The 53,068-nt window shown below is 66.4% G+C and carries 60 protein-coding genes and 2 tRNA genes (1 of these 62 cut by a window edge); 24 read left to right on the top strand and 38 right to left on the bottom strand.

What is annotated here, in order from left to right:
• The 8 genes from EPD82_RS08430 to EPD82_RS08395 all read right to left on the bottom strand — a co-directional run.
• Positions 1-819 carry the 5' portion of a heavy metal translocating P-type ATPase gene (locus EPD82_RS08430; protein ID WP_141056399.1) on the bottom strand. The gene continues 1,539 nt to the left of window position 1, outside the view, so only the first 819 of its 2,358 coding nucleotides appear in the window; it begins with the start codon at positions 817-819; the stop codon falls past the left edge of the window.
• 4 nt (positions 820-823) lie between these two features.
• Positions 824-1,015: a DUF2933 domain-containing protein gene (locus EPD82_RS08425; protein WP_037989512.1), complete on the bottom strand. Its 192-nt coding sequence runs from the start codon at positions 1,013-1,015 to the stop codon at positions 824-826.
• Positions 1,016-1,194: 179 nt separating this feature from the next.
• Entirely contained in the window at positions 1,195-1,662 is a 468-nt protein-coding gene (locus EPD82_RS08420; RefSeq protein WP_141056398.1) for a DUF411 domain-containing protein, read from the bottom strand.
• Complete coding sequence (locus EPD82_RS08415) at positions 1,659-2,198, bottom strand: c-type cytochrome (RefSeq protein ID WP_055424221.1); 540 nt, start codon at positions 2,196-2,198, stop codon at positions 1,659-1,661. Before EPD82_RS08415 ends, EPD82_RS08420 begins: the two co-directional genes overlap by 4 nt.
• 11 nt (positions 2,199-2,209) lie before the next feature.
• Positions 2,210-2,506 (bottom strand): hypothetical protein, encoded by a 297-nt coding sequence (locus EPD82_RS08410; RefSeq protein WP_055424222.1) that lies wholly within the window; start codon positions 2,504-2,506, stop codon positions 2,210-2,212.
• 27 nt (positions 2,507-2,533) lie between these two features.
• Positions 2,534-2,776, bottom strand: a complete 243-nt coding sequence (locus EPD82_RS12070; protein WP_206202251.1) for a copper resistance protein B — start codon at positions 2,774-2,776, stop codon at positions 2,534-2,536.
• 51 nt (positions 2,777-2,827) lie between these two features.
• Positions 2,828-3,745: a copper resistance protein B gene (locus tag EPD82_RS08400; protein ID WP_170210812.1), complete on the bottom strand. Its 918-nt coding sequence runs from the start codon at positions 3,743-3,745 to the stop codon at positions 2,828-2,830.
• A 23-nt stretch (positions 3,746-3,768) separates the two neighbouring features.
• Positions 3,769-5,583: a copper resistance system multicopper oxidase gene (locus tag EPD82_RS08395; protein WP_141056396.1), complete on the bottom strand. Its 1,815-nt coding sequence runs from the start codon at positions 5,581-5,583 to the stop codon at positions 3,769-3,771.
• Between the two features lie 155 nt (positions 5,584-5,738).
• On the opposite strand from EPD82_RS08395, the gene EPD82_RS08390 reads away from it, so the two are divergent.
• Both EPD82_RS08390 and EPD82_RS08385 read left to right on the top strand, forming a co-directional pair.
• A complete protein-coding gene (locus EPD82_RS08390; RefSeq protein WP_141056395.1) occupies positions 5,739-6,422 on the top strand; it encodes a heavy metal response regulator transcription factor in 684 nt (227 codons plus the stop codon).
• Positions 6,423-7,805, top strand: a complete 1,383-nt coding sequence (locus tag EPD82_RS08385) for a heavy metal sensor histidine kinase (RefSeq protein ID WP_141056394.1) — start codon at positions 6,423-6,425, stop codon at positions 7,803-7,805.
• 199 nt (positions 7,806-8,004) lie between these two features.
• Here EPD82_RS08385 and EPD82_RS08380 read toward each other — a convergent pair whose 3' ends face one another.
• Both EPD82_RS08380 and EPD82_RS08375 read right to left on the bottom strand, forming a co-directional pair.
• The gene (locus tag EPD82_RS08380) at positions 8,005-8,394 is read right to left on the bottom strand and encodes an EAL domain-containing protein (RefSeq protein ID WP_082438493.1); all 390 of its coding nucleotides are present in this window, start codon (positions 8,392-8,394) and stop codon (positions 8,005-8,007) included.
• 255 nt (positions 8,395-8,649) lie between these two features.
• Complete coding sequence (locus tag EPD82_RS08375; RefSeq protein WP_206202250.1) at positions 8,650-9,546, bottom strand: cation efflux transmembrane domain-containing protein; 897 nt, start codon at positions 9,544-9,546, stop codon at positions 8,650-8,652.
• Positions 9,547-9,685: 139 nt separating this feature from the next.
• On the opposite strand from EPD82_RS08375, the gene cadR reads away from it, so the two are divergent.
• Complete coding sequence (gene cadR / locus EPD82_RS08370) at positions 9,686-10,105, top strand: Cd(II)/Pb(II)-responsive transcriptional regulator (protein WP_037989410.1); 420 nt, start codon at positions 9,686-9,688, stop codon at positions 10,103-10,105.
• A gap of 272 nt (positions 10,106-10,377) precedes the next feature.
• Here cadR and EPD82_RS08365 read toward each other — a convergent pair.
• The 3 genes from EPD82_RS08365 to EPD82_RS08355 all read right to left on the bottom strand — a co-directional run bounded on the left by EPD82_RS08365 (position 10,378) and on the right by EPD82_RS08355 (position 12,609).
• Positions 10,378-10,453, bottom strand: a tRNA-Phe gene (locus tag EPD82_RS08365).
• A gap of 37 nt (positions 10,454-10,490) precedes the next feature.
• Positions 10,491-11,948 (bottom strand): sensor histidine kinase, encoded by a 1,458-nt coding sequence (locus EPD82_RS08360; protein WP_141056392.1) that lies wholly within the window; start codon positions 11,946-11,948, stop codon positions 10,491-10,493.
• The gene (locus EPD82_RS08355; RefSeq protein WP_141056391.1) at positions 11,932-12,609 is read right to left on the bottom strand and encodes a response regulator; all 678 of its coding nucleotides are present in this window, start codon (positions 12,607-12,609) and stop codon (positions 11,932-11,934) included. The genes EPD82_RS08360 and EPD82_RS08355 overlap by 17 nt, the downstream gene beginning before the upstream one ends.
• Before the next feature lie 129 nt (positions 12,610-12,738).
• On the opposite strand from EPD82_RS08355, the gene hemA reads away from it, so the two are divergent.
• Genes hemA through prmC form a run of 3 tightly spaced genes read left to right on the top strand, consistent with a single transcriptional unit; the run spans position 12,739 to position 16,024 of the window.
• Positions 12,739-14,073, top strand: coding sequence for a glutamyl-tRNA reductase (hemA, locus tag EPD82_RS08350; protein WP_072247949.1), 1,335 nt, complete (start codon positions 12,739-12,741; stop codon positions 14,071-14,073).
• On the top strand, positions 14,070-15,158 hold the full coding sequence (gene prfA, locus EPD82_RS08345) for a peptide chain release factor 1 (protein WP_141056390.1): 1,089 nt from the start codon (positions 14,070-14,072) through the stop codon (positions 15,156-15,158). Before hemA ends, prfA begins: the two co-directional genes overlap by 4 nt.
• Positions 15,155-16,024: a peptide chain release factor N(5)-glutamine methyltransferase gene (gene prmC / locus EPD82_RS08340; RefSeq protein ID WP_141056389.1), complete on the top strand. Its 870-nt coding sequence runs from the start codon at positions 15,155-15,157 to the stop codon at positions 16,022-16,024. The genes prfA and prmC overlap by 4 nt, the downstream gene beginning before the upstream one ends.
• 49 nt (positions 16,025-16,073) lie before the next feature.
• Here the strand turns inward: prmC and EPD82_RS08335 are convergent.
• Positions 16,074-16,150 (bottom strand) — tRNA-Met (locus EPD82_RS08335).
• 117 nt (positions 16,151-16,267) lie between these two features.
• Between EPD82_RS08335 and EPD82_RS08330 the strand changes: the two genes are divergently transcribed.
• Genes EPD82_RS08330 through EPD82_RS08315 form a run of 4 tightly spaced genes read left to right on the top strand, consistent with a single transcriptional unit; the run spans position 16,268 to position 20,195 of the window.
• Positions 16,268-17,005, top strand: coding sequence for a 16S rRNA (uracil(1498)-N(3))-methyltransferase (locus tag EPD82_RS08330; RefSeq protein WP_141056388.1), 738 nt, complete (start codon positions 16,268-16,270; stop codon positions 17,003-17,005).
• A complete protein-coding gene (gene pap / locus EPD82_RS08325) occupies positions 17,005-18,486 on the top strand; it encodes a polyphosphate:AMP phosphotransferase (protein ID WP_141056387.1) in 1,482 nt (493 codons plus the stop codon). The genes EPD82_RS08330 and pap overlap by 1 nt, the downstream gene beginning before the upstream one ends.
• 14 nt (positions 18,487-18,500) lie before the next feature.
• The gene (gene argA, locus EPD82_RS08320) at positions 18,501-19,901 is read left to right on the top strand and encodes an amino-acid N-acetyltransferase (protein WP_141056386.1); all 1,401 of its coding nucleotides are present in this window, start codon (positions 18,501-18,503) and stop codon (positions 19,899-19,901) included.
• A 21-nt stretch (positions 19,902-19,922) separates the two neighbouring features.
• Positions 19,923-20,195, top strand: a complete 273-nt coding sequence (locus tag EPD82_RS08315) for an oxidative damage protection protein (RefSeq protein ID WP_141056385.1) — start codon at positions 19,923-19,925, stop codon at positions 20,193-20,195.
• Between the two features lie 4 nt (positions 20,196-20,199).
• Here the strand turns inward: EPD82_RS08315 and phoU are convergent, their stop codons facing one another.
• From phoU to EPD82_RS08300, 3 genes are read right to left on the bottom strand one after another with little or no spacing between them, the layout of a single operon-like run.
• Positions 20,200-20,901, bottom strand: a complete 702-nt coding sequence (phoU, locus tag EPD82_RS08310; protein ID WP_206202249.1) for a phosphate signaling complex protein PhoU — start codon at positions 20,899-20,901, stop codon at positions 20,200-20,202.
• 41 nt (positions 20,902-20,942) lie between these two features.
• Entirely contained in the window at positions 20,943-21,626 is a 684-nt protein-coding gene (gene rpiA / locus EPD82_RS08305) for a ribose-5-phosphate isomerase RpiA (protein WP_141056384.1), read from the bottom strand.
• Positions 21,626-22,252 (bottom strand): c-type cytochrome, encoded by a 627-nt coding sequence (locus EPD82_RS08300; protein WP_055423779.1) that lies wholly within the window; start codon positions 22,250-22,252, stop codon positions 21,626-21,628. Before EPD82_RS08300 ends, rpiA begins: the two co-directional genes overlap by 1 nt.
• A 93-nt stretch (positions 22,253-22,345) precedes the next feature.
• Between EPD82_RS08300 and yihA the strand changes: the two genes are divergently transcribed.
• From yihA to hemB, 5 genes are all read left to right on the top strand, one after another.
• Complete coding sequence (gene yihA, locus EPD82_RS08295; protein WP_055423780.1) at positions 22,346-22,957, top strand: ribosome biogenesis GTP-binding protein YihA/YsxC; 612 nt, start codon at positions 22,346-22,348, stop codon at positions 22,955-22,957.
• Positions 22,958-23,338: 381 nt separating this feature from the next.
• Positions 23,339-23,617, top strand: coding sequence for a type II toxin-antitoxin system RelE/ParE family toxin (locus EPD82_RS08290; protein WP_055423781.1), 279 nt, complete (start codon positions 23,339-23,341; stop codon positions 23,615-23,617).
• Positions 23,617-23,910 carry a HigA family addiction module antitoxin gene (locus EPD82_RS08285; protein WP_055423782.1) on the top strand — a complete coding sequence of 98 codons (294 nt, stop codon included), beginning with the start codon at positions 23,617-23,619 and terminating at the stop codon, positions 23,908-23,910. The genes EPD82_RS08290 and EPD82_RS08285 overlap by 1 nt, the downstream gene beginning before the upstream one ends.
• A 160-nt stretch (positions 23,911-24,070) precedes the next feature.
• Positions 24,071-24,343 carry a hypothetical protein gene (locus tag EPD82_RS08280; RefSeq protein ID WP_141056383.1) on the top strand — a complete coding sequence of 91 codons (273 nt, stop codon included), beginning with the start codon at positions 24,071-24,073 and terminating at the stop codon, positions 24,341-24,343.
• Between the two features lie 13 nt (positions 24,344-24,356).
• The gene (hemB, locus tag EPD82_RS08275; RefSeq protein ID WP_055423850.1) at positions 24,357-25,370 is read left to right on the top strand and encodes a porphobilinogen synthase; all 1,014 of its coding nucleotides are present in this window, start codon (positions 24,357-24,359) and stop codon (positions 25,368-25,370) included.
• Between the two features lie 12 nt (positions 25,371-25,382).
• Here hemB and EPD82_RS08270 read toward each other — a convergent pair whose 3' ends face one another.
• On the bottom strand, positions 25,383-26,255 hold the full coding sequence (locus tag EPD82_RS08270; protein ID WP_055423784.1) for a methyltransferase domain-containing protein: 873 nt from the start codon (positions 26,253-26,255) through the stop codon (positions 25,383-25,385).
• Between the two features lie 15 nt (positions 26,256-26,270).
• Between EPD82_RS08270 and EPD82_RS08265 the strand changes: the two genes are divergently transcribed.
• The gene (locus EPD82_RS08265; protein ID WP_055423785.1) at positions 26,271-26,999 is read left to right on the top strand and encodes a ComF family protein; all 729 of its coding nucleotides are present in this window, start codon (positions 26,271-26,273) and stop codon (positions 26,997-26,999) included.
• Positions 27,000-27,004: 5 nt separating this feature from the next.
• Entirely contained in the window at positions 27,005-27,469 is a 465-nt protein-coding gene (locus tag EPD82_RS08260; protein WP_055423786.1) for a tRNA (cytidine(34)-2'-O)-methyltransferase, read from the top strand.
• 9 nt (positions 27,470-27,478) lie between these two features.
• On the opposite strand, the gene EPD82_RS08255 is transcribed toward EPD82_RS08260, so the two are convergent.
• Genes EPD82_RS08255 through EPD82_RS08235 form a run of 5 tightly spaced genes read right to left on the bottom strand, consistent with a single transcriptional unit; the run spans position 27,479 to position 30,183 of the window.
• Positions 27,479-28,480 carry an NAD(P)H-dependent glycerol-3-phosphate dehydrogenase gene (locus EPD82_RS08255; protein ID WP_055423787.1) on the bottom strand — a complete coding sequence of 334 codons (1,002 nt, stop codon included), beginning with the start codon at positions 28,478-28,480 and terminating at the stop codon, positions 27,479-27,481.
• Positions 28,480-28,956 (bottom strand): SH3 domain-containing protein, encoded by a 477-nt coding sequence (locus EPD82_RS08250; protein ID WP_055423788.1) that lies wholly within the window; start codon positions 28,954-28,956, stop codon positions 28,480-28,482. Before EPD82_RS08250 ends, EPD82_RS08255 begins: the two co-directional genes overlap by 1 nt.
• 7 nt (positions 28,957-28,963) lie before the next feature.
• Positions 28,964-29,452 carry a protein-export chaperone SecB gene (gene secB, locus EPD82_RS08245; RefSeq protein ID WP_055423789.1) on the bottom strand — a complete coding sequence of 163 codons (489 nt, stop codon included), beginning with the start codon at positions 29,450-29,452 and terminating at the stop codon, positions 28,964-28,966.
• A gap of 21 nt (positions 29,453-29,473) precedes the next feature.
• The gene (grxC, locus tag EPD82_RS08240; protein ID WP_072247950.1) at positions 29,474-29,755 is read right to left on the bottom strand and encodes a glutaredoxin 3; all 282 of its coding nucleotides are present in this window, start codon (positions 29,753-29,755) and stop codon (positions 29,474-29,476) included.
• Entirely contained in the window at positions 29,752-30,183 is a 432-nt protein-coding gene (locus EPD82_RS08235) for a rhodanese-like domain-containing protein (RefSeq protein WP_055423791.1), read from the bottom strand. The genes grxC and EPD82_RS08235 overlap by 4 nt, the downstream gene beginning before the upstream one ends.
• A 130-nt stretch (positions 30,184-30,313) precedes the next feature.
• On the opposite strand from EPD82_RS08235, the gene gpmA reads away from it, so the two are divergent.
• The 4 genes from gpmA to EPD82_RS08215 are packed head-to-tail and all read left to right on the top strand — an operon-like array spanning position 30,314 to position 34,669.
• Positions 30,314-31,063: a 2,3-diphosphoglycerate-dependent phosphoglycerate mutase gene (gene gpmA / locus EPD82_RS08230; RefSeq protein ID WP_055423792.1), complete on the top strand. Its 750-nt coding sequence runs from the start codon at positions 30,314-30,316 to the stop codon at positions 31,061-31,063.
• Positions 31,064-31,088: 25 nt separating this feature from the next.
• A complete protein-coding gene (locus EPD82_RS08225; protein ID WP_055423793.1) occupies positions 31,089-32,450 on the top strand; it encodes a murein hydrolase activator EnvC family protein in 1,362 nt (453 codons plus the stop codon).
• Between the two features lie 21 nt (positions 32,451-32,471).
• The gene (locus tag EPD82_RS08220) at positions 32,472-33,902 is read left to right on the top strand and encodes a S41 family peptidase (protein WP_141056382.1); all 1,431 of its coding nucleotides are present in this window, start codon (positions 32,472-32,474) and stop codon (positions 33,900-33,902) included.
• A gap of 8 nt (positions 33,903-33,910) precedes the next feature.
• Positions 33,911-34,669, top strand: coding sequence for a TOMM precursor leader peptide-binding protein (locus EPD82_RS08215; RefSeq protein ID WP_055423795.1), 759 nt, complete (start codon positions 33,911-33,913; stop codon positions 34,667-34,669).
• On the opposite strand, the gene ribD is transcribed toward EPD82_RS08215, so the two are convergent.
• From ribD to EPD82_RS08185, 6 genes are read right to left on the bottom strand one after another with little or no spacing between them, the layout of a single operon-like run.
• Positions 34,634-35,746: a bifunctional diaminohydroxyphosphoribosylaminopyrimidine deaminase/5-amino-6-(5-phosphoribosylamino)uracil reductase RibD gene (gene ribD / locus EPD82_RS08210; protein ID WP_240803316.1), complete on the bottom strand. Its 1,113-nt coding sequence runs from the start codon at positions 35,744-35,746 to the stop codon at positions 34,634-34,636. The genes EPD82_RS08215 and ribD overlap by 36 nt on opposite strands.
• A complete protein-coding gene (gene nrdR / locus EPD82_RS08205; RefSeq protein WP_055423797.1) occupies positions 35,721-36,233 on the bottom strand; it encodes a transcriptional regulator NrdR in 513 nt (170 codons plus the stop codon). Before nrdR ends, ribD begins: the two co-directional genes overlap by 26 nt.
• 9 nt (positions 36,234-36,242) lie before the next feature.
• Complete coding sequence (glyA, locus tag EPD82_RS08200; RefSeq protein ID WP_055423798.1) at positions 36,243-37,493, bottom strand: serine hydroxymethyltransferase; 1,251 nt, start codon at positions 37,491-37,493, stop codon at positions 36,243-36,245.
• 52 nt (positions 37,494-37,545) lie between these two features.
• Positions 37,546-38,214 carry a histidine phosphatase family protein gene (locus tag EPD82_RS08195; protein WP_055423799.1) on the bottom strand — a complete coding sequence of 223 codons (669 nt, stop codon included), beginning with the start codon at positions 38,212-38,214 and terminating at the stop codon, positions 37,546-37,548.
• Entirely contained in the window at positions 38,211-39,419 is a 1,209-nt protein-coding gene (locus tag EPD82_RS08190) for a pyridoxal-dependent decarboxylase, exosortase A system-associated (protein WP_141056381.1), read from the bottom strand. The genes EPD82_RS08195 and EPD82_RS08190 overlap by 4 nt, the downstream gene beginning before the upstream one ends.
• 17 nt (positions 39,420-39,436) lie before the next feature.
• Entirely contained in the window at positions 39,437-41,032 is a 1,596-nt protein-coding gene (locus EPD82_RS08185) for an acyl-CoA ligase (AMP-forming), exosortase A system-associated (RefSeq protein ID WP_055423801.1), read from the bottom strand.
• Positions 41,033-41,106: 74 nt separating this feature from the next.
• Between EPD82_RS08185 and EPD82_RS08180 the strand changes: the two genes are divergently transcribed.
• Entirely contained in the window at positions 41,107-41,361 is a 255-nt protein-coding gene (locus EPD82_RS08180) for an acyl carrier protein (protein WP_055423802.1), read from the top strand.
• An 18-nt stretch (positions 41,362-41,379) separates the two neighbouring features.
• Here the strand turns inward: EPD82_RS08180 and argB are convergent, their stop codons facing one another.
• The 9 genes from argB to EPD82_RS08135 are packed head-to-tail and all read right to left on the bottom strand — an operon-like array spanning position 41,380 to position 51,064.
• Positions 41,380-42,270 carry an acetylglutamate kinase gene (gene argB / locus EPD82_RS08175; protein WP_141056380.1) on the bottom strand — a complete coding sequence of 297 codons (891 nt, stop codon included), beginning with the start codon at positions 42,268-42,270 and terminating at the stop codon, positions 41,380-41,382.
• 25 nt (positions 42,271-42,295) lie between these two features.
• Positions 42,296-44,089, bottom strand: a complete 1,794-nt coding sequence (aspS, locus tag EPD82_RS08170) for an aspartate--tRNA ligase (protein ID WP_141056379.1) — start codon at positions 44,087-44,089, stop codon at positions 42,296-42,298.
• 32 nt (positions 44,090-44,121) lie between these two features.
• Entirely contained in the window at positions 44,122-44,754 is a 633-nt protein-coding gene (locus EPD82_RS08165) for a DUF502 domain-containing protein (protein WP_141056378.1), read from the bottom strand.
• Between the two features lie 30 nt (positions 44,755-44,784).
• A complete protein-coding gene (locus EPD82_RS08160) occupies positions 44,785-45,063 on the bottom strand; it encodes an FmdB family zinc ribbon protein (RefSeq protein ID WP_055423806.1) in 279 nt (92 codons plus the stop codon).
• Positions 45,064-45,118: 55 nt separating this feature from the next.
• Complete coding sequence (locus EPD82_RS08155; RefSeq protein WP_141056377.1) at positions 45,119-45,982, bottom strand: prepilin peptidase; 864 nt, start codon at positions 45,980-45,982, stop codon at positions 45,119-45,121.
• On the bottom strand, positions 45,979-47,190 hold the full coding sequence (locus EPD82_RS08150) for a type II secretion system F family protein (RefSeq protein ID WP_055423808.1): 1,212 nt from the start codon (positions 47,188-47,190) through the stop codon (positions 45,979-45,981). Before EPD82_RS08150 ends, EPD82_RS08155 begins: the two co-directional genes overlap by 4 nt.
• A 21-nt stretch (positions 47,191-47,211) precedes the next feature.
• Complete coding sequence (pilB, locus tag EPD82_RS08145) at positions 47,212-48,912, bottom strand: type IV-A pilus assembly ATPase PilB (RefSeq protein WP_141056376.1); 1,701 nt, start codon at positions 48,910-48,912, stop codon at positions 47,212-47,214.
• Positions 48,909-50,237 carry an HlyC/CorC family transporter gene (locus EPD82_RS08140; protein WP_141056375.1) on the bottom strand — a complete coding sequence of 443 codons (1,329 nt, stop codon included), beginning with the start codon at positions 50,235-50,237 and terminating at the stop codon, positions 48,909-48,911. Before EPD82_RS08140 ends, pilB begins: the two co-directional genes overlap by 4 nt.
• A 5-nt stretch (positions 50,238-50,242) precedes the next feature.
• Positions 50,243-51,064, bottom strand: coding sequence for a cytochrome C assembly family protein (locus EPD82_RS08135; protein WP_141056374.1), 822 nt, complete (start codon positions 51,062-51,064; stop codon positions 50,243-50,245).
• Between the two features lie 39 nt (positions 51,065-51,103).
• On the opposite strand from EPD82_RS08135, the gene ffh reads away from it, so the two are divergent.
• Positions 51,104-52,459 (top strand): signal recognition particle protein, encoded by a 1,356-nt coding sequence (gene ffh / locus EPD82_RS08130; RefSeq protein ID WP_141056373.1) that lies wholly within the window; start codon positions 51,104-51,106, stop codon positions 52,457-52,459.
• 6 nt (positions 52,460-52,465) lie between these two features.
• Positions 52,466-53,029, top strand: a complete 564-nt coding sequence (locus tag EPD82_RS08125) for an EI24 domain-containing protein (RefSeq protein ID WP_141056372.1) — start codon at positions 52,466-52,468, stop codon at positions 53,027-53,029.
• The last annotated feature ends 39 nt before the right edge of the window (positions 53,030-53,068 follow it).

Genomic DNA, 53,068 nt, shown 5'->3' with positions numbered 1-53,068 from the left:
GGTCTTGGGGGCCAGTCCGAGCAAGGACTTGATGGCGGCCGAGGTCTGCGAACGCGCCTTGAGTTCCAGTACCTGCCCCAGCAGGGTCAGGGAAATGATCACCGCCGCCGCCTCGAAGTACACCGCGACCCGTCCCATGGACACGAACGAGTCCGGGAACAGTTGTGGGGCCACGGTCGCCGCCACGCTGTAGACGAACGCCGCCCCGGTGCCCAGCGCGATCAGGGTCCACATGTTCGGGCTGCGATGGACCACGGACTGCCAGCCGCGCACGAAGAACGGCCGACCCGCCCACAGGACGATGGGCAGGGACAGAACGAGTTCGATCCAGGTCTGTGTGCGCGCCTCGAACCAATGCAACTGGTGGCCGAACATGGCAAGCACAGTGACCATGACGGTCAGCGGCAGGGTGCACCAGAAGCGGCGCTGGAAATCGCGCAGCTCGGGACTCTCTTCTCCTTCGAGATCCGGCAGCACCGGCTCCAGCGCCATGCCGCACTTCGGACAATAGCCGGGGTGATCCTGCCGGATCTCGGGGTGCATGGGGCAGGTGTAGATCGTGCCTGCCGCCAGCGCCGGCGCTTCGACAGACGAAGGCTCATGGCCGCTGTAGGCATAGCGCGCCGGCTCGGCGACGAACTTCGCCCGGCACTTGGCGCTGCAGAAGTAAAAGAGTCGGCCTGCGTGCTCGACGTGGTGCTCGGACTGCGCGGTCACGTCCATGCCGCAGACAGGGTCCTTCAGACCTTCGGCCCACTGCAGTGCGCTCGGGTGGTCGTGGGCGTGTTGGCGGTGTTCGTGGTCTGATCGCAGGTCCATGACTTTACGCCTCCCTGTTGGCGGGTTTGTCGGGCGGCGCACCATGCCCGCCATCGCCACCGTGGCCATGCAGCAGGTGCATCAGCGGGCACGCCAGCAGCAACAGGTACACCCAATTGCCTGCGACATGGATCCAGTGCTCGCGCAGCAGATAGAAGCCGCCGATGAGGGCAACCATCAGCAACGCGGTCCTCATGCGCCGATTCAGGCCGGACTGGCCGCGCGTGTCGTGGAGGTGTTCTTGGTCAGTCGCGTTCATCGCGGTGTTCCCTTCATCGAGGATCGGCGCGGTCGGCGCCGGCCTCCTGTTCCAGGTTGCAAGACCGCTGCTGCGCCTCATGGATCCAATCGGCACACGGTCAGTGCATGGTTTCTTCACGGATAAGAACCGAAAACTTGCGCTGCTCCGTCTTTCCCAACCAGCAAGACTTTGTAGGCATCACGGCGTCCTCCGTAGGCGACACCATCCATGCCGGGTGAACCAATGGGCATGCCCGGCACCGCCAAGCCCAGCGCGTTCGGCTTCTCCGCGAGCAGCCGTTTGACGTCGGCAGCAGGAACATGGCCCTCGATCACATAACCCTGAACGACGGCGGTGTGACACGAACCATAACGCATGGGCATACCGAGACGACTCCGAACCTCACTATTGCCCACTTCGAACGTTTGAACCTGGAACCCGTTGGCCTGCATATGGGCAATCCACTCTTTGCAGCAACCGCAATACGGGCTTTTCCACACCTTGACGAGCGGCGACTCCTCAGCAAACTCTTTCCCGGAAGCGAAAGAAGAAGTAGCAAGAAAGGAAAGCGCCAAACCCATAAAGACACGCCGTATCATCATCGGTCTCCTTGACGACTGGTCAAAATTCGATATTGATTCTCATTGAGATCCGGCAACCGTTTGAGGAAAGCCACCATGTTCCAAATCCGTTCGTCATCGTGCGTTTTTCCCCACGCTGGCATACCAGATGCCTTGATTCCGTGTTTGATGATCCAAAAATCCCGTCGCGCTGCTGCTTCCTCGCTCAGACCCTGCAAGGTTGCTCGGGGTTCCGTCAATTTGGGAGGGGTTGGATAGAGTCCCAACGTGAAGTCGCTTTCCGCGATACCAGGCGCAAGGTGACAACCGACACACATCGCATCGTAATCGGCTCCCCCCGCCAGCAACCGCTGGGGTGCATCGAGATCCTTGGGTACCTCGATCGTACGTGAAGCCTGTGCGATCGAGCGTTCCCGCACCCACTCCAGCAGGTGGTAGAGCCACTGAGCATGGGGCTCATCGGCCGCCACCGATACCCTGCCAGAGTAGAGCACCCATCCTGCCACCACAGCCACCACGACGAGTGCGAAACCGAACCCACGCAAGCAGCGCTGCATCACTCCCCCCCTCATTGGTGACCATGCGGTTGCGTTATCTCGCCATCCATCATCCCATTTTGCGGCATCGCTCCTTGCATCCCATGCGGCATCATCATCTTCCTATGCTCCTCTTTCATCATCTCCGCACAACGTGCGATCATCGCCTGCACCACTGGGTCGTCACGGTCACTCCCGGAGTGCATTTGCTGCATCATCGAACAATCCGGTTCTGCTCGATTCGCACCAGAGTGATGCTGACTGGGATCGTGCGCCGAAGCAAGCCCAGCGCTGAGGAACAAAACCGCAACGGTAACGAACGTTTTCATTTCATCGACTCCTTTTCCAATATTGACTTAAAACCAAAACCGTAAACCGGCGACAACACGCGTCTGCCTGGCCTCCAAACCTTCCCGTCGAGCAAGGCTGGCCGTTTTGCCATATTTTGCCTTCCATTCGATCCCAAGATAGGGAGCAAATTGACGGTTGATCTCATAATCATGCCCGGCCATGCCATGGCCGCCCTGATGGTCCCCACCGGCCAGCGCCAACACAGGCAAGGCGCTCAGCATCAAAACGCTCAGGGTTTTCTTCATCATCGGTTTCTCCTTAGGGTTGGTGAATAAGATCGGAGTTGCGCGTGGCGGCTTCTAGAACCACAGCCGCACACCCGCCACATAACGCGTTTCCCGGGTACGCTGTCCTTCGGCGCGCGCAAAATCGGCGGTCTGTCCGAACTTGCCAGCCCATTCGACGCCGACGTAGGGCGCGAACTGGCGCGAGAACTCGTAACGCAGGCGCAGGCCTGCCGCCGCATCGGCCAGCCCACTTCCCAGGCCACGCGCTTCATCGCGCCGGCCATACAGATTGACTTCCATGCGGGGCTGCAGAATCAGGCGCTGGGTGAGCAGGAGCTCGTACTCGCCCGACAGGCGCAGTGCCGTGCGTCCCGCGCCGCCGACGTAGGCCGTGGCATCGACGTCGAACCAGTACGGGGCGAGCCCTTGGATGCCCACAGCGAGCCAGGTCCGGTCAGGCCCCGTGCCGCTGTCCTGCCGCACCCCGAGTTGGGTGTCCCAGTACGAGGCGATCGCATGGCCCCACAGGACCTCCGTGCGTGCCTCCTCCAGTTTGCCTTTGGCGACGTCACCCTCGGCCTTGAGGACCAGGCGGTCGTAGGTGCCGCCGAACCAGGCTTGCGCGTCATAGGCGGTCGCGTTCCCGTCCTTCGTGTAAACGCGCTCCAGGCGATCGAGGAGCACGCTGCCGAACGCATGTTCATCGGACAGCCGAAGTTGCCGTGGCCCGGGGAGTGCGTAAGGGCCCGACTCCAAAGTCAAGCCATTGGAATACGCGTGCGGATCACGGGCATCGGCGGGGGCGGGGCCGCCCTGCATGTTCATGCTGCCGTGGTCCATGGTGGCGCTCGCCGGCGATTCGGCTCGCGTTGGGGCTGGAGCCGTGCCCGGGTGCCCGGCATGGCCGCCGCCTTCCATTGTTGTTTGCGCCCAGACGGGTGCCGCACCGAGCAACACCAGCGCCGCAGTGAAGAGAGAACAGGGTTTCATGGCGAATCTTCTTTTGATCAGTTTCATGACACGACCACCACGCGGAACATGCCCATGTCCATGTGCAACATCAGGTGGCAGTGCCAGGCCCAGCGACCCAGGGCGTCGGCGGTCACGAGGAAGCTGACGCGCTGCGCGGGTTGAACCGGGATGGTGTGGCGACGCACCAGGAACTGCCCGTCGGGCGTTTCCACCTCGCTCCACATCCCGTGCAAATGCATCGGGTGCGTCATCATCGTGTCGTTGTGCAGGATGACGCGCACCCGCTCGCCGTACTTCAGGTGCACCGGCGTGCTCTTGCCGAACTCGAGGCCGTCGAGCGACCAGGTATAGCGCTCCATGTTGCCGGTGAGGTGCAGCTCGATCTCGCGCTCGGCCCCGCGTGGGTCGAGAGGACCACCGATCGTCCTGAGATCCGCCAGCGTCAGCACGCGCCGGCCGTTGTTGCGCAGGCCAATGCCCGGATCGTCAAGATTGGTGCGCGGCATGTCCACCCGCATATCCGTGCTTGGGCCGTATTCCGTGCGTGCGTGACGGACCGTGGCGCTGGGCTTGGCCATCGCGCCGCCGGTCATGCCATGCATCGCGTGCTGGCCGTGATCCATGGCCATCGCGCCATGGTTCATGCCGGACATGTCGTGCTTCATGCCCGGCATGTCGTGGCCCATCGCCGCGTGGTCCATCGCGCCCATCATGTCGGCCATGGTGAGCCATTCGACGGGATCGAGCGCAGGCACGGCGGCGCTCAAGCCCTCGCGCACCGCGAGCGTGCCGCGGGCGAAGCCGGTTCGATCCATCGATTGCGCGAAGATCGTGTAGGCGTCCTCTCGGGGCGTGACGATCACGTCGTAGGTCTCGCCCGGCCCGAAGCGGAACTCATCGACGGTCACGGGCTCGACGTTCTGCCCGTCGCTTTGCACCACCGTCATCTTGAGCCCCGGGATGCGCACGTCGTAGAAGGTGTTGGCCGCGCCGTTGATGAACCGCAGACGCACGCGCTCGCCCGGCCGGAACAGGCCAGTCCAATTGCCGGCAGGGGTGACGCCGTTCATCAGGTAGGTCAATGTCGCCCCCGAGAGATCGGCCAGATCGGTCGGGTTCATCCGCATCTGGTTCCACATCGCACGCTTGTCGAGTGCGCGGGAAAGCCCCATGTCGGCGACGTCGCGGAAGAAGTCAATGGCCGTCGGCTGGTGGTAGTTGTAGTAGTCGCTCTGCACCTTGAGCTTGGCGAGCACCCGCATGGGGTCTTCGTCGGTCCAGTCGGACAGCTGCACCACGTAGTCCCGGTCGGCGCGGATAGGGTCTGCCTCACGCGGCTCGACGATCAACGCCCCGTACATGCCGGTCTGCTCCTGCATGCCGGAGTGCGAGTGATACCAGTAGGTGCCGGTTTGTTCGAGACGGAACTGGTAGGTGAAGGTTTCGCCCGGGGGGATGCCCTGAAAACTGATACCGGGTACCCCGTCCATCTGGTAGGGCAGGATGATCCCGTGCCAGTGAATCGACGTGGCTTCGCGCAGGCGGTTGGTGACGCGGATGGTGACCGTGTCGCCTTCCCGAAGTTTGAGCGTCGGCGCCGGGATGGAGCCGTTGATGGTGGTCGCCATCCTTGGTGTGCCGGTGAAGTTGACCGGCGATTCGGCGACCACCAGGTCAATATTCGTGCCGCTGAGCACGGGCGCTGCACCCGTGCGCGTGTCGGCCAGCCCCTGTGCCGCAGCACGCAGCCAGGGTGACAGGCCGATCATGACGCCGCCAGCGACCAAGCCGCGCACGAAACGCCGCCGAGCGGGCACCAACGGCAACGGTGAATGAAACGGTCTCAAGGGTGGCATGGGCTCCTCGCAATGAATTGCTGATTTCGTGGATGACATGCTAGAGGGCCACCCCTGTTAGGAAGCTGTCTGTCAGATTACATTTTTGTTATCATCGTGTCAGGTGCGCCCAAAATCGTCACACTAGCGGCTATTCGATATGGCGGAGCACCCTCATGAAAATACTGATCGTTGAAGATGAGCCCAAAACGGGCGAGTACCTGCGTCAAGGCTTGAGCGAAGCGGGTTTCGTGGTTGATCTGGCGCAGGACGGCGCCGACGGTCTGCACCTGGCCTTGCAGGGCGAGTACGACCTGGTCATCCTGGATGTGATGCTGCCCGGCCTCGACGGCTGGCAGGTACTCCAGTCCTTGCGCCATCGCGGCCTGCAGATGCCGGTGCTGTTCCTGACCGCACGCGATCAGCTGGAAGACCGGGTCAAAGGCCTTGAGCTCGGAGCGGACGACTATCTGGTCAAGCCTTTCTCCTTTGCCGAATTGCTGGCCCGCGTGCGCACGATCCTGCGCCGGGGGCGCAGTGGCAACGAGAGCACCGTGCTGCGCGTGGCCGACCTCGAACTGGACCTGCTGCGCCGACGCGTTTCACGCGGCGGGCGACGAATCAGACTGACGGCCAAAGAGTTCGGCTTGCTGGAACTGCTGATGCGCCGTCATGGCGAGGTCCTGCCCCGCTCGCTGATCGCCTCGCAGGTCTGGGACATGAATTTCGACAGCGACACCAATGTGATCGAGGTGGCCATCCGGCGCTTGCGCGCGAAGATCGATGATGGGCATGAGGTCAAGCTGATCCACACCGTACGTGGCATGGGTTACGTATTGGAAGCGCCGGAGGAGCACTGAATGTTTCGCTCCCTGTCACTGACGACCCGGCTCACCCTCTTCTTTACGTTGGCGGCTGCGGCTGTGGTGTTTGGATTGGCCTTGTTGGTCATCGCTGCATCCGAGCGGCATTTCATCGAGCTGGATCACATGGCGCTGCAGGACAAGCAGCACCTGATCGAGGATATTTTGGCGCGATCCAATTCGGCCGAGGACGCCAAGTGGCTGCTGCGTGAGGCATTGAGCCACCATCACGGGCTGTACGTCAGCGTCCATGATTCGAAAGGTGAAACGCTCTTCCAGTCCGAAGGATTTCGCCTCCCGCGCGAACTGTCACCGGCGGATGAAGGCAACGGCAACGACGCGCTGATCCATTGGGCCGACGAAGGGCAGGCGTTTCGCGGGATGCTTGTCCGGGTTATTCCAGCCTATGACGCAACGACGCGGCTGGACATCCTCGTTGCCATGGACACGGCGCATCACACACGGTTCATGCTGGAGTTGCGGCGCACCCTGATGACCTATGCCGTCGTGACGATCGTCATCTGTGGCTTGCTGAGCTGGTTTGCCGCGTACAAGGGGCTGGCGCCATTGCGTGCCATGAAATCCAGAGCCACCACGCTCACGAGCCAGCAGCTGCACCAGCGCATGCCCGTCGAGGCGGTACCCATCGAAATGGCCGATCTGGCTCACGAACTCAACAAGATGCTGGACCGGCTGGAAGACGCGTTCACGCGACTGTCGGAGTTCTCGTCGAATCTGGCGCATGAGCTGCGCACCCCCCTGAGCAACCTGCTGACCCAGACCCAGGTCGCGTTGGCTACCCGGCGGGATGCCGATACCTACCGGGAGATTCTGGCTTCCAATGCCGAGGAACTGCAGCGTCTGGGCCGCATGGTGTCCGATATGCTGTTCCTGGCCAAGGCCGAACGCGGGATGATGCTGCCGAACCGGGAACGTTTCTCGGCAGCCGAGGAAACGCACGCCCTGATCGAGTTCTATGAGGCGGTCGCCGAGGAGAAGGGCGTCAGACTGGCTCAGCGTGGTGAGGGCGAGATCGTCGGTGATCGCTTGATGTTCCGCCGTGCCCTGAGCAATCTGCTTTCGAACGCGCTGCGCCACACCCCGCCACATGGCGAGGTCACGATCGAGATCAGCCAGTCTTCCCAAGCCACCCGGGTGAGCGTCGAGAACACCGGCGAGGACATCGACCCGAGGGTACTGCCGCGCCTGTTCGATCGGTTTTACCGTGCTGACCCATCGCGGTCACATCCGGAAACCGACGGCGCAGGGCTGGGATTGGCGATTACCCGCGCCATTATGCAAACCCATGGAGGATCGATCAGCGTGACGTCCGCGCAGGGCAGGACCCGGTTCTGCCTGGAGTTCCCAGGCGGAACCTGATGAGGTGAAGCAGTTGGGGCGAGCCAGCCCAAGTGCCTTTGGTCTGTGCGCTTTCGCAGAGGCAATGGCCCCGATCGCTGTTGAACCGACCGGGCTGACGGCTCCCGATCACGGATCAGCGTGAACGCTACGAAGAGTTTGAGAGAACTCGAGGGCGTGATCATGCGCCGGGGCCCGGTGCCATGGAGCGGCTTTGCCGTCATGTACCGAGGTGGCCTTGCTCTTGGCGATCCACGTCCTGACCGAGATCATGACTCGGACATGCGCTTTGCAACCACCTGCGCGCGAAAACCTCGGCCGGCTCCGGACGGGCGAAGTAATACCCCTGTGCTTCGTCGCAACCCAATGCCAGCAAGTGTTCCGCCTGCGCTGCCTCTTCCACACCTTCGGCCAGGGTCTTGAGGCCGAGGCTCTTCGCCATGGCAACGATGGCGGACACAATGGCGAGATCGTTGCGATCGGTCAGCATGTCCCGCACGAACGAGATGTCGATCTTCAGTTTATGAACGGGAAATCGCTTGAGGTAAGCCAGTGAGGAATACCCGGTGCCGAAATCATCGATGGACAGCGCAAACCCGGCCGAGGTCAGGGCGCGCGTGACCCTCCATCACCGAGATCGCGGCAGCCGAGAGCATTGACCGGGGGCATGCAAGTCGGATCGCGCAACTGACCCGGCTTGCACCTGACATCGTCGAGGCGTGCGTGGTGGAAAAGGCAGTCGGGCTTGTGCTGGAGCGCCTGATCCGGCGAGCCTTGCCATTGGATTGGGCAGCGCAGCGTGAAATTCCAGGGCGGGAATTCAGTCGTTGATATTGCCGGGGCGGCATGTCCCGCGCTCGCTGCTTCAGGCACCGAGGCGCAGGATGCGCCGCGCACCGTTCAATACCAGCAGCGCGATGAGCGAGCCAATCACCAAATCGGGGTAACGCGATCCTGTCCAGGCGACCAACGCCCCGGCCGCGATCACCCCCAGGTTTGCCAGCACGTCGTTCGTGGAGAAAATCCAGCTTGCCTTCATGTGAGCGCCGCCTTTTCGATGACTGGAGATCAAGACAAGGCAGGTAACGTTTGCAATGAGCGCAACGAGCGCGATCCCCATCATGAGCGGTGGCTCGGGCTCGCTACCAAAGACGAAGCGGCGCAGCACCTCGGACATTGCGCCGAGCGCGAGCAACAGTTGCAGCCAGCCTGACAACCGCGCCGCCTTCAGCTGGTGCCCGGTAGGACGGCCGACGGCGTAGAGCGCGAGCCCGTAGACGGCGGCATCCGCGAACATGTCCAGTGAGTCAGCCATGAGCCCCGTGGACTGCGCAATCCACCCGATCGTCACTTCGACGACAAACATGGCGGCGTTGATGGCAAGCAACCATTTGAGAGTGCGAGACTCTTGCTCGGAGGACGGCTGGCTGTCGCTTTGCCCATCGACAGTGTGCGGGCCATTCGATTCAGTTGACGCAATGAGACGGGCGCCCAAGCCGAGACTTTCAAGCTTGCTTGCAATGGGTTCGACGGGGCCGTCGTGAAAAACACGCAACTCGCGCTTGCCAAGATCGAACTCGAGTGCGGCCAGCCCGCTCGTATTCTCGAGCGCGAGCCGGATCATGCGCTCCTCCGAAGGGCAGTCCATCTTCGGCACCGAGAACAGACTCATCCTTCCCGTCCCGGTCGGCGTGGCACCCGTCATGGACTCCGCCTTCCGCTCGGACGCACATCCGCAGGATTTCTGGCATTCATCAGTCATAGTCATTGGTCCTTGATTCTTCTCGTTCCTGATCCGGCGAGGCTCTTGCAGAAACCAGCAAGCATCCGGAGGGTATTTTGAGATTTAACACTCTATAGCTACTATAGAGTCAAGTCGATGATAAAAAGGGGTTGCAGCTATGCAGATCGGAGCGCTTGCCCGGCAAACCGGGTGTCCGATTCAAACGATTCGCTTTTATGAGCAGGAAGGACTCCTGCCGCCCCCGTCCCGGAGCGCGGGCAATTTCCGCTTATATGGCGACGCGCACGTCGAACGCTTGCTTTTCATTCGCCGCTGTCGTTCGCTGGACATGACGCTCGACGAGATTCGTGTGCTGTTGCGCCTCAAGAACGTGCCAACCCAAGATTGCAGTGAGGTCAACCGTGTTCTTGAGGCACACATCGAGCAGGTCGCGGTGCGTATCCAGGAACTGAGCGCACTTGAGCAGCAGCTCAGATCCTTGAGGGAAATGTGTTCCGAAGGCAGAAGCGCCGAACAGTGCGGCATCCTGTGCGAACTGTCTCAACCAGTATCTGCCGCCGAGCTCGCCGTACCTTGATGCAAGACGAGGTGAGCAGTGCAGATTCGGTAACCAACGGCCGACCAATTCACAATCGCAACCCGGAAGCCGGAAACCCGCGCCAGTGCTGGCTCTGGCTCGGTGAACGCTCACGAGCCCAGCAGAGAAAAACGGCAGCAGAGAGGCGAGAAGTACTCCGAAACGGCGTCGTTTGGCGGTGCAGCGCTCACGAGGCAACGGGCCGGAACCGCGCCAACACTGGCGCTCAGGGCAAAAAAATCCCAACCGATAAGGGTTGGGATTTTGGGTTTTGGTGGCCAGGGGCGGAATCGAACCACCGACACGCGGATTTTCAGTCCGCTGCTCTACCGACTGAGCTACCTGGCCGCCGAAGACCGCCATTATAGCGGCGGGAAAGAGAAAGTCAATCATCCTTGGCGCGGGGGCGCTCGTCCTGCCGGGCGGGGCTTCGTGCCGGCAGGGGGAAGCGCACGCGGGCGAGCGTGCCCTGGCCGTGGGGGTTGGGTTCGAGGCTGACGTCGGCGCGGTGCATCTCGGCGATCTCGCGCACGATCGCAAGGCCCAGGCCGGAGCCGTCGACGCCGGTGTCGAGCACGCGGTAGAAGCGCTCGAAGACGCGGGGGCGGTCGGCGGGGGGGATGCCGATGCCGGTGTCTTCGATCTCGACGTCGACCGAATCCCCGCGGGCTAGCGCGCGCAGGGTGACGCTGCCGCCGGGCGGGGTGTATTGGATGGCGTTGTCGACCAGGTTCTTGAAGAGTTCCTGCAGCATGAGGCGGTTGCCCTCGACTTCCAGCCGCCCTTCGCTTTCGTCGAATCCGAGCTCGAGCGCTTTGTGCTGGGCCTTGGGGTAGAGCTCGAGGGCGACGTCGCGCAGCAGTTCCTGTACGTCGAGGCGTTCGATGCGGTGTACCGTCTCCGAGCTCGATTCGGCGCGCGCCAGCGTGAGGAGCTGCTGGATGAGGTGGGCGGCGCGTTCGGCGGCGCCGTGCAGGCGCTGGAGATCCTGGCGCAGCGCCTGCGGGTCGCGCTCGCGCAGGGCGAGCTCGGCCTGCATCTTCAGGCCGGTGATGGGGGTGCGCATCTGGTGGGCGGCGTCGGCGATGAAGCGGCGCTGGGCCTGGAGGTTTTCTTCGAGACGGGCCATCATGTCGTTGAAGGCGACGATGAGGGGGCGCACTTCTTCGGGGACGCTCTCGGGCGCGATGGGCGAGAGGTCGGTGGGGCGGCGCTGGCGGATGCGCACCTGCAGGCGGGCGAGCGGGGCGATGCCGCGGGTGAGGCCGAACCAGACGAGCACGACCGAGAGCGGAATCAGGGCGAATTGCGGCAGGAGCACGCCGGTGACGACGTCGGAGGCGAGCTCGCGGCGCTTGTTGAGGGTCTCGGCTACCTGGGCGATGACGAAGCGCGGCTGCTCGGGGCCGGGGCGGCGGTCGATGCGGGCGGCGACGCGTACCGGTTCTCCGGCCACGACGTCGTCTCGCCAGCGCACTTCGCCGTCGGGCAGCCAGGGGCGGGGCGGGGCGGGGATCTCGGCGTCGCCGCCGACGAATCCTTCGTCGGTGCGGACCTGGAAGAAGACGACGTCGCTTGCCGAGGAGCGAAAGAGGATGCGGCCCGGCGCGGGCAGGTTGAGCTGGACGCGGTCGCCGTCGATCGTCACGAAACGCGCGAGCATCTGAACCTGTTCGCCCAGGGCGTGGTCGAACGAGCGGTTGGCAATGCGGTCGGCCACCTGGTGCGTGACGATGATGGAGAAGGGCCAGAGAAAGAGCAGCGGGGCGAGGAGCCAGTCGAGGATCTCGCCGAAGACGGAGTTGGGCGAGCCGTCGGGCGTGCGCTTACGCCAGGGAAGCATCGCTGGGCTCCAGGCTGTAGCCGAGGCCGCGCACCGTCTGGATGCGTACGCCGCTTCCTTCGATCTTCTTGCGCAGCCGGTGCATGTAGACTTCGATGGCGTTGGTGGAGACTTCCTCGCCCCAGCCGCAGAGGTGTTCGACGAGCTGTTCCTTGCTCACGAGCCGCCCGGGGCGGGTGATGAGGTATTCGAGGAGCGCGAGTTCCCGGCCGGAGAGTTCGAGCGGGGTGCCGTCGAGCCAGACGCGCCGGGCGCTCTGGTCGTAGCGCAGCTTGCCGGCTTCCACCACCGGCGGGGCGGCGAGCGAGCGCCGGGTGAGCGCCCGCACGCGGGCTTCCAGCTCGGGGAGCGCGAAGGGTTTGGTGAGGTAGTCGTCGGCGCCGGCATCGAGCCCGCGCACGCGGTCTTCGATGCCGTCCTGGGCGGTGAGGATGAGCACGGGGGTGGTGTTCTTGCGCGCGCGCAGGCGGCGCAGCACTTCGATGCCGGGCAGTCCCGGCAGGCCGAGATCGAGGATGACGAGGTCGTAGGGGGTGGTGTGCAGCGCCACGTCGGCCTCGCGGCCGTTCATCACCGTGTCGATGGCGCAGCCGGATTGCCTGAGCGCGCGGGCCAGTCCCTGGGCGATGACGGCGTCGTCTTCGACGATGAGGATGCGCATGCGGGCGTTCTCCGTGGAGCGAGGGAGGCTTCGTTGGCATTGTGGGTGCCCTGCCGCCCGCCGTCAAGGGTGGGGTCGGGGCGGGTGATATAATCGATTCCTTTCTTCGGATCTCCATCTCGCGCGCTCATGCCGTTCTATGCCTTGGGTCTGAACCACCATTCGGCGCCGATCGCGATCCGGGAGCGGTTCGCGTTCGATCCGCAGCGCGTGGTGCCGGCCCTGCAGGAGCTGTGCGGCGGCGTGGCCGGCGTGTCGGAAGCCGCCATCCTCTCCACCTGCAACCGCACCGAACTCTACGTGGCGGCGCGCGAGGCGGAGCCGGTGGTGGCCTGGCTCACCGCCCGTCAGGGCACGCCGCTGCCGGAAGTGGCGCCGCACCTCTTCACCTATATCGACCAGGCGGCGGTGCGTCACGTTTTTCGCGTGGCGAGCGGCCTGGATTCCATGGTGCTGGGCGAGGCGCAGATCCTGGGGCAGTTCAAGGACGCGGTGCGGGCGGCGCAGGCGGCGGGCACCCTTGGCAAGCATCTGCACAAACTCTTCCAGCACACCTTGGCGGTGGCCAAGGAAGTGCGTTCGGGCACGGCGATCGGGGCGAACGTGGTCTCCATGGCCGCGGCGGCGGTCAAGCTCTCCGAGCGCGTCTTCGGGCCGGTATCGGAGCAGCGGGTGCTCTTCGTCGGCGCCGGCGAGATGATCGAATTGTGCGCGACGCACTTCGCCGCCGGCCGGCCCAGGCGGATGATGGTGGTCAACCGCACGCTCGCCCGGGCCGAGGCGATCGCCCAGCCGCTGGGCGCGGGGGTGGGGCGGCTCGAAGACCTGCCCGAGATCTTGCCCGAATTCGACACCGTCGTCTCGAGCACGGCCAGTCCCTTGCCGCTCATCGGCCTGGGGATGGTCGAGCGCGCCCTGAAAAAGCGCCGGCGCCGGCCCTTCGTGATGGTGGATCTGGCCGTGCCGCGCGACGTGGAGCCGGAGGTGGGTGAGCTCGACGACGTCTTCCTCTATACGGTGGACGACCTGGCGCAGATCGTGCAGGCGGGGCTTGCCTCGCGGCAGCAGGCGCTGGTGGCGGCGGAGCGCATCGTCGAGGAGCGGGTGGCCGAGTTCATGGCCTGGGTGCGCTCGCGCGAGATCGTGCCGTGGATCCGCCGCCTGCGCGAGCGGGCCGATGCGCTGCGCGAGGCGGAGCTGCAGCGGGCCTTGCGCCGTCTGCATGGAGGCGAATCGCCCGAGGCGGTGCTCATGGCCCTGAGCCATGGGCTGATGAACAAGTGGCTGCACGCGCCCACGCGCTTTTTGCAGGAGGCGGCCGAGCCCGAGCGCGAGGCGCTGCTCGCGGCCCTGCCGCGGCTCTTCGCGCTGGAAGAAGGCACGCCGCCGGCAAAAGATGGGGAGGAGGACGCGGCACAGGAAGAATCCCTGCCTTTGGCGGTGCCGCGGGGGGAACGGGGATGAGGGAACGTCTGCGCGAACGCTTGCGACGCATGGAGGAACGTCTGCAGGAGCTCGACCGGGCGCTGCTCGATCCGGCGGTGGCTTCCGATCCGCAGCAGCTGCGCCGGCTGGGGCAGGAGCGGGCGGAACTCGAACCGGTGGTGGCGCTGTGGCGCGGCCATCGGGCGCTGGAAGAGGAGCTGGCCGCCACCGAGGCCCTCATGGCCGATCCGGAGCTGCGCGCGCTCGCGGAAGAGGAGAAGGCGCGGTTGGCTGAGCGGCTGGCCGAGAGCGAGCATGCGCTCACCGAGGCGCTCACGCCGCGCGATCCGGAGGACGACCGGCCGGCCTTCCTCGAGATCCGCGCCGGGACGGGCGGCGAGGAGGCGGCGCTCTTCGCGGCGGACTTGCTGCGCATGTATCTGCGCTACGCCGAGCGCCGGGGCTGGCGCAGCGAGATCCTCTCGGCGAGCGAGTCCGACCTGGGAGGGTATCGCGAGGTGATCGTGCGGCTGGAGGGGCGGGGGGTCTATGGCCGGCTCAAGTTCGAGTCGGGCGTGCATCGGGTGCAGCGGGTGCCGGCCACCGAGAGCCAGGGGCGCATCCATACTTCGGCCTGCACGGTGGCGGTGCTGCCGGAGCCGGACGAGGAGGCGGTGGTGCGGCTCGATCCTGCCGAGCTGCGCATCGATACCTTCCGCGCGAGCGGCGCGGGCGGGCAGCACGTCAACCGGACCGATTCGGCGGTGCGCATCACGCACCTGCCCACGGGGCTCGTGGTCGAATGCCAGGACGACCGCTCGCAGCATCGCAACAAGGCGAAGGCCATGGCGGTGCTGGCGGCGCGGCTGGAGGCGCGGCAGCGGGACGAACAGGCCGCAGCGGTGGCTGCGGCAAGAAAGAGCCTGGTGGGCAGCGGCGATCGCTCCGAGCGCATCCGTACCTACAATTTCCCGCAGGGCAGGGTGACGGACCATCGCATCAATCTCACGCTCTACCAGCTCGATGCCGTGCTCGAGGGGGATCTGGATCCCCTCATCGAGCCGCTGCGCCTCGAATACGAGCAGGAGCGGCTGCGCGAGCTGGAAACGGAGGGCGAGGCATGAGCGCGGCTCCGTCGGCCCTGCCGCCCGAGGCGACGGTGGGCGAGGCGCTCGCCTGGGCGCGCGCCCGCATCGGGGCGCTGGAGGCGCGCGTCCTGCTGAGCTACGCCAGCAGCTGGAGTTCGACCAAGCTCACGGCGTGGCCGGAGCGCCCCTTGCCGCCGGAGGTGCTGCAGCGCTTCGTCGACTTGGTGGAGCGGCGCGCGGCGGGAGTGCCGGTGGCCTATCTCGTCAGGGAGCGGGAATTCTACGGGCGGCGCATTCGCGTCACGCCTTCGGTCTTGATCCCGCGGCCGGAGACCGAGACCTTGGTGGAGGTGGCGATCGCGCTCGCGCTCACCCTGCCGCCGGGGCATGCGCCGCGCATCCTGGATCTGGGCACCGGCAGCGGCTGCGTGGCCATCACCCTGGCGCTGGAGCTGCCGCAGGCGGAAGTGTTGGCGGTGGACGCCTTGCCCGAGGCGCTCGGCCTGGCGATGGGAAACGCCGCTCGCCTGAAAGCGAGCGTGTCGTTCATGGAGAGCGACTGGTTTTCCCGGATCGGCCCGGGCGAGACGTTCGACCTCATCGTCTCCAACCCTCCCTATCTCGCCCAGGACGATCCCCACCTCGAAGAGGGCGACCTGCGCTTCGAGCCGCGCCAGGCGCTGGTTGCCGGAGAAACCGGGCTGGAAGCGATCGCGGCGATCGTCTCCGAGGCGCCGCGCCACCTCGCCGAGGGCGGCTGGCTGCTGCTGGAGCACGGCTGGGATCAGGCGCAGCAGGTGCGGGGGCTGCTGCTCGATGCGGGCTTTCTCGAGGTGCAGAGCTGGAAGGATCTGGCCGGGCACGAGCGGGTGAGCGGAGGGCGGCGACGGAAGCGAGGGTAGTGACGTAGGGGAAAACAAAAAGGCCTGCCGCAGGGGCAGGCCTTTCGATTGGTTGCGGGGGCAGGATTTGAACCTGCGACCTCCGGGTTATGAGCCCGACGAGCTACCGGACTGCTCTACCCCGCGATCGATTTGCACATTATAGCCGGTTCCCGGGCGGAGTCAAGCATTTTTTGTGCACTGCGAAGATTGCGCGGCGCGCGCTTCCGGGGAGGGGCAAGGGGCGTCGTATAATGCGACGCCATGGTTGCCCGTTTCTTCGTTCCCGATCTCGTGCCCGAGGCTGGCGCGCAGGTGCCGCTGCCGCCTGCCGCGGCCCATCATGCCCTGCGCGTGCTGCGGCTGCGTGCGGGCGAGCCGGTGGTGGTATTCGATGGGCGCGGCGGCGAGTGGCGGGGCGTGCTGGAGGCTGCCGGAGGCGATGCGGCGCGGGTGCGGCTCGAAACCTTCGATCCGGTCTCGCGGGAATTGCCGTTTTCGGTGACGGTGGGGCAGGCGCTGCTGCCGGCCGAGCGCATGGACTGGGCGATCCAGAAAGCGGTGGAACTGGGGGCGGCGCGCATCGTGCCGCTCCTGACGGCGCGCACCCAGACGGGGGGAGCGCTCGAACGGGGGGCGCGCAAGCAGGCGCATTGGCAACAGGTGGCAGTGGCCGCGGCGCAGCAGTGCGGCCGCACGGCGGTGCCGGAAGTGACGCTGCCGCGACGCTGGCGGGACTGGATCGAGGAAGCGCGGGGAGCGCGCCCCGAGGCTTGCCTTTGGCTGCTCGCGCCGGGGGGCGTTGCGCTTTCCCGTCTGCCGGCGCCCGAGCGCAGCGTGACCGTGATCGTCGGGCCCGAAGGCGGCTGGAGCGAAGAGGAGCTGGACGAGGCCGGACGGCTCGGCATCGAGCGCATCGGCCTGGGGCCGCGGGTCCTGCGCAGCGAGACGGCTGCAGCCGCGGCCTTGGCGATGATGCAGGCCCTGTGGGGGGAGCGCTGATGTTCGAGAACGTGGAATTGGGTCATCGCCTCGACAAGGAGACGTATCGCGAGCGCTCGGAAGCCGTGCGCCTGCAGTTGCTCGATCTGGAATACCGCCTGGTGCAGGAGCGCTCCTTCGCCACGCTGATCCTCATCAACGGGGTCGACAAGGCGGGCAAGGGCGAGACGATGAACCTGCTCAATTCATGGCTCGATCCGCGGCACCTCGACAGCCACGCGATCGACCGCCCGAGTTCCGAGGAGGAAGAGCGGCCCTACATGTGGCGTTTCTGGCGCCGCTTGCCGCCGCGCGGGCGCATCGGGGTCTTCTTCGACAACTGGTACGCCGACATCATCGAGTCCCGGGCGACCGGGCGCAGCAAGCGCAGCGCCTTCGAAGCCGCGCTCGAGCGGGTGCGCCGCTTCGAGGAAATGATGACGGCCGAGGGCGTGCTGCTGCTGAAACTGTGGTTTCACATTTCTGCCAAGGAATTGAAACGCCGCCTGGAGAAACTTTCTAAGGACGAGCGCACCAGCTGGCGGGTGCGGGAGTCGGACTGGCGCTATCTCGAACACTACGATGAATATGTACAGACGGCTGCCGCCGCCATCCGGCACACGAGCACCGGCGTGGTGCCGTGGGTGCTGGTCGATGGGGCCGACGACCGCTACCGGGCGGTGTTCGTGGGCGAGACGCTCGCCGGCGCCTGGCAGCGCAAGTTCGAGGCCGTCGAGCGCGGCGAGAGGGGCGCGCCGCCCCTCGTCCTTGTGCCGGATCTCGAAGAGCGTCCCAACGCCGTGAGCGCACTCACGCTCCAGCAGCCGATGGGAAAGAGGGCGTACGAGCGTCGGCTGGAGGAGCTGCAGGGACGGCTCGATGCCTTGGTGCGCGACGCGCGTTTCGCCAAGCGCAGCTTGGTCGTGGTCTTCGAGGGAATGGATGCGGCCGGCAAGGGAGGAGCGATCCGGCGCGTGACGGCGGCGCTGGACGTGCGGCGCTATCAGGTGGTTCCGATCGCCGCCCCCACCGACGAGGAGCTCGCCCAGCCTTATCTGTGGCGCTTCTGGCGCAGGATGCCGGGGCACGGCCGGGTGGTGATCTTCGACCGTTCCTGGTATGGGCGCGTGCTGGTCGAGCGGGTCGAGGGGCTGTGCGCGCCGGCCGACTGGATGCGGGCCTATGCCGAAATCAACGATTTCGAGGAGCAGCTGATCGAAAACGGGACCGTGGTGGTGAAATTCTGGCTGGCGATCGACTCCGAGGAGCAATTGCGGCGCTTTCGCGAGCGCGAGCAGGATCCTCTCAAGCGCTACAAGATCACGCCGGAGGATTGGCGCAACCGTGAGAAGTGGCCGCAGTACGAATTGGCGGTGGGCGACATGATCGAGCGCACGAGCACCGAGATCGCACCGTGGACGCTGGTCGAGGCGAACAACAAATACTATGCGCGGGTCAAGGTGCTGCACACCTTGTGCGAGCGTCTGGAGGCGTCGTTGTGAAAGGGGGTAGGGAAATGGACGGGCACAGGCAGCAGGCGGGGCGCAGCGGGCTGCCCGAAGAGCGCATTCCCGAGGTTTCTCCGCCCGTGTCGCTGCAAGACGGTTCGGCTGCGGCTTTCGTCGGCTGGATGCGCCACTCCGCCCCTTACATCCACGCCTTTGGCGGCAAGACCTTCGTGATCGCCTTCGACGGCGAGGTGGCGCAGGGCGAGCGCATGCAGCGGCTCGCCTACGATTGCAACCTGCTCGCGGCGCTGGGCATTCGCCTGGTGCTGGTGCACGGTGCCCGGCCGCAGATCGACGCGGAGATGGCGCGCCGCGGCCTGACGCCGGTGTTCCACAAGGGGATGCGGGTGACCGATGCGGCTGCGCTCGAGTGCGTCAAGGCGGCGATGATGGTCACCCGCGTCGAGATCGAGGCCAAGCTCTCGCAAGGCTTGCCCAACACGCCCATGGCGGGCAGCTACATGCGGGTGACGGGGGGAAATTTCATCACCGCCCGGCCGTTGGGGGTGATCGACGGGGTGGACTTTCAATACACGGGGGCGGTGCGACGGGTGATCGCCGAGGAGATCGTCGCCGACCTGGAGCAGGAGAACGTCGTCCTCATCACGCCGCTCGCGCCTTCGCCTTCGGGCGAGATCTTCAACATCACGATGGAGGAAGTCGCCACCGAGGTAGCGGTGGCGATCGGCGCGGAGAAACTCGTCTTCCTGTGCGATGCGCCGGGGCTATTGGACGCGCAGGGCAAGCTCGTCTCCTCCGTGACGGCGGATGCGGCCGCCCGGGCGCTCGCCGAGGGGAGCGGGCTCACGGAGGATTTGCACCTCTACCTGCCGCATGCGCTCGAGGCGGTCCGCCGTGGCGTGGGGCGGGCGCATCTCATCGACCGCGATCTCGACGGCGGCCTCTTGCTCGAATTCTTCACCCATGCCGGCGTGGGAACGCTGGTGACGCGCGATCCGATCTTCCGCTTCCGCGACGCGCGGCCCGAGGACGTGCCGGCGCTCATCGCGCTCATCGCGCCGATGGAGGCCGACGGCACCCTCGTGCGCCGTGACCGTGAGCTGCTGGAAAAGGAGATCGAGCGTTTCTTGCTCGTGGAGTACGACGGCGTGGTGGTGGGTTCCGCCGCCATTTATCCGTTCAGCGAGGAACGGGCGGCGGAGTTGGCGTGCCTGGCGGTAGCCCCGGAGTTCCGCCGCGCGGGGATCGGGGAGGAGCTGCTGCACCGGATCGAGGCGCGCGCTCGGGCGATGGGGCTGGAGCGGCTCTACGTGCTCACCACCCGCACGGCGCATTGGTTCCTCGAGCGGGGTTTTCGCGAGGTGGGGCCCGAGGCCCTGCCGCGGCGCAAGCGCGAGCTCTACAACTATCAGCGCCGCTCGAAAGTGTTCGTCAAAGAATTGATCTGAACCGTGGAGAAAGGAGTATCGATGGCAAGGACCGTGTTTTGCGTGAAACTGGGACGAGAGGCCGAGGGGCTGGAGCGGCCGCCGCTGCCGGGAGCGCTGGGCAAGCGCATCTTCGAGAACGTCTCCAAGCAGGCGTGGCAGGAGTGGCTACGCTATCAGACGATGCTCATCAACGAGAATCGCCTCAACCTGATGGAGCCGTCGGCGCGCAAATACCTGCAGGAGCAGATGGAGCGCTATTTCTTCGGCGAGGGAGCCGACGAGATCGCCGGCTACGTGCCGCCGGATCGATAGGCGATCACTGGGGGGGCTGCGGTTTCGCTTCGGGGGTGTAGCGGATGTCGCGCCCCTCGACGAGATAGACCACCTGCTCGATCACGTTCTTGGCATGATCGCCCACGCGTTCGAGAGACTTGGCGACGAAGACGAGCTCCAGCGAATGCGAGATCGTGCGCGGGTCTTCCATCATGTAGGTGATGAGCTCGCGCAGGATTCCCTTGAACATCGCATCCACCGTGCGATCGTCGGCGAGGATTTCCTGGGCCTGGCTGTCGTCGAGCCGGGCATAGGCGTCGAGCGAGGCATGCAGCATGGCCAGCGTCGTGCGCGTGATGAGCTCGAGCTCGATTGCAGGGGTGAAGGCGGGCGCGGCCTGATAGAGACGGATGCCGCTCTTGGCGATCTTCTTCGCCTCGTCGCCGATGCGTTCGAGGTCCTTGCTGATCTGCAGCGAGGACATGACCAGGCGCAGGTCGGCGGCCGCCGGGGCGTTGCGCACGATGAGCTGGACGCTTTGCTCGAAGACGCGCCGGTCTTCCTCGTTGATCGAGCGCTCCGTCTGCAGCACTTCGTCGAAGAGCGCCTGATCGCCTTTGCGCACACCCTCGACGGCTTTCTCGACCTGGCGCTCGACGGCGCGGCCCATTTCGAGCACGGTCTGGCGCAGCTGGTTGAGCTCGCGGTCGTAAGGGCGGAACGTGTGTTCTTCCATCGTCTTCATAGCTTTCCTCGCGGCGGTGCAGACATTATGGTGGGACGACGTTACCGTTTCGTGACGGCGCGTTCGCGCCGCTGCACGCCCTCGCCGGTGCCAAGCAGCAGCACGTCGGCACGCCGGTGGGCGAAGATGCCGTTGGTGACCACGCCGGGGAGGTCGTTGAGCGCGCTCTCGAGCGCATCCGGGTCGTCGATGACGAGGCCGTGCACGTCGAGGATGGCGTTGCCGTTGTCGGTGACGAAACCGAGGCGACGGCGCGGCTCGCCCCCTAACTCGCGCAGCCGGCGGGAGACGAGCCGCTCGGCCATGGGGATGACTTCGAGGGGCAAGGGGAATCGCCCCAGGCGCTCGACGAGCTTGCGCTCGTCGCAGATGCACACGAAGCGCTCGGCCATGGCGGCGACGATCTTCTCGCGGGTGAGCGCACCGCCGCCGCCCTTGATCATGGCGAAGGCGGGGTCGATCTCGTCGGCGCCGTCGACGTAGAGCGGCACCGTATCGAGCTCGGTGGCGTCGAGCACGGGAATGCCGTAGCGGCGCAGCCGCTCGGTGCTGGCTTCCGAGCTGGAGACGGCCCCGCGGATGCGCTTGCCACTTTGCACCAGGGCGTCGATGAAGAAGTTCACGGTGGAGCCGGTGCCGACCCCGAGGAAGATGTCCTCGGGGACTTCGGCCACGGCGGCCACCGCCGCCAGGCGCTTCAATTCGTCGGCGTGGGTCAGGGCCATCAGCGCAGGCTCGCGGCGTAGTCGGCGAGCGCCGAGATCTCGGTGTCGGTGAGCTTGTTGGCGATCTGGCGCATCATCTGCTCGGGATCGTTGGCGCGCTGCTGCTCGCGGAAGGCCTTGAGCTGCACGACGACGTAGTCGGGGGTCTGGCCGGCGAGCCGGGGATACATGATGGGGATGCCCGCGCCGTTGTTGCCATGGCAGCCGGAGCAGGCGGGCACCGCCTTGTCGGGGATGCCGTAGTGCCAGATCTTCTGGCCGAGGGCGAGGGTTTCCTGGGCCTTGGGTTCGGCCGGGACCTGTTTCTGCTGGGCGAAATATTGAGCCAGCCCGAGCATTTCTTCCTTGGAATACGCCATGACCATCGCGTTCATCGTGGCGTTTTCGCGGGCGATGGGCTTGTCGTCCCAGGCTTTGAAGTCGACGAGCTGCTTGTAGAGGTATTCGGGGTGCTGCCCGGCGAGCTTGGGGTATTCGGGCATGAGCGGGGTGTTGCCGTCGGGCCCGTGGCAGGAGGCGCACACGGTGGTGGCGATTTCCTGCGCGTGAGCGGGGTCGACGGGTTCGGCGGCGTAGACCAGGCCGGAAGCGGCGAGCGCGGTGAGCACGATGGTACGCTTGATCATGGGAATCCTCGACGCGATGGGTGAGAATGTGCAAATTTTGCTATTCTATCGCATCTCCCCGTTTTGCGCAGGCCCGCCTGTCGCCTCTTTCCCATGCCTCTTTTCCGCCATGCCGAGTTCGTCACCTCCATTGCCAAGCCCGCGGGGCTGCCGGCAGCCAAAGGGCCGGAGATCGCCTTCGTCGGACGCTCCAACGCCGGCAAATCCAGCGCGATCAATGCCTTGGTCGGGCACACGCGGCTGGCTTACGTCTCGAAGACGCCGGGGCGGACGCAGTTGCTCAACCTCTTTCGCACGCCGGCGGGGCTCTATCTGGTGGATCTGCCGGGATTCGGCTACGCCAAGGTGCCCGAGGCGATCCGTCGCGGTTGGGCGGAGCTGATCGAGCGTTATCTGCGCGAGCGCGAGGCGCTCGTCGGCCTCATCCACATCATGGACGTGCGCCATCCGCTCACGGCGCTCGACCGGCAGCTGCTCGACTGGTTCCTTCCCAGCGGCAAGCCGGTGCATATCCTCCTCTCGAAAGCCGACAAGCTCTCGCGCGGGGCGCGGGCGGCGACCGTGGTCCAGGTGCGCCGCGCTTTGGCCGCATGGGAGGGGCAGGTGACGGTGCAGGCGTTTTCGGCCCTCAGCAAGCTGGGAGTGGAGGAGGCCGAGGCGGTGGTGCAGGGGTGGTTGGCGGGCGTTCTGCCCGAAACGGCATGAAAACGCCGAGATGCGAAAAAAATGGCCCGAACGCAGGGGGAGGTTCGGGCCATGAACCCGGCGGTATCGCCGGGGTCCCGCTCAACAGGAAGGCTTTGCGGCGGCGCAGGCAGATGGAGCAGAGTTACTTTCATAGAAGGCTTGCACGGGCGAAAGTTCCCGCCGGCGCGGGAATGCCGACAAGGAGCGAATGATGCAGTTTTTCGGTAGGTTTCCCACGACGCGGATGCGTCGCATGCGGGCGTAACGCCGCATTCAGACGCCCCAAGCCATCCCTCATTGTTAGTGCTCCAATGATCACTTCGAGCCTGGGATGCGAGATATGGCGATTCCTGCATCTGATCGATTTGTTGCCTGTTGCGCAACAGGCTAAAATGGACCATGATCAAATCGTTCCGCCACAAAGGCCTGCGCAGATTCTTCGAGACAGGCAGTACCTCGGGCATCCAGGCCAGTCATGCCAAGCGCCTGCGGATGTTGCTCGTCGCTTTGGAGACGGCGCAGACGATCGACGACATGGACATCCCGGGCTTTCGTCTGCATCCGCTCAAAGGCGATTTGGACGGACGCTGGTCGGTTACCGTGAGCGGCAACTGGCGGATGACCTTCGAGTTCCGTGACGGGAACGCGTATGTTGTGGATTACGAGGACTATCACTGATGACCATGCATAACCCCCCTCATCCCGGCGAATTCATCATCGAGGTCTATCTGCAGCCCTATGGCATCAGCGCCCGCGAGCTGGCGCGTCGGCTCGATGTCGCGCCCTCCACCTTGAGCAGAATCCTCAAGGGCAGAAGCAGGGTAACGCCGGACATGGCGCTTCGGCTATCGAAAGTGCTTGGGCGTAGCCCCGAGAGCTGGCTTGCCATGCAAGATGCCCACGATCTCTGGGTTGCTCGCCAGCACACGAATCTCGAACGCGTCAGTAAACTCGAGTTGGTTATGGCCTGACGCGGGCAGGTGGGGGAATATCTTTCTCCACACCCTTTCTCTCAATCTTGACGCCCCCGCGTCTCCCTCGTCTCGCTCGCCGATGCACCGCGGGATCGCATCGCCGCCGCTACAATGAGCCGCACGGCCATGCCCCGATACAGCTACAATAGGCGGCGACATGAACGCCCGCCACGACGCCAACTACAAGCATCTCTTTTCCTCTCCCAAGGTGGTGCGCCACCTCGTCGAGGGGTTTCTGCCCGAAGAGCGTGGTCGCCGCCCATCTGGCTCAAGCGCCAGCAGCGCCCGCGGGATCTGGCCCGAATGGGTGCAGGCACGTTTGCGCATGGCAAACGCTGACGAGATCGACACCTGGCTCGACCGCGTGCTCGATGCGCAGCGGCTGGAAGAAGTGTTCGCAGAAAATCTTTCTGATCTGGGAAAACGCTGACAAGGAGCGAATGATGCAGTTTTTCGGTAGGTTTCCCACGACGCGGATGCGTCGCATGCGGCGCGACGAGTTTTCCCGGCGCTTGATGCGCGAGCACGTGCTCACGGCAGACGATCTGATCCTGCCGGTGTTCGTGCTCGATGGCGAAAACCGCGAGGAGGCGGTGCCTTCCATGCCGGGGGTGAAGCGCCTGTCGATCGACCGCTTGCTCTCGCTTGCCGAAGAGGCGGTCGGGCTGGGTATTCCGGCGCTTGCCCTCTTTCCTGTGATTCCGCCGAGCCTCAAAACTCCGGGTGCGGAGGAGGCGTGGAATCCGGCGGGTCTGGTGCCGCGGGCGGTGCGGGCGCTGAAACAGCGCTTTCCTCAGCTCGGTGTGATCACCGACGTGGCGCTCGACCCCTACACGAGCCACGGGCAGGATGGGTTGATCGCGCCGGACGATCCGCGCGGCTACGTGATGAACGACGAGACGGTGGCCGCCCTCGTGCGTCAGGCGTTGTGTCACGCGCACGCCGGCGCCGACATGGTGGCGCCCTCCGACATGATGGACGGGCGCATCGGCGAGATTCGCCGCGCGCTCGACGAGCAGGGGCTCATCCACGTGCGCATCCTCGCCTATTCGGCGAAATACGCTTCGGCCTTCTACGGGCCGTTTCGCGATGCCGTGGGCTCGGCGGCCAATCTCGGCAAGGGCAGCAAGGCGACCTACCAGATGGATCCGGCCAACAGCGACGAGGCGCTGCGCGAGGTGGCGCTCGATCTCGACGAGGGGGCCGATGCGGTGATGGTCAAGCCGGGCATGCCGTATCTCGACGTGATCCGGCGGGTCAAGGAGACCTTCGGCGTGCCGACGCTCGCCTATCAGGTGAGCGGCGAGTACGCCATGCTCAAGGCGGCTTTCGGCCACGGCTGGCTCGACGAGCAGGCGGCGATGATGGAGTCGCTGCTTGCCTTCAAGCGCGCCGGGGCCGATGCCATCCTCACCTATTTCGCGCTCGAGGCGGCGCGGCTGCTCGCGCGGCGCTGAGGCGGGCGTCGCTCAGGGGCGGCGGTGCAGGCGAATCACCGCGCGCCCGTCGGGCAGCGTCTTGGGCGCTTCTTTCCAGGCGTGTCCAAAGACGAGCTCGACGGTGATGGGAATCGTGCCGTCGGCCTCGCGCCGCGCTTCCAGCGCCGCGAGTGCCCGCTGCCAGCGCTCCTTGCCGGTGAGGGTGTGGCGGCGGTCGCGGCGCGCGTTCGTCGCGCCACTCGCGCGCAGATCCTGCCACAGGCGCGCCGGGTCGCGGTAGCGCAGGGTGAGCATCTGCATGTCCATCACCGGATCGGAAAAGCCGGCGGCCACGAGCAGGTCGCCTACGTCGTGCATGTCGAGAAAGGAATGCACCGCGGTGGGGCCGAGCGCTTCGCGCAGCTCGCGCAGCGTGTCGGGGCCAACGGTGGAGAAGAACACGGTGCCGCCCACGGCGAGCACGCGCTGCCATTCTTTGAGAGCGAGGAGCGGTTCGGAGAGCCAATGCAGCAGCAGGTTGGACCAGAGGAAGTCGACGCTGCCCGTGGCCAGCGGCAGGGCGTGGGCATCGGCTACGAGGGTCTTTGCCGGGTCGCGGCGCACGAGCCGGGCAAGCCAGGAGGATGGGGGGGCGAGGTGCGCGAGCCGCGCCGGGGCGAAGTCGACGGCGATGGCCTCGGCTTGGGGATAGCGCGCGCGTAGCGCCGGCAGGTCGTGCCCGCCGCCCACGTCGAGCAGGCGCCGCGGCGCGATGCGCAGGTAGTCGAGGCGCTCGAACAGGCGCTGGGCCGTTTCCTCGGCAAGGAAACGATTGGAAGGGTAGGCCGCGGCCGTGCGCTCGGCGCGGCGGCGGATCAGGGCGGGGTCGAGGTCGGGGCCGAAGGCGGTGGAGGTGTCGGGCATGTCGTCGGAGGGGAAATGAATCTGCCGGATTTTACGCCGCTCGTCGATTTTTTCCTGCCCTCGCGTTGCGGCCTGTGTGGCCTGGGGGCGACGGTGCGGGGTCTGTGCGCGTCCTGCCGTGGCGAATTTCTGCCGTGGCGGCAGGAAGAGGCGTGCCGGCGCTGCGGCGATCGTCTCACGCCCGCAGAATGCGAAGGAATCTGCGCCCAATGCGCGCTGAAACCGCCGCGCTTCGAAGCCGTTTCGGCGGGATTCTGGTATGAGCCGCCGCTCGATGCGCTCATCCACCGCTTCAAGTACGGTGCCGACCTGCGTCTGGGCCGGGCGCTCGCGCTGGCGATGGCGCAGACGATGCTTCCGCCGCTGGCGATCGACGTCCTGCTGCCGGTACCGCTCGCGCCCCGGCGCCAGCGCTCGCGGGGATTCAACCAGGCGGCGGTGCTCACCCGTGATTTGGGCGCGGCGTGGCGCCTGCCGGTTCTACTCGACGCGGTGCAGCGCCGGCGCGAGACGCCGCACCAGGCCCGTCTGCATGCTTCGGCGCGGCGCGAGAACCTGCGCGGCGCTTTCGCCGTGGAGCGGGCGCGGGCGATTGCCGGGCGCCGGGTGGGCGTGGTTGACGACGTGCTCACCACCGGGGCGACGTTGAACGCGTTGGCGGAGGTCTTGCTGGAATCCGGAGCGGCTGCGGTCCAGGGAATCGTGCTGGCGCGGGCGGCTTCGCCCGTTCGTCTGACGGGGTGACGGGAATGTTCGAGATCGTCCTTTTCCAGCCGGAGATTGCGCCCAACACCGGCAACGTGATCCGGCTGGCGGCCAACACCGGGGCGCGGCTGCATCTGGTGCGGCCGCTGGGATTCGTGCTCGAAGACAAGGGACTGCGCCGCGCGGGGCTCGATTATCACGATCTTGCCCAGGTGATGGTGCACGAGGATTGGGCGGCGTGCCGCGCCTGGCTGGGTACGCGGCGCCGTTTCCTGCTGACGAGCAAAGGCGTGCGCCCCTACGCGGACGTGGCGTTCGCAGCGGGAGACGTCTTCGTCTTCGGCTCCGAGACGCGCGGCGTGCCGTCCGAGGTGGCGGAAGGATTCGCCGAGGCTTCGCGGTTGCGCATTCCCATGCTGCCGGGTAACCGCAGCCTCAACCTGTCGAACGCGGTCGCGCTCGTCGTCTACGAGGCCTGGCGGCAGCAGGGGTTTGCCGGCGGGGGATGAAACGGGCGCTCAGGGGCGCTCGAACTTCGGGTCGCGCGCGAGCAGCGCCTCCACCACCGCCTCGGCGGCGAGATCCGGCTCGAAGAGCAGGCGATGGACGGCTTCGGCGATGGGCATTTCGATGCCGTGGCGCCGGGCGAGCGCCACCGCCGCGCGGGTGGTGGGCACGCCCTCGGCGACGTGCCCCAGTTCGGTGAGGATCTCGGCCAGCGGCTTGCCCGTGGCGCGCATGAGCCCCACGCGGCGGTTGCGCGAGAGCTGTCCAGTCGTGGTGAGGATGAGATCGCCCATCCCTGCCAGTCCCATGAGGGTTTCGTCGCGCCCGCCGAGCGCCCGGGCAAGCCGCGCGATCTCGGCTAGCCCCCGGGTGATCAGGGCGGCGCGGGCGTTGAGCCCGCAGCCCAGGCCGTCGGCCACGCCTGCGGCGATGGCGATGACGTTCTTGAGCGCTCCGCCCACCTCGGCGCCGACCACGTCGTCGTGGGCGTAGAGGCGCAGCCGGGGCTGGTGCAGCTGTTCGACCCAGTGCTTGGCCCAGTGGGCGTCGGCGGCGGCGAGCACCAGGGCGGTGGGGAGGTTGCGTGCCACTTCCAGGGCGAAGCTGGGGCCGGTGAGCACGCCTGCCCGGGGCGGCAGCAAGGTCTCGGGCCATGCTTCGGTGACGATGCGGTGCGGCAGCGCCAGGCGCTCGGGGTCGATCCCCTTGCAGGCCCACAGAAAAGGGAGGTTGGGGCGCTCGCGCGCGAGCGCCGCGACGGTGGCTCCGAGCCCCGCGAGCGGCGTGACGATCAGGGCGAGGTCCGCCCCGGCGAGCGCCTCGGGGAAATCCGCCGTGACGGCGACGTCCTCGGGCAGCGGAACTTCCGGCAGATAGCGGCGATTGCAGCGTTCGTGCGTGATCTGCTGGGCCTGCGCTGGATCGCGGCACCACAGGCGTACGCGGTGGCGGCGCGCCATGGCGATGGCGAGCGCCGTGCCCCAGGCTCCGGCACCGAGCACGGCGAGCTGCATCACAGCCCCCAGACGGCGCTGCGAGGGATGAAGCCTCGCAGCGGGCCGGCGGCGACTTCGGCCCAGCCGTCGCTCGTACCCAGCAGCGCCAGGACGACGTTGCGCTCGACCTCGCAGACGATGGCCGCTGCGGGATCGGGTGCCGAGCGGATTTCGGCACGGTCGACGATGACGATCACCGTGCGCAGATCGTCGAGATTGGCGGCAGGCACCCAGTACAACCCGCCTTCGGCGTCCCGGATCTGCGCCCATTCTCCCCGGTTCTGGATCCATTCCACCGGCGTGCCGGGTAGCAGCGAAAAAACGGGTACCGGCTCGCCGGGTGCGAGATAGGCCGGCGTGAGGGCGGTGACGTGACGATACGTCGCCCCTTCGGCATGGGTGGGGACGGGCGCCACGAAGATCAACGCGGCGGCCAGCCAGGCAAACGCCCGGCTGGGTCCTGTGCCGAGAAGCCCCCCGCCCCGCCGTTTCATCCCGGGCTCACTGCAGGCGCGCTTCGCCCTCGCCGCTCTGGGCGAGTTCGGCTTGGCGCTTCTGCTGCGCGTAGAGCGCTTCGAAATTGACCGGCGCGAGGATCACCGGCTGGAATCCGGCGCGCAGCGACGAGGAGGTGATGGCCTCGCGCGCATAGGGGTAGAGCAGATTGGGGCAGGCGACGAAGAGCAGCGGTTCGAGGTTCTCTTCCGGCACGTTGCGGATCTGGAAGATGCCGGCCTGCGCCGCTTCGATGAGAAAGAGCGTTTTGTCCTGGCCGATCTTGGCGGTGACGGTCACGGTGAGCGTGACGTCGAAGAAGCCCTCGTCGAGGCGCGTGGCAGCGGTGGCCAGTTGGACGTCGATGTTGGGCGTCTCGCGCTCGAGAAAGCATTGCGGCGCGTTGGGGACCTCGATCGAGAGGTCGCGCACGTAGAGTTTTTCCACGCTGAAGATCGGCTGGTCGGAGGTTTGCGTACCGTTGGTGTCGCTCATGGCAGGGTTCCGTAAGAAGGATCAATGGGAAGAGGATGCGCCTTGCAACAGTGCGTCGAGCTTGCCCTGGCGTTCGAGCTCGTAGAGATCGTCGCAGCCGCCGACGTGGGTCTCGCCGATGAAGATCTGCGGCACGGTGCGCCGACCGGTGAGGCGCATCATTTCGTCTCGTTGCGCCGGGTCGCGGTCGATCAGGATCTTTTCGATCTCGGTCACGCCCTTGCGCCGCAGGAGTTGTTCGGCCCGGACGCAGTAGGGGCAGACCTGGGTGGCGTACATGCGCACTTTGGGGGATGGGCTCATTTCTTCTTCCTCGAGGATTCGCTCTCGAGCGGCAGATTGGCCTTGCGCCAGGCATCGATGCCGCCGGCGAGCGTGTAGGCGTGGGGGAAACCCGCGGCGCGCAGCTTCTTGCAGGCGGTGGCCGAACGCGCGCCGCTGTCACAGTAGAGAATGAGATGGCGCGAGCGCATCTGCTCGATGCGATGGTCTTCCAGGAGGCGCTCGGCGGGGACGTGGAGGGCGTTGGGCAGGTGCGCCTTACGGTAGTCGGCTTCGCTGCGGATGTCGACGAAGACGGCATCTTCGCGGTTGACCATGACGACGGCCTGGGTCGGCGTGACGCGGCTGTCGTCGGTGGCACTGCGCACCGTCTCGACGATCCACCACAGGCCGCTTGCCACGGCGAGCAAGGCCCAGTGCCAGTTTTGCACGAGAAATTCCTGCAACATTGCCTCCTTTCGCGACGGGATGGAACGGCGCACGTGCGGCGGCTGCGATAAAATGCTCGGCTCGATCGTGGTGTGCAGCTGCCGTCGCCCGAGCGCCGATCGAGGTGTCCAATCATATCAGAGGATGATCATGTACAAGATCGTGCTGTTGCGTCATGGCGAATCCACCTGGAACAAGGAGAACCGCTTCACCGGCTGGACCGACGTCGATCTCACGGAGAAAGGCGTCGAAGAGGCGCGCGCGGCCGGGCGGCTGCTGCGCGAGCGGGGGTTTTCCTTCGATCGGGCGTTTACCTCGGTGCTGAAACGGGCGAACAAGACGCTCAACCTCGTGCTCGAAGAGCTCGATCAGCTGTGGCTTCCGGTGGAGCATTCCTGGCGCCTCAACGAGCGCCACTACGGCGCGCTGCAGGGGCTGGACAAGGCCGAGACGGCGGCCAAATACGGCGACGAGCAGGTGCTGCTGTGGCGCCGCTCTTACGATGTTCCTCCGCCGCCGTTGCCCGAGGGTGATCCGCGCATCACCGCCGACGATCCGCGCTACTGGGATCTGCCCAAGGCCGAGTTTCCCCGCACCGAATGCCTCAAGGATACGGTGGCGCGCTTCGTTCCTTACTGGCAGACGGTGATCGTGCCGCGCATTCTCGCCGGGGAGCGTATCCTCATCGCGGCGCATGGCAACAGCCTGCGTGCGCTCATCAAATACCTCGACGAGGTGTCGGATCAGGACATCGTCGGGCTCAACATTCCCACCGCCCAGCCGCTCGTCTATGAGCTGGACGAGAGCTGCCGGCCGCTCAAGAGCTATTACCTCGCCGACGAGGAGACGATCAAGGCGCAGCAGGCGGCCGTGGCGGCGCAAGGGCGCGCGAAAAAGTGAACCGAATGCATCGGACGGCGCACCGATGATCGGGCGCAGACTGGCCGTTTCAGTAGGGTTCATTCTGCTGGCCGCGGCCGTCGTGCCCGCCCATCCGGCCGGGGCGCCGCAGGGAGAGGGGCTCGGGGAGAAACGCTCCGAGCTGCAGAACCTGCAGCGCGAGATGCAGCGCATCGACCGTGAAGTGCGCCAGACCGAGTCGCGCCGTCGGGAGACCGAGGCGAAGCTGCAGGAGGCCGAACGGGCGGCCAACGCCTCGGCACGCAAGCTGGAGCGGCTGCGCGCGGAAGAAGAGGCCCTGTCGGCGCGTATCGCCGAGAACGAGGCGACGCTGGCGGAGCTGGAACGCTCGATCGCCCGGCATCAAGAAGAGGTGGCCGCGTGGGCGCGGGAGTATTACCGCCGCCAGCGACCGCTCGATCCGATTTTCTCCAGCGAAGATCCGGCCGAGGCAGGGCGACGGGCGCACTATCTGGAGCTTCTCGCCGCCGATCGGGCCCGGCGCATCGCCGCCTTGCGCGAGCAGCAGTCCCGCGCGGCGGCGCTGCGCACGGAGCTCAAGCGCCGTCAGGAGCGTCTGGTGCAGGTGAGGGAAGAGGCGGCGCAGGAAGCGGACCGTTGGCAGGCCCTGGCACAACAGCGGCGGCAGCTGCGCGAGGAGTTGGCGCAACAGCTCCAGGCGGCGAAAGATCGCAAGCGCGAGATCGAGGCGGATGCCGCGGCGCTCACGCAGCTGGTGCGTCGGCTGGAAGCCCAGGAACGGGCACGACGCGAGGAAGAGGCGCGGCAGGAGCGCCTGCGGCGGGAGGAAGAAGCAAGACGCGAGCGTGAGCGGCGCGAAGCGGCGCGGCGCGCGGCGCTACAGGCCAAGCGCGAGGCGAGCAGTGCGTCTCCGGCTGAATCTTCGGCATCGCCGCCATCGCCGAAGCCCCCGGAAGACGAGGCTCCTTCCCGCCCGGCGCGGCGCCTCGCCGATGCATCGGCCGCCGGAACCCCCCTTTCCGGGCTGCACGGCCGTCTGGGCTGGCCGGTGCAGGGCAATCTTCAGGGGCGCTTCGGTGCGTCCCGCCCCGAAGGAGGGACGTGGCGCGGGGTGTTCATCGCCGCCGGGGCGGGACAGCCGGTACGGGCGGTGGCCGACGGCGTGGTCGCCTACGCCGACTGGCTGCGCGGTTATGGTAATCTGATCATCCTCGATCACGGGGGCGGCTATCTCACCGTCTATGCCAATGCGGACTCCCTGTTGCGCGAGCCGCAGCAGCGGGTGCGGGCCGGAGAGACGATCGCCACCACAGGGACGAGCGGCAACATGGGCCGCTCGGGGTTATACTTTGAAATCAGGCACAATGGCGAGCCGCTCGATCCCCTGCGATGGATCGGCGGCTGACACAATCTCGGGGTGATGCGAATGCGGCGCTGGATCAGTCGGGTTTCCTTGTTGGTGGTCGCGGTGGTGGGCGGCGTCCTGCTCACGCTCAATCTGTCGGCCTGGGCCGAGCGCAACGCCTCGCCCGCCTTGCCGCTCGAGGATCTGCGGGCGTTCGCCGAGGTCTACGACGCAGTCAAGAAGGGCTACGTCGAGCCGGTGGAGGATCAAAAGCTCATCACCGAAGCCATTCGCGGCATGGTGAGCGGCCTCGATCCGCATTCGGCCTATCTCGACCCCGAAGAATATCAGGAGCTGCAGGTCGGCACCCAGGGAGAATTCGGCGGCCTGGGCATCGAGGTCGGCATGGAAGACGGTTTCGTCAAGGTCGTCTCGCCGATCGAGGATACCCCGGCCTTTCGTGCCGGCATCAAGGCGGGCGATCTGATCGTGAAAATCGACGAGACGCCGGTCAAGGGCATGAGCCTGCGCGATGCGGTCAAGCGCATGCGCGGTAAACCCGGCACCAAGGTGAAACTCACCATCGTGCGCAAGGAGGTCGACAAGCCCATCGTGCTCACGCTCACGCGCGAGGTGATCACCGTGCGCAGCGTCAAGAGCAAGCGCGACGAGGGCATCGCTTACGTGCGCGTGACGCAGTTCCAGGAAAACACCGGTCCCATGCTCGTCGATCATCTGCGCAAGCTGCGCCAGGATGGGGCGCTGCAGGGCGTGATCCTCGACCTGCGCAACGATCCGGGCGGCCTGCTCAATGCGGCGATCGGCGTGTCCGGCGCCTTCCTGCCCGACGACGCCCTGGTGGTGAAAACCTCCGGCCGCCTGCCGGACTCGCAGCGTGAATACCGTGTGCGCCCGTCCGATTATCTGCGCGGACCCCGCGAGCGCGACTATCTCGCCGACCTGCCGCCGGAGTACCGCTCCGTGCCGATGGTGGTGCTGGTCAATGGCGGATCCGCGTCGGCTTCCGAGATCGTGGCGGGTGCCTTGCAGGATCATGGCCGGGCCAAGATCATGGGAACGCGCTCGTTCGGCAAGGGCTCGGTGCAGACCATCCTGCCGCTCAACAACGGCGCGGCGCTCAAGCTCACCACGGCGCTCTACTACACGCCCAGCGGCCGCTCCATTCAAGCCAAGGGGATCGAACCGGACTTCGTCGTCGAAGAAACCGAGAAAGGGGCGGCGCGCTTCCTGCGCGAGGCCGACTTGCAGCAGCACCTCGAACTCGACGGCAAAGGTGTCAAACGGGCGGGGTCCGGCGAGACGGCGACCGGTGAGGACAAGGAGGAGGCGCCGGCCGAAGAGCCCGACATGCCGCCGAAATTCGAGTACGGTTCGGCCGAAGACCGGCAATATCAGGCAGCCTTGAAGTGGCTGCGCGAAGGGGTGGCGCCGCCTGCGCCGCCGGCCGAGACCTCCGCCCTCGGTCAGGCTCCGAAAGCGGCGAAACGCTGACCCGTCCGATGGACGACGCGGCGCTGCTGCGCTACAGCCGCCACCTGCTCCTGCCCGAGATCGGCATCGAAGGGCAGGAGCGCATCGCACAGGGCAAGGTGCTGATCGTCGGGGCGGGCGGCTTGGGCTGCCCGGCGGCGTGGTATCTCGCCTCGGCCGGTATCGGCCGGCTGTTTCTCGCCGACGATGACGTGGTCGATGCCACCAACCTGCAGCGCCAGACGCTCTACGACGAAAGCACCCTTGGTCAGCCCAAGGTGCTGGCGGCACAGACGGCGCTCGCCCGCGTCAATCCGCTGGTCGAGGTGGTGCCGCTGCAGACGCGGCTCGAGGGTGAGCGCTTGGCACAGGCGGTGGCGGAGGTCGACCTGGTGCTCGATTGCAGCGACAACTTCCCCACGCGCCACGCCGTCAACCGCGCCTGCGTGGCGGCCGGAAAACCGCTATTTTCCGGCTCGGCGATCCGTTTCTCGGGGCAGATCGCCGTGTTCGACCGGGCGGGGCGCGGCGGGCCGTGCTACCGCTGCCTTTTTCCCGAAGAGGCCGAGGACGAGGAGCTGCGCTGCGCCGTGATGGGCGTGTTCGCGCCGCTCACCGGCCTCATCGGCACGGCGCTCGCCGCCGAGGCGATCAAGTGGCTCGCGGGACTGGGGGCGGCGCTTTCCGGCAGGCTGGTGCTCTTCGATGCCTTGACGATGCAGTGGCGCAGCTTGAACGTGGCGCGCGACCCCTCATGTCCGGTCTGTGGGGCGCAGGCGCAGGCGTAGGTCTTCGCCCAGGCGTTTCGTCTCTTCCACGCGAAAGCGCGGTGCTTCTTCGAGCGTGCCCGGTTCGGGCAGGGCGAAGAGGGCGCGCGCCTGATTCCCGAGCACGCAAGGGGCGGCGTAGTGCAGCCATTCATCGACGAGCCCCGCGGTGAGGAAGGCGGCGTTCGCCGTGGCGCCGGCTTCGATCAGGACTTCGTTGATTTCGTTTGCCCCTAGCCAACGGGCGAGCGCCGCGAGATCGATGCGCCCAGCGGCGTCGGCCGGCAAGCGGATGACGCGATGCCCCCGGGCTTCGAGGCGGGCGCGTTTTTCCGCTTCTTCCCGTACCGTGAAGATCCACACCGGCTCGCCGTGCAGCAGACGGGCGGATTCGGGCAGGCGCAAGGTGCTGTCGAGCACGGCGCGGCGCGGAGCGCGTCGGCAGGGGACGTGGCGCACCGTGAGCTCGGGATCGTCGGCGAGCACGGTGGCGATGGTGGTGAGCACGAGGCAGGAGCGGGCGCGCCAGCGGTGCACGTCGCGTCGGGCGGCTTCGCCCGTGATCCAGCGGCTGCGCCCGTCGGCGAGCGCGGTGCGTCCGTCGAGCGTGGCGGCGGTCTTCAGACGGAACCAGGGCCGGCCCTGGGTCATGCGGGTGAGAAACCCCCGGTTGAGCTCGGCGGATGCTTCGGCGCACAGCCCGACGTCGATGGCAATGCCCGCCTGGCGCAGGCGTTCGATTCCCTTGCCGGCCACGCGCGGGTTGGGATCCTGCAGGGCGACGACGACGCGGGCCACGCCGGCGGCGACGAGCGCGTCGGCGCAGGGCGGAGTGCGGCCGTGATGGCTGCAGGGTTCGAGCGTCACGTAGCAGGTGGCGCCGCGCGCGGCCGCTCCCGCCTGGCGCAGGGCGTGGATTTCGGCATGCGGTTCGCCGGCGCGCTCGTGCCACCCTTCGCCGAGCAGCCGTCCGTCGGAGGAGACGATGACGCAGCCGACGCGCGGATTGGGCGTGGTGGTCTCCAGCCCCTTGCGCGCGAGCCGCAACGCCCGGCGCATCCAGTAGGAATCGTCAGGAGCGGGCGAGGTCGGCGGCATCGTCGTCGGTGTGCTTCTCGCTGCGCTTGCGCCGGGCGCTTGCCTGCACGTCGCGGATGAGTTCGGCGAACTTGCCCACGTCCTCGAAATTGAGGTAGACCGAGGCGAAACGCACGTAGGCGACTTTGTCGAGGCGCTTCAAGGCGTCCATCACCATCTCGCCGATCATGGTACTGGGGACTTCGCTCGCGCCGCTCGAGAGGAGCTCCGCTTCGATGCGCTCGATGGTGCGTTCGATCGTCTCGGCGGGCACGGGGCGCTTGCGCAAGGCCAGCCGCAAACTGGCGGTGAGCTTTTCCCGGTCGAAGTCCTCGCGCGAGCCGTCGCGCTTGACGACGACCGGGGGCTTGAGATCGACCCGTTCGTAGGTGGTGAAACGGCGCTGGCAGTTGGCGCAGCGGCGGCGGCGACGCACGACGCTGCCGTCGTCGCCTTCGCGCGTATCGAGCACCTGCGTGTCCGCGTCACCACAGAAAGGGCATTTCATCGCGAGGAATCAATGCTCGTAGACGGGGAAACGACGGCAGAGCTCGGCCACTCGTTCCCGCACGCGGGCGAGCACGGTTTCGTCGCTCGGCGCATCGAGCACGTCGGCGATGAGGTGCGCGACCTGTTCGGCTTCGAGTTCGCCAAAGCCGCGGGTGGTCATGGCCGGGGTGCCGATGCGGATGCCCGAGGTGACCATGGGTTTTTCCGGGTCGTTGGGAATGGCGTTCTTGTTGACCGTGATGTGAGCCCGCCCCAGCGCCGCTTCGGCGTCCTTGCCCGTGACGCCCTTGGGACGCAGGTCGACGAGGAAGAGGTGCGATTCGGTGCGGCCGGAGACGATGCGCAGGCCCCGCTCGTTGCCGAGCACGCGCGCCATCACCTGGGCGTTGAGCACGACCTGTTCCTGATAGCGCTTGAACTCGGGACTCATGGCTTCCTTGAAGGCCACGGCCTTGGCAGCGATGACGTGCACGAGGGGACCGCCCTGCAGGCCGGGAAAGATGGCGGAGTTGATCGCCTTTTCGTGCTCGGCTTTCATGAGGATGACGCCGCCACGCGGCCCGCGCAGGGTTTTGTGCGTGGTGGAGGTGACGACATCGGCGTGCGGTACGGGATTGGGATAGAAACCGGCGGCGATGAGGCCGGCGTAGTGGGCCATGTCGACCCAGAAGATCGCCCCCACATCGCGGGCGACCTTGGCGAAACGTTCCCAGTCGATGCGAAGCGAATAGGCCGAGGCGCCGGCGACGATGATCTTGGGTTTGTGCTCGTGCGCCAGCCGCTCCATGCGGTCGTAGTCGATCTCCTCGCGCTCGTTGAGCCCGTAGGCGACGACGTTGAACCATTTGCCGGAGAGGTTGAGCGGCATGCCGTGCGTGAGGTGTCCGCCCTCCGCCAGGCTCATGCCCATGATGGTGTCGCCGGGCTTGGCGAAGGCCATGAGCACCGCCTGGTTCGCCTGCGAGCCGGAGTGGGGCTGCACGTTGGCGGCTTCCGCGCCGAAGAGTTTCTTCAGCCGCTCTATGGCCAGGCGCTCGATGACGTCGACGTGTTCGCAGCCGCCGTAGTAGCGCTTGCCGGGATAACCCTCCGCGTACTTGTTGGTGAGCTGCGAGCCCTGCGCCTGCATGACAGCGTAGGAGACGTAGTTCTCGGAGGCGATGAGTTCGATGTGCTCTTCCTGCCGGCGGTTTTCGGCTTCGATCGCGGCGAAGAGCTCCGGGTCGACCTGGGCGAGGCCATCGGCTTTGCGGAACATGGGGGACTCCGTCGGGGTTCGGAAACGGGAAATTCTAGCACGGGGCGCGGGGTCACATCGCGGCGATCTCGTCGCGCGCCGGCGCTTCGAGGTGCGAGGTCTCGGCCCAGGCGAGGATGGCGCGCTGCTGCCCCCAGCGCACCCACGACAGGCCGCAGTTGGGGATGGGGAAGTCGCGCTTGCGCTCGAGCGGCAGCCCCTCGACGTGGCGGCGCACGGCGTCGAGCACGCCGCCGTGGGTGACGAGGAGCACGGCTTCACCGCGATGGGCGCGGGCGAGTTCGTCGAGCGTGCGGCCGATGCGGGTGAAGGTTTCGAGAAGCGCTTCACCGCCGGGCGGTCGGTAGTGGGGATCACGGCTCGCGTAGCGGGCGTAGCCTTGGGGATCGAGCCGTTCGGCTTCTTCGGGCAGAAGGCCCTGGAAGTGGCCGCAGTGCCGCTCGCGCAGGCCCGGATGCGGCTGAAGGGGCGCGTCTTCGCCGAGGATGAGGCGGGCGGTCTCGAGCGTGCGCGCGAGGTCGCTCGCATAGTGCGCGGCAAAAGGGATTCCGGCAAGGGCACGGCGCACCGCCAGCGCCTGGCGGCGGCCGGTGTCGTTGAGCGGCACGTCGAGATGCCCCTGGATGCGCTTGTCGCGGTTCCAGTCGGTTTCGCCATGGCGCACCAAGCAAAAGAGCGCGTCGTCGCCATCGGGCAACGGAAAGGGAAGTGTTCGTTTCATACGAGGGTTTCGGTCACGTCGGGATGGGAGAGGAAGGCGCGCGGGCTCGCGCTCGCGCCGTAGGCGCCGGATTGATAGACCACGAAGAGATCGCCCGGTTCGGCCGGCGGCAGCAGCACCTCTTGGGCGAGGATGTCGAGTGGGGTGCACAGCGGCCCGACCACGGTGACCCGTTCGCTCGCCGGCAGGTGCATCTTGTTGCCGATCGCCACGGGGTAGTTCTTGCGGATCACCTGGCCGAAGTTGCCGCTCGCGGCCAGATGCTGGTGCAGGCCGCCGTCGACCACGAGGAAGGTGGTGTCGCGCGAGCGTTTCTTGTCGAGCACGCGGCAGACGTAGAGGCCTGCCTCGCCTACGAGGTAGCGCCCCAGTTCGATGACGAGCTCGGTTGCGGGCAGGAGACGGTGCAGCTCGGCGGCGAGCGCGCGCAGGTTCTCGCCCACCGGTTCGAGCGCGAGCGGCTGCTCGCCGGGAAAATAGGGGATGCCGAACCCGCCGCCGAGGTTGAGCCAGCGCGGCGGCGCAGGGAGCCGTTCGGCAAGGCGCACGAGGCGATCGAAGGAAGCGCGCTGCACGGCCACGAGCGTTTCGGCATCGAGGATCTGCGAGCCGGCGTAGAGGTGCAGCCCCTCGAGGGCGAGGCCGGCAGCCTGGAGGGATTCGAGCAGGGCGGGAGCGCGCTCGAGGTCGATGCCGAAGGGTTTGGCCCCGCCGCCCATCTTCATGCCGGCGCGCTTGAGCTCGAAATCGGGGTTGAGGCGCAGCGCGAGGTGCGGTGCGATGCCGAGCGACTCGGCGTGGGCGAGCACGCGCGGCAGTTCGCGCTCGGATTCGAGCGTGATCGTGATCTCCGCGGCCAGCGCCTGGCGCAGCTCTTCGTCGCGCTTTCCGGGACCGGCAAAGGCGATGCGCTCGGGGGCGATGCCGCAGTCGAGGGCAAGCGCCATCTCGCCGCCGGAGGCCACGTCGAAACCGTCGGTCTCGCGCGCGAGCAGCGCCACGAGCGGCGGGAAGGGGTTGGCCTTGATGGCGTAGTGCAGGCGCACTTCGGGTCCGATCGCCGCGCGCACGCGGGCCACGCGCGCACCTATCCGGCTTCGGTCGTAGGCGTAGAAAGGCGTGCGGCCGACGCGCTCGGCGAGCCGGGTGAGCGGCAGTCCGCCCACGGTGAGCTCACCGCGCGCATCGACGGGAAATTCGCGCATCGGTGCGTGTTCCGGGATCATACTTGCGTCTGGGTCTTGGCGTAGCGGGCGAGCCGTTCGCGGATCGCCGGCCGGTCGAGCTTGCCGTTGGGGTTGCGCGGCAGGGGCTGATCGGACAGGAGGAAGACCTGCGGCATCTGGTAGGGCGGCAGGTGCTGGCGGCAATGGCGGCGCAGGGCTTCCAGGTCGAAGGGTTCGACCGCCGGCTGCAGCGCCACGGCGATGATCTGGCCGAGCCGCTCGTCTTCCAGCCCGCAGGCGCAGCACTCGCGCACGAGCCCGGAGGCGATGAGCGCTTCTTCGATCTCGGTGGGGCTGACGCGATAGCCGGAGGTCTTGATCATCTCGTCGCGCCGCCCTGCGAAATAGAGATACCCTTCTTCGTCGAGCCAGCCGTAGTCGCCGGAGTAGACCGCCCACTCGCGCGCCGGCACTGGCGACGGACGCGGATCGACGGCAGGGGGTAGCGGCCGGAACCGTTCGGCGGTGCGCTCGGGGTCGTTCCAGTAGCCCTGCGCCACCAGGGGACCGCTCTGCACGATCTCGCCGACTTCGCGCGGGGCGCAGGGGGTGCCGTCCTCGCGCAGTACGAACACTTCGGCGTTGGGAATGGCGCGGCCGATCGAGTCGGGTCGGCGGTCGATTTCTTCCGGCGGCAGGTAGGTGGCGCGGAAGGCCTCGGTGAGGCCGTACATCAGATAGGGTTTGGCTTGGGGCGCGAGGGCGCGCAGGCGCTCGAGCACGCGTCGCGGCAGTTTTCCGCCGGTATTGGCGAAATAGCGCAGGTGGGCGGCGACAGGAGCCGGCCAGTCGAGCTCGGCGAGCGCCACCCACAGCGGCGGCACGGCGGTGAGCCCGGTGACGCGCTCGCGCTCCATGGTGCGCAGCACGTCGACGGGCAGCAGGTAGTTGAGCAGCACCACCCGCGCTCCGGCGCAGAAGGCCGTGGTGAGCTGGGAAAAGCCCGCGTCGAACGAGAGCGGCAGCGCCGCGAGCAGCACGTCTTCGGGGGAATTTTCCAGATAGCTCGCCACCGATTGGGCTCCGGCGACGAGGTTGCGGTGCGACAGCACCACGCCCTTGGGGCGCCCCGTGCTGCCGGAAGTGTAGAGGATGGCGGCGACGTCGTTCTCGGTGGCGGGCGGCGCGGCGAAGGCACCGGCCTGCGCCAGGCATTCGCGCCAGGAATGGGCCTCGGGCGGTACGCCCTGGCCCGGTTCATCCACGGCGAGCACCCCCGGCGCCACGCCTTCGGGCCAGGGCAGCAGGGTGCGCAGGCGCGTGGGGGCGGAGACGAGGCAGCGCGCGCCGCTGTCGCGCAGCAGGTAGTGCACCTGCTCGGCCTTGAGGAGGGGGTTGATCGGCACGAAGATGGCGCCGGCGGCGGCTGCGCCGAAACAGGCGATGACCGTCTCGGGCCGTTTGTCGAGCCAGACCGCGACGCGATCGCCGCGGCGGATGCCCAGCGCCTGCAGCGCCGCGGCGCAGCGTTCGATCTCCCGCGCGAGCCGGGCGTAGGTGAGGTGCTCGCTGCCAGAGGTGAGCGCCCGGGCATCAGGGCGCCGTTCAGCGTGGTAGCGCGGCAGATGCCACAGCAGGAACGGTGGATGCATGGCGGAGCGACCTCCCTTTATAATGATCGTTTCGCCGCCCGTGGGCGGCGTTGCTGGAATGAAGGGGAACGAGGTTGGACATCGAAACGAGGATCCTCGAAATCTTGGGCGAGGCGCTCGAATTGCCACCGCAGCGTCTGGTCGAACTCGGCCGCGACAGCGCTCTTTTGGGAGCCATTCCCGAGCTCGATTCCATGGGCGTGCTCGCCGTGATCCATCTCCTCGAAGAGCGTTTCGGGTTCATCATAGGCGACGAGGAGATCGACGGCACCACCTTCGCCACGCTCGGCACGCTCGCCGACTTCGTGGCGGAGAAGCTCGGCGGCTGAGCCGCCGCCATCCTCCACCTACTCGGCCCGGATCATCGTGCCGACCCCATGGTCGGTGAGGATCTCGACGAGCAGCGCGTGCTCGACGCGCCCGTCGATGATGTGCACCGAGCGCACGCCGTTCCTGGCCGCTTCCAGCGCGGAGGCGATCTTGGGCAGCATCCCGCCCGAGAGCGTGCCGTCGGCCACCAGTTCGTCGATCCGGCTCGGCGTGAGCCCCGTGAGGAGATTGCCGTTCTTGTCGAGCACGCCGGGGGTATTGGTCATGAGGATGAGTTTTTCGGCGCGCAGCACCTCGGCGAGTTTGCCCGCCACCAGGTCGGCGTTGATGTTGTAGGTCTGACCTTCCTCATCGACGCCGATCGGGGCGATCACGGGGATGAAGTCGCCGCGATCGAGGAACTGGATGATCGAAGGGTCGATATGGCTCACCTCGCCCACCTGGCCGATGTCGATGAGCGCTTCGCCGTCGTCGCGCTGGCGCAGGCGCATGCGGCGGGCGCGGATGAAGCCGCCGGCGTCCTTGCCGGTGAGACCGACCGCCTTGCCGCCGTGCCGGTTGATGAGGTTGACGATCTCCTTGTTCACCTGGCCGCCGAGCACCATCTCGACCACGTCCATGGTCTCGGCGTCGGTGACTCGCATCCCCTGGATGAATTCCCCTTTCTTGCCGATGCGTTCGAGCAGGCGCTCGATCTGCGGCCCGCCGCCGTGCACCACCACCGGGTTCATGCCGACGAGCTTCAAGAGCACCACGTCGCGCGCGAAGCTGTCTTTGAGGCGCTCGTCGGTCATGGCGTTGCCACCGTACTTGATGACGAGCGTCTTGTCGAAGAACTGGCGGATGTAGGGCAGCGCCTCGGCGAGCACGTCGGCTTTCTGCGCGGCGGTGAGCGGTTCTCGGGTCATCGCGTCGTCCTTGGGTTTGGCGGAATCAGGCGTTCTTGGCCGGTTTTTCCGGTTCGATGCGCAGGCGGATGTGCAGCTCGCGCAGCTGTTTCTCATCGACCGGGCTGGGGGCATGGGTGAGCAGGCACTGGGCGCGCTGCGTTTTCGGGAAGGCGATCACGTCGCGGATCGATTCGGCGCGCGCCATCATCGCCACGATCCGATCGAGCCCGAAGGCGAGGCCGCCGTGGGGCGGAGCGCCGTACTTGAGCGCGTCGAGCAGGAAGCCGAACTTGGCGCGCGCCTCCTCCTCGCCGATGCCGAGCACGGCAAAGACGCGTCGCTGCACCTCCTCGCGGTGGATGCGCACCGAACCGCCGCCGATCTCCCAGCCGTTGAGCGCCAGGTCGTAGGCCTTGGCGCGCACGCTGCCCGGGTCGGATTCCAGTCGCTCGAGGTCTTCGTCCTTGGGTGAGGTGAAGGGGTGGTGTAGCGCCGTCCAGCGCTTTTCTTCCTCGTCGTATTCGAACATGGGAAAATCGGTGATCCACACCGGCGCCCAGTCGGCCCCCGTGAGGAAGCCTTTCTCGTGCCCGATCTTGGTGCGCAGCGCCCCCAGCGCATCGTAGACCACTTTGGGCTTGTCGGCGCCGAAAAAGATGAGATCGCCGCTTTGCGCGCCGGTGCGCTCGAGGATGGCGCGCAGGGCCTGTTCGTGCAGGTTCTTGACGATGGGGGATTGCAAGCCGGTTTCGTCGGGGCGACTCGCGTCGTTTACCTTGATGTAGGCAAGCCCCTTGGCACCGTAGATGCCGACGAATTTGGTGTACTCGTCGATCTCGCCTCGGGTGAGCTGCGCCCCGCCGGGGATGCGCAGCGCCATCACCAGACCGCCGGAATTGGCCGGGCCGGAGAAGACCTTGAAAGCGACGTCGCGCACGGCGTCGGTGACGTCGGTGAGCTCCAGCGTCACGCGCAGGTCGGGTTTGTCCGAACCGAAACGCGCCATCGCCTCGGCATGGCTCAGGCGCGGGAAGGGATCGGGCAGCCGCACGCCGAGCGCCTCGGCGAAGACCTCGCGGATCATGGCTTCGGCGAGTGCCGTGATCTGCGCTTCCGTCATGAAGGAAGTCTCGATATCGACCTGGGTGAATTCGGGCTGACGGTCGGCGCGCAGGTCTTCGTCGCGGAAGCACTTGGTGATCTGGTAGTAGCGGTCGAACCCCGAGACCATCAGCATCTGCTTGAAGAGCTGGGGCGACTGCGGCAGGGCGTAGAAGTGGCCAGGATGCACGCGCGACGGCACGAGGTAATCACGCGCACCCTCGGGGGTGCTGCGCGTGAGCATGGGCGTTTCGATGTCGACGAAACCGTGCGCGTCGAGGAAACGGCGGAAGGCCCGGGCGGTGCGGTAGCGCAGCATGAGGTTCGTCTGCATCACGGGGCGACGCAGATCGATGACGCGGTGCGTCAGGCGCACCGTCTCCGAAAGGTTGGTCTCGTCGAGCTGAAAAGGCAGGGGCGCGGCGGCGTTGAGCACTTCCAGCTCGCGGCACAGCACCTCGATCTCGCCGGTGGGCAGATTCGGGTTCTCGGTACCCGCAGGGCGGCGCCGCACCGTGCCGGTGACGCGCACGACGTATTCGTTGCGCAGGGATTCGGCGGTGCGGAACGTCTCGGGGGAGTCGGGATCGCAGACGATCTGCACCAGCCCCTCTCGGTCGCGCAGGTCGAGGAAGATGACGCCGCCGTGATCCCGTCGGCGATGGACCCAGCCGCAGAGGGTGACGGTCTGGTCGAGGTGTTCGGCGTTGATTTGTCCGCAGTAGTGGGTGCGCATGGACGATCCGTTTCGTTCGAAGGGTGAAATTGTCATGTCCCCGCGTCGGGGGAATGAGCCGAGGAAGACATCGCCGTCGGCGTGATGGTGCCCAAAGAGATCACGTACTTGAGCGCTTCGTCGATGCCGAGCTCGAGCGGGATGACCTCGCTCTCGGGCACCAAGAGAAGGAAACCGGAGGTGGGGTTGGGGGTGGTCGGTACATAGACGGCGATCATGGGTTCGGAGACGCCGGTGCCGCCGATCACCGTTGCCGGGGGTTCCCCGGTGACGAAGGCGACGGTCCAGGCACCGCGGCGGGGATATTCGACGAGCACGGCGGTGCGAAAGGCCTGGCCGCCTTCGGAGAAGAGCGTTTCCGAAACTTGCTTGACGCTCGAATAGAGGCTCTTGACGATGGGGATGCGCCGGATGAGCGCCTCCCACAGCTCGATGAGGCGCTGCCCGAGCACGTTGGCAGCGACGATGCCAGTGGCGAAGACCAGACTTACCGCGGCCACGACGCCGAGCCCCGGGATGCGGTAGCCCAGCAGCGTCTCGGGTCGCCAACGCTCGGGCAGCCAGTCGATGAGGGTATCGAGCGTGCCGACGATCCAGGCGAGGACGGCGAAGGTGACGACGATGGGCAGCCAGACGAGCAGACCCGTCACGAAGTAGCGGCGCATCGTCGTCCTCGTTCCTTTCGCCCGTCAGGCTCAGTGGCAGCCGCAGGCGCCGCCGCAGCAGCCCCCTCCGGCCGTGGCGGCGGTTTTTTCGCCACCTTCGCTGGAGGAGGATGTGCTCGATGAGCCGCCTCCCTTGAAGTCGGTGGCGTACCAGCCGCTGCCTTTCAGCTGGAAGCCGGCGGCGGAGACGAGTTTGGCGTAGTGAGTGCTGCCGCAATCGGGGCAGCGGGTGATTGGCGCATCGCTGAGTTTCTGCAGGTGCTCGTGTTGGGCGCCGCAATCGGCGCAGCGGTATTCATAGATGGGCATCGCCGAGTCTCCTTGGTTGGAACGACGTGGAACCGATGCAGACAAACGAGGAAGTCTACCGCAAAATGGGGGCGCCGAGCCACCAGTGCAAGATCTCGCGTCCCCCAAGCAAGGCGATGACGCCGCCGGCGGCGAGAAAAGGGCCGAAAGGCAGAGGCTCTCCTTCCTTCAGACGCCCCAGTGCCTTGAGCGAGACCCCGATCACGGCGCCGGCAAGCGAGGAGAGCAGCAGCACGAGGGGAAGCGCCGTCCAGCCGAGCCAGGCGCCGATGGCGGCGAGCAGCTTGAAGTCGCCGTAGCCCATGCCTTCCTTGCCGGTGAGGAGTTTGAAGAGCCAATAGATGCTCCACAGGACCAGATAACCGGCCACCGCCCCCAGTACGGCATCGGGCAAGGGAACGAATGTGCCGTGCAGATTGACCAGCAGCCCCGCCCACAGCAAGGGCAGCGTGAGCGCATCGGGCAGCAGCCGCGTGTCGAGATCGATGAAGGCGAGCGCGATCGCGCACCAGAGAAAACCGGCGGCAGCGAGCGCCTGCCAGGTTGGGCCGAAACACCAGACGGCGGCCGCCGCCGCGAGCGCCCCGAGGAGCTCCACCAGCGGATAGCGCCAGCCGATGGGGGCGCGGCAGTGGCGGCAGCGCCCGCGCAGCACGATCCAGCTCACGAGCGGAACGTTCTCCCAGGCGGAGATGGCGTGCCCGCAGTGCGGGCAGTGCGAAGCCGGTCGTGCGAGGTCGTAACGCGGCTGCGCCTCGACTGGCAGGCCCAGGAGCTCGCGCGCCTGCGCCTGCCAGTCGCGCTCCAGCATGCGCGGCAGGCGGTGGATCACCACGTTGAGGAAACTGCCCACCATCGCACCGACGAGCAGCGCCGCGAGGAGCTGCACGCCGAGCGGCAGCCCGGCCACGGCGCTCATATGGTCTGAGCCATCTTGAAGATGGGCAGATACATGGCCACGACGATGCCGCCGATGACGACGCCGAGAAAGACCATGATGATCGGTTCGAGCAGCTGGGAGAGTGAAGCGACCGCCTCGTCGACCTCCCGCTCGTAATATTCGGCCACCTTGCTGAGCATGGCGTCGAGCTGGCCCGATTCCTCGCCGATGGAGACCATCTGCGTGACCATCGCCGGGAAGACCCCGCTGTCGGTCATGGCCACGGTGAGCGAGATGCCCGAGGTGACCGCCTGGGTGATCTTTTCGGTGGCCTCGCGATAGACGATGTTGCCGGCGGCATCGCCCACCGACACGAGCGCTTCGTTGAGCGGCACGCCCGCGGCGAACATGGTGGCCAGCGTCCGGGTCCAGCGCGCGATGGTGGCCTTGCGGATGATGTCCCCGATCACGGGGATGCGCAGGATCATGCGGTCGAGCAGGGCACGGAAGGCGGGAGATCGTCGGTGCAGCATCCCGAAACCGACCACGAGCAGGATCACCGCCACCAGCATGTAATACCAGTTGGCGACGAAGAACTCCGATAGGTCGATGACGATCTGCGTCGGGGCGGGAAGATCGGCACCGAAGCTGGTGAAGATGTCCTTGAACTGGGGGATGACGAAAATCATCATCACGGCGATGACGAGCATCGCCACCACCACGACGGCGGTGGGATAGAAGAGGGCCGATTTGATCTTGCCTTTGATTGCCAGGATCTTTTCCTGATAGGAGGCCAGGCGTTCGAGCAGATCGTCGAGGATACCGGCCTGTTCGCCGGCGGCCACCAGCGAGACGAAGAGGCGGTCGAAATACATGGGGTACTTGGCGAAGGCGGCCGCGAGGCTCGAACCGGCGGCGATGTCTTCGCGGATGAGATTCAATAGCCGCGTCAAGGCCGGGTTGGTCGAGCCCTTGATGGCGATGTCGAAGGATTGCAGCAGCGGCACGCCCGCCTTCATCATGGTGGAGAGCTGCCGGGTGAAGAGGACCAGATCCTTCTCGCCGACGCGACCGCGCCGTTGCTTGATTTTCGTGATCTTGGTGACGACCACTCCTTGGCGGCGCAGCGCCGTGCGGGCCGAGGCTTCGCTCGGGGCGCGGATCTCCCCGCGGGCCGGTTTGTTCTGGGCATCTTTACCCTCCCAGCTGAACAGCAGCTCTTTGGGTTTGGCGGTCGTAGTTGCCATGGGAAACCTCTCGCAACAGGGTCAATCGTTGGTGGCGGCAAGCACTTCGGTGAGCGAGGTGATGCCGTGCTTGACTTTGAGCAGCCCCGCCTGACGCAGGCTGCGCACCCCTTGGCGCCGGGCTTGGGCTTCGATCTCCATGGCCGAGGCATTGGCCATGATGAGGCGCTGGATTTCCTCGCTGATGGGCATCACCTCGTAGATGCCCGTGCGTCCCTTGTAGCCGGAACCGCGGCATTTCTCGCAGCCGACCGGGCCGTAGGGCTGCCAGCTCCCGTCGAGCTCCTCTTCGCTGAAACCGGCCGAAACGAGCGCTTCCAGGGGGACGTCGATCGGTTTCTTGCAAGTGCACAAACGCCGCACCAGCCGTTGCGCCGTGATGAGGATCACCGAGGAGGCGATGTTGAAAGGGGCGATGCCGATGTTGCGCAGCCGCTCGACCGTGCTGGGCGCGTCGTTGGTGTGCAGGGTGGAAAGGAGCAGGTGGCCGGTCTGGGCAGCCTTCACACCGATGTCGGCGGTCTCCAGGTCGCGGATCTCGCCCACCATGATGATGTCCGGGTCCTGGCGCAGGAAGGCGCGCAGCGCCGCGGCAAAGGTCAGCCCCACTTTGTCGTTGATGTTGACCTGGTTGATGCCGGGCAGGTTGATCTCCACCGGGTCTTCGGCGGTGGAGATGTTGACTTCGGGCTTGTTGAGCAGGTTGAGGCAGGTGTAGAGCGAGACGGTCTTGCCCGAGCCGGTGGGGCCAGTGACGAGGATCATGCCGTAGGGACGCTCGATCGCTTCCAGCAGCGCCGCCTTCTGATCGGGCTCGTAGCCGAGCGCGTCGATGCCGAGCATCGCCTGGCTCGAATCGAGGATGCGCAGCACGATCTTCTCTCCCCACAGGGTGGGCAGGGTCGAGACGCGGAAATCGATCGCCTTGTTCTTGCTCAGCACCAGTTTGGTGCGCCCGTCCTGGGGAACGCGCTTCTCCGAGATGTCGAGTTTGGAGATGATCTTGAGGCGCGCCGCGATTTTTTCCTTGAGCGCGAGCGGCGGGCGGGCGATCTCGCGCAACACGCCGTCTTGGCGTACGCGGATGCGGTAGAACTTCTCGTAGGGTTCGAAATGGATGTCGGAGGCGCCTTCGTTGATCGCGTCGATGAGGATCTTCTGGATGAAACGCACGACGGGGGCATCTTCGACATCGACCTCGCCTTCGTCTGCCTGGGGCGTGACTTCGCTCAAGGAAACGGCTTCCAGGAGTCCGTCGCCGTCTTGGGCGAGGGCGGAGAGGGCGTTGTTGAGTGATTCGTAGAGCTTGTCGCAGAAACGGGCGAGCGCGAGGGCAGGGGCGACGACGAGTTCGATCGTCTGGCCGGTCTGGAATCGGATCTCGTCGTAGACGCGCACGAGCGTGGGGTCGGCCACGGCGATCACCGTTTTGCCCTTGCGCTGTGACAGGGCGACGACTTGATAGCGGTTGGCGATCTGCGGATCGATCAGCTTCTTCGGCAGGGCGCCGGGGTCGACGGCAGCAATGTCGAGCACGGGCAGCCCAAACGTCTCTGCGGCGAACTGGGCGACCTTGCGCTCATCGAGCAGGCCCGACTTGATGAGGGTGAGCAGCAGACCATTGGGGCCGGCCTCTTCCTTGGCATGGGCCTGCTCGACGGTCTTCTCGTCGACCCAGCCTTTCTGGATCAACGCCCGCACCAAACCCGTCGTCTCGATCATCGTCCTTCCTCGCTTGAGCGTTCGCCGGAGCTGCTTTCGGATGTATCCGCTTCCCCGGCCGTTGGCGCATAGAGGCGTACCGAGCGGATACGCCGATCATGACATTGTAAAACGTCCATGCGGACGTCGCCAATACGCAGCGACACTTCCGATTCGGGGATCTCCTGGAGATATTCGAGGATCAGGCCGTTGAGGGTGCGGGGGCCGTCGGTGGGCAGATCCAGCCCGAGCGCCCGGTTGAGCTCGCGCACCGGCGTGGTGCCATCGACGATCACCGTACCGTCTTCCTGCCATTGCAGCACGGTGTCGCTGCCGGGGCGGCTGGTGGTGAATTTGCCGACCATCTCCTCGATGATGTCGTCGAGCGTCACCAGACCCTGCAACTCGCCGTATTCATCGACCACCAGAGCCAGCCGCTGGTGATGTTCCTGGAAGAACTGCAGCTGCGTCATGGCGTTGGTCTCTTCCGGCACGAAGTAGGGCGGCGAGAGGCTGCGGCGGATGGCCTCACGGGAGAATCCTGAGGTGAGCGTCTCGGCGAGCAGCTGGCGCACGTGCAAAATGCCGAGCACCTCGTCGGGATTGCCTTCGATCACCGGTAGGCGCGTGTGGTAGGCGGTGGCCAGTTGCGCGCGCAGCGTCTCCTCGTCGTCGGTGAGATCGAGAAATTCGATCGCCTGCCGCGGGATCATCACGTCGGCCACCGTGATGCGCTCGAGATCGAAGAGCTTGAGCAGGACGTCGCGGTGTTTCTCCGAGCGCAGCACGCGCGACTCGAGCACGATGCTGCGCAGCTCTTCCAGGCTCGGCGCCTGCGGCGTGGCCCGTCGCGGCAGGCGCAGCAGCCACAGTAGTCCCTTGACGAAGAGATTGACGAAATCCACCACCGGGCCCACGAGGCGCAAGGCAGCGGTGAGCGGATAGGCGATGTAGGGGGCGAGCAGGTCGGCGTAGCGCGCGCCGATCACCTTGGGGGTGATCTCGGAGAAGACGAGGATGAGGAAGGTGAGCACGAAGCTGCCCACGGCGAGCATCGTCTCGTTCTGGCCGAAGAGCTCGATGGTGATGACGGAAGCGAGCGTGGCCGCACCGACGTTGACGGCATTGTTGACGAGCAGGATCACGCTCAGCATCCGCTCGGGGTGGGCGGTGAGCGCCGCGGCGAGCTGAGCGCCGCGCTCGCCGTTGTCCGCGCGGGCTTTCAGGCGGTAGCGGTTGGCTGCCATCATCACCGTCTCGCTCATGGAAGCAAAACCGGAGGTAAGGAGCAGCACGGCCAATCCGATCCATTGCCACAGCAGGTCGGCGAGCATAGAGTCGTCCATCGGCGTCATCGACGGTGCAGGAGGTATTCCAGAACGAAATGGGTGCCGAGGTAGGCGAGCGCCAAGGTGACGAAACCGGCCCAGGTCCAGCGCAGGGCCACGCGCCCGCGCCAACCCCAGGCGTGTCGCCCCAAGAGTAGCACGCCGAAGATCGCCCAGGCGAGCAGGGTGAAGATGGTTTTATGGTCGGGGCGCAGCGGCTGGCCGAAGAGCGCTTCGGAAAAAACGACGCCGGTGAGCACCGTGACCGTGAGCAGGGCGAAGGCTACGCCGATCACGCGAAAGAGCAGCGTCTCCATCACGAGCAGCGGCGGCATCCGTCCGAGCCAGGCCGCGGGTTCGCGCCGGTGCAGGGCACGCTCGAGCACCGACATCAGCACCGCGTGCAGCGCGGCGAGCGTGAACAGCGCATAGGAGAGCAGCGCCACGACCAGGTGCAGGCGCAGCCACGGGTTGTCGGTGGCGACAGGCGCGGCAGGCAAGGGCAGCCAGGGCACGAGCAGGCACACCAGGGCGGCGATCGGCGTGAGCACGGTGTAGAGCCAGCCGATGGGGGCGTAGAAAGATTCGATCCAGAAGAAGAGGGCGGCGAGCCACACCGTGAGCGAGAGTGCCGGCGCGAACCCGAGCCGCAGTCCTTGGTCCGACAGCAGCAGGGCGGCCGCGCCCCAGCCGTGCGCGAGGATGGCGGCGGTGAGCAGCGCCCGGTCGAGTGGGCGCGGGCAGCGGCCTCCTTCTTCCGGTTGGCGGCGGCAGCGCCGCCCTACGGCGATCGCCCCGAGGCCGTACAGGAGGAAGGCCAGCAGATGGGGTAGAATCGAATCCATGATCCTAGTTTACTCGAAGAATGCCGAGGTTTTGTGCCCATGCTCGACAACCTGACGCAAAGACTGTCCAAAGTCGTCAAGACGCTGCGCGGCCAGGCGCGGCTCACGGAGGAGAACATCCAGGAGGCCCTGCGCGAGGTGCGCATGGCGCTGCTGGAAGCCGACGTGGCCCTGCCGGTGGTCAAGGACTTCATCGCCCGCGTGAAGGAAAAGGCCGTCGGGCAGGAAGTGATCGGTTCGCTCACGCCGGGCCAGGCGCTCATCGGCGTGGTGCACGACGAGCTCGTGGCGCTCATGGGCGGCCAGGGCGAGGGGCTCAAGCTCGAGGCGCGCCCGCCGGTGGTCGTCCTCATGGCGGGGCTGCAGGGGGCGGGGAAGACCACCACCGTGGGCAAGCTCGCCAAATGGCTCAAGGAAGAGAAAAAGAAGAAAGTGCTGGTGGTCTCCACCGACGTCTACCGGCCGGCGGCGATCGAGCAGCTGCGCACGGTGGCCGAGCAGGCCGGGGTCGATTTCTTCCCTTCCTCGCCCGAGCAGCAGCCCGAGGCGATCGCGCGCGCGGCCAAGGATTGGGCCGAGCGGCATTTCCACGACGTGCTGCTGGTGGATACCGCTGGGCGCCTGGCGATCGACCGGGCGATGATGGAGGAGATCAAGGCGCTGCACGCGGCCTTGAATCCGACCGAGACGCTCTTCGTGGTCGACGCCATGCTGGGGCAGGACGCAGTCAATACCGCGCGCGCCTTCAACGAGGCGCTGCCACTCACCGGCGTGGTGCTCACCAAGCTCGACGGCGATGCGCGCGGCGGGGCGGCGCTGTCGGTGCGCGCCGTCACCGGCAAGCCGATCAAGTTTGCCGGCGTGGGTGAGAAGCTCTCGGGCCTTGAACCCTTCTATCCCGATCGCATGGCGAGCCGCATCCTCGGCATGGGCGACATCCTCGGCCTGGTGGAAGAGGCGCGGCGCAGCGTCGACGAACAGAAAGCCAAGGAGCTCGCGCAGAAGCTGCGCACCGGCAAGGGGTTCGATCTCAACGATTTCCGCGAGCAGATCGTGCAGATGCGCAAGATGGGCGGCATCGGGGCTTTGCTCGACAAGCTGCCGGCGCAATTCGCCCAGGCGGCCGGGCAGCTGCAGGGCGGCATGGAAGAGAAGGCGATCCGCCGCATCCAGGGCATCATCGACGCCATGACGCCGCAGGAGCGGGCCAACCCCGACATCATCAAGGCGAGCCGCAAGCGGCGCATCGCCGCCGGCGCAGGTGTGACGGTGCAGGAGGTCAATCGCCTGCTCAAGCAGTTCGACCAGACACAGCGCGTGATGAAACAGTTCTCCAAGGGCGGAATGGGCAAGGTGATGCGCGGACTGCGCGGCGTGATGCCGCGGCTGCACTGAGGAACGATGGATCTCATCCGCATCGCGCTGTTGCGCTCGCTCGCCACCCTGGGGCGGGGCAAGATCCTGTGGGAGATGTTCTGGCCGCTGCTCGCGGCGGGCTTGGTCTGGATCGCGGCGCTTGCGCTTGCCTGGGAGCCGCTCACGGCGTGGCTGGCGGGCTGGTTCGACGCCTCGCCGGAAGGTGCGCAGGCGGGAATGCTGGCGATGGCCGGATTCTTCGCCCTCAAGGTGCTGCTGGTGCTGGGCGTGCTGCCGCTCATGTACGTCACCCTGCTCGTGATCGTGGGCATCTGGGTGATGCCGCGCGTCGTCGCCTTGGTCGGTCGCGAGGAATACGCCGATCTGGAACGCCGCCACGGCGGCAGCGTCATGCGCAGCCTGTGGAATACGCTGGGCGCCTCCGGCCTCTTCCTGGTCGGGTTTCTCGTGAGCCTGATCTTCTGGTGGATTCCCGGTGCGGCGCTGGTCCTGCCTTGGCTCTTGACGGCCTGTTGTCAACAAATAGAACTGTCCGGTTTCGTAGCACATAAACTGTCCGCTTTTCCGGGCCGGGGAGGGAAGGCGTGAAGGGCGTAGCCCGGAGCGCCTTCCCTCCCCGGCAGGCGC

It is taken from the genome of Tepidiphilus succinatimandens, from assembly GCF_006503695.1.
GTDB lineage: Bacteria > Pseudomonadota > Gammaproteobacteria > Burkholderiales > Rhodocyclaceae > Tepidiphilus > Tepidiphilus succinatimandens.
This window is presented reverse-complemented; position numbering and strand designations above follow the sequence as displayed.

What these genes read in the sequence shown, in the direction of transcription:
- EPD82_RS08375 (WP_206202250.1), bottom strand. Translation starts at nt 9,546, where the DNA reads ATGACTGATGAATGCCAGAAATCCTGCGGATGTGCGTCCGAGCGGAAG.
- EPD82_RS08360 (WP_141056392.1), bottom strand. Translation starts at nt 11,948, where the DNA reads ATGCTTCCCTGGCGTAAGCGCACGCCCGACGGCTCGCCCAACTCCGTC.
- EPD82_RS08400 (WP_170210812.1), bottom strand. Translation starts at nt 3,745, where the DNA reads ATGAAACCCTGTTCTCTCTTCACTGCGGCGCTGGTGTTGCTCGGTGCG.
- EPD82_RS08125 (WP_141056372.1), top strand. Translation starts at nt 52,466, where the DNA reads ATGGATCTCATCCGCATCGCGCTGTTGCGCTCGCTCGCCACCCTGGGG.
- nrdR (WP_055423797.1), bottom strand. Translation starts at nt 36,233, where the DNA reads ATGAAATGCCCTTTCTGTGGTGACGCGGACACGCAGGTGCTCGATACG.
- EPD82_RS08140 (WP_141056375.1), bottom strand. Translation starts at nt 50,237, where the DNA reads ATGGACGACTCTATGCTCGCCGACCTGCTGTGGCAATGGATCGGATTG.
- EPD82_RS08395 (WP_141056396.1), bottom strand. Translation starts at nt 5,583, where the DNA reads ATGCCACCCTTGAGACCGTTTCATTCACCGTTGCCGTTGGTGCCCGCT.
- hemA (WP_072247949.1), top strand. Translation starts at nt 12,739, where the DNA reads ATGCCGTTCTATGCCTTGGGTCTGAACCACCATTCGGCGCCGATCGCG.
- EPD82_RS08285 (WP_055423782.1), top strand. Translation starts at nt 23,617, where the DNA reads ATGACCATGCATAACCCCCCTCATCCCGGCGAATTCATCATCGAGGTC.
- EPD82_RS08150 (WP_055423808.1), bottom strand. Translation starts at nt 47,190, where the DNA reads ATGGCAACTACGACCGCCAAACCCAAAGAGCTGCTGTTCAGCTGGGAG.
- rpiA (WP_141056384.1), bottom strand. Translation starts at nt 21,626, where the DNA reads ATGGCCCTGACCCACGCCGACGAATTGAAGCGCCTGGCGGCGGTGGCC.
- EPD82_RS08235 (WP_055423791.1), bottom strand. Translation starts at nt 30,183, where the DNA reads ATGTTGCAGGAATTTCTCGTGCAAAACTGGCACTGGGCCTTGCTCGCC.
- EPD82_RS08420 (WP_141056398.1), bottom strand. Translation starts at nt 1,662, where the DNA reads ATGATGATACGGCGTGTCTTTATGGGTTTGGCGCTTTCCTTTCTTGCT.
- EPD82_RS08155 (WP_141056377.1), bottom strand. Translation starts at nt 45,982, where the DNA reads ATGAGCGCCGTGGCCGGGCTGCCGCTCGGCGTGCAGCTCCTCGCGGCG.
- EPD82_RS08225 (WP_055423793.1), top strand. Translation starts at nt 31,089, where the DNA reads ATGATCGGGCGCAGACTGGCCGTTTCAGTAGGGTTCATTCTGCTGGCC.
- argB (WP_141056380.1), bottom strand. Translation starts at nt 42,270, where the DNA reads ATGACCCGAGAACCGCTCACCGCCGCGCAGAAAGCCGACGTGCTCGCC.
- grxC (WP_072247950.1), bottom strand. Translation starts at nt 29,755, where the DNA reads ATGAGCCCATCCCCCAAAGTGCGCATGTACGCCACCCAGGTCTGCCCC.
- EPD82_RS08185 (WP_055423801.1), bottom strand. Translation starts at nt 41,032, where the DNA reads ATGCATCCACCGTTCCTGCTGTGGCATCTGCCGCGCTACCACGCTGAA.
- prmC (WP_141056389.1), top strand. Translation starts at nt 15,155, where the DNA reads ATGAGCGCGGCTCCGTCGGCCCTGCCGCCCGAGGCGACGGTGGGCGAG.
- EPD82_RS08215 (WP_055423795.1), top strand. Translation starts at nt 33,911, where the DNA reads ATGGACGACGCGGCGCTGCTGCGCTACAGCCGCCACCTGCTCCTGCCC.
- ffh (WP_141056373.1), top strand. Translation starts at nt 51,104, where the DNA reads ATGCTCGACAACCTGACGCAAAGACTGTCCAAAGTCGTCAAGACGCTG.
- EPD82_RS08410 (WP_055424222.1), bottom strand. Translation starts at nt 2,506, where the DNA reads ATGAAAACGTTCGTTACCGTTGCGGTTTTGTTCCTCAGCGCTGGGCTT.
- EPD82_RS08385 (WP_141056394.1), top strand. Translation starts at nt 6,423, where the DNA reads ATGTTTCGCTCCCTGTCACTGACGACCCGGCTCACCCTCTTCTTTACG.
- argA (WP_141056386.1), top strand. Translation starts at nt 18,501, where the DNA reads ATGGACGGGCACAGGCAGCAGGCGGGGCGCAGCGGGCTGCCCGAAGAG.
- EPD82_RS08160 (WP_055423806.1), bottom strand. Translation starts at nt 45,063, where the DNA reads ATGCCCATCTATGAATACCGCTGCGCCGATTGCGGCGCCCAACACGAG.
- pilB (WP_141056376.1), bottom strand. Translation starts at nt 48,912, where the DNA reads ATGATCGAGACGACGGGTTTGGTGCGGGCGTTGATCCAGAAAGGCTGG.
- hemB (WP_055423850.1), top strand. Translation starts at nt 24,357, where the DNA reads ATGCAGTTTTTCGGTAGGTTTCCCACGACGCGGATGCGTCGCATGCGG.
- EPD82_RS08280 (WP_141056383.1), top strand. Translation starts at nt 24,071, where the DNA reads ATGAACGCCCGCCACGACGCCAACTACAAGCATCTCTTTTCCTCTCCC.
- EPD82_RS08390 (WP_141056395.1), top strand. Translation starts at nt 5,739, where the DNA reads ATGAAAATACTGATCGTTGAAGATGAGCCCAAAACGGGCGAGTACCTG.
- aspS (WP_141056379.1), bottom strand. Translation starts at nt 44,089, where the DNA reads ATGCGCACCCACTACTGCGGACAAATCAACGCCGAACACCTCGACCAG.
- EPD82_RS12070 (WP_206202251.1), bottom strand. Translation starts at nt 2,776, where the DNA reads ATGATGAAGAAAACCCTGAGCGTTTTGATGCTGAGCGCCTTGCCTGTG.
- EPD82_RS08190 (WP_141056381.1), bottom strand. Translation starts at nt 39,419, where the DNA reads ATGCGCGAATTTCCCGTCGATGCGCGCGGTGAGCTCACCGTGGGCGGA.
- EPD82_RS08265 (WP_055423785.1), top strand. Translation starts at nt 26,271, where the DNA reads ATGAATCTGCCGGATTTTACGCCGCTCGTCGATTTTTTCCTGCCCTCG.
- secB (WP_055423789.1), bottom strand. Translation starts at nt 29,452, where the DNA reads ATGAGCGACACCAACGGTACGCAAACCTCCGACCAGCCGATCTTCAGC.
- EPD82_RS08260 (WP_055423786.1), top strand. Translation starts at nt 27,005, where the DNA reads ATGTTCGAGATCGTCCTTTTCCAGCCGGAGATTGCGCCCAACACCGGC.
- EPD82_RS08425 (WP_037989512.1), bottom strand. Translation starts at nt 1,015, where the DNA reads ATGAGGACCGCGTTGCTGATGGTTGCCCTCATCGGCGGCTTCTATCTG.
- EPD82_RS08355 (WP_141056391.1), bottom strand. Translation starts at nt 12,609, where the DNA reads ATGCGCATCCTCATCGTCGAAGACGACGCCGTCATCGCCCAGGGACTG.
- glyA (WP_055423798.1), bottom strand. Translation starts at nt 37,493, where the DNA reads ATGTTCCGCAAAGCCGATGGCCTCGCCCAGGTCGACCCGGAGCTCTTC.
- EPD82_RS08250 (WP_055423788.1), bottom strand. Translation starts at nt 28,956, where the DNA reads ATGAAACGGCGGGGCGGGGGGCTTCTCGGCACAGGACCCAGCCGGGCG.
- EPD82_RS08300 (WP_055423779.1), bottom strand. Translation starts at nt 22,252, where the DNA reads ATGATCAAGCGTACCATCGTGCTCACCGCGCTCGCCGCTTCCGGCCTG.
- EPD82_RS08195 (WP_055423799.1), bottom strand. Translation starts at nt 38,214, where the DNA reads ATGAAACGAACACTTCCCTTTCCGTTGCCCGATGGCGACGACGCGCTC.
- EPD82_RS08220 (WP_141056382.1), top strand. Translation starts at nt 32,472, where the DNA reads ATGCGGCGCTGGATCAGTCGGGTTTCCTTGTTGGTGGTCGCGGTGGTG.
- EPD82_RS08165 (WP_141056378.1), bottom strand. Translation starts at nt 44,754, where the DNA reads ATGCGCCGCTACTTCGTGACGGGTCTGCTCGTCTGGCTGCCCATCGTC.
- EPD82_RS08270 (WP_055423784.1), bottom strand. Translation starts at nt 26,255, where the DNA reads ATGCCCGACACCTCCACCGCCTTCGGCCCCGACCTCGACCCCGCCCTG.
- gpmA (WP_055423792.1), top strand. Translation starts at nt 30,314, where the DNA reads ATGTACAAGATCGTGCTGTTGCGTCATGGCGAATCCACCTGGAACAAG.
- EPD82_RS08255 (WP_055423787.1), bottom strand. Translation starts at nt 28,480, where the DNA reads ATGCAGCTCGCCGTGCTCGGTGCCGGAGCCTGGGGCACGGCGCTCGCC.
- EPD82_RS08315 (WP_141056385.1), top strand. Translation starts at nt 19,923, where the DNA reads ATGGCAAGGACCGTGTTTTGCGTGAAACTGGGACGAGAGGCCGAGGGG.
- pap (WP_141056387.1), top strand. Translation starts at nt 17,005, where the DNA reads ATGTTCGAGAACGTGGAATTGGGTCATCGCCTCGACAAGGAGACGTAT.
- prfA (WP_141056390.1), top strand. Translation starts at nt 14,070, where the DNA reads ATGAGGGAACGTCTGCGCGAACGCTTGCGACGCATGGAGGAACGTCTG.
- cadR (WP_037989410.1), top strand. Translation starts at nt 9,686, where the DNA reads ATGCAGATCGGAGCGCTTGCCCGGCAAACCGGGTGTCCGATTCAAACG.
- ribD (WP_240803316.1), bottom strand. Translation starts at nt 35,746, where the DNA reads ATGCCGCCGACCTCGCCCGCTCCTGACGATTCCTACTGGATGCGCCGG.
- yihA (WP_055423780.1), top strand. Translation starts at nt 22,346, where the DNA reads ATGCCTCTTTTCCGCCATGCCGAGTTCGTCACCTCCATTGCCAAGCCC.
- EPD82_RS08290 (WP_055423781.1), top strand. Translation starts at nt 23,339, where the DNA reads ATGATCAAATCGTTCCGCCACAAAGGCCTGCGCAGATTCTTCGAGACA.
- EPD82_RS08135 (WP_141056374.1), bottom strand. Translation starts at nt 51,064, where the DNA reads ATGGATTCGATTCTACCCCATCTGCTGGCCTTCCTCCTGTACGGCCTC.
- EPD82_RS08415 (WP_055424221.1), bottom strand. Translation starts at nt 2,198, where the DNA reads ATGCAGCGCTGCTTGCGTGGGTTCGGTTTCGCACTCGTCGTGGTGGCT.
- EPD82_RS08330 (WP_141056388.1), top strand. Translation starts at nt 16,268, where the DNA reads ATGGTTGCCCGTTTCTTCGTTCCCGATCTCGTGCCCGAGGCTGGCGCG.
- phoU (WP_206202249.1), bottom strand. Translation starts at nt 20,901, where the DNA reads ATGAAGACGATGGAAGAACACACGTTCCGCCCTTACGACCGCGAGCTC.